Genomic DNA, 54,743 nt, shown 5'->3' on the forward strand with positions numbered 1-54,743 from the left:
ACGACTTCGGCACCGGCTTTGCTTCGCTCAATTACCTGCAACGCATGCAGCTAAATGAACTCAAGATCGATCGTTCCTTTGTCAAACACCTGCCAAACGATAAAAACGCCATGGCCATCATCAACTCGGTGCTTTCGCTGGCCGAGAGCCTGTCGCTGACCGTGGTGGCCGAAGGGGTTGAAACCAGTGAACAGGCATCCTTTCTGGCTGACTTGGGCTGCCATCAGCTGCAGGGCTTCTATTTCAGCCGTCCACTGACACCACACGGCATTCAGGAACTGATCTTACCACTGCCATAAAAGACAAGGCCCCCCGGATTATTCCGGGGGACCTTGAGATGCATCCAACCGTGTCAGGTCTCGCTTATGCCTTCCACTGACCATGCAGGTTGCAGTACTCACGGGCCGTGACATTTTCAGCTGTTACGCAGAAGGTAGCCTCCGGGGCCTGGCCCGGCTCCAGGAACTGGCGATATACTTTGCCGTCGGCGATCAGCTCGATCCACTGGATGTAGTGCTTCTCTTCCATCGGATGGGCAACACTGCCCACCTTGACGGTGATAGTGCCGTTGCCCTTCTCGATCACCGGCACATGCTTCTCTTTGGCAGCATCAACGGTGTTCTCTGCCTGCAGCTGCATATTCTCGCCACAGCAGACGATGTTGGCGCCGCCGCCAACCATGACTTCAACAATATTGCCGCAATGCTGACACTTGTAAACTTCAAGACGCTTAGGCATGGGAATCTCCTCCAAAGGTAGTATGGCGCTGGGCCTGCTTCGTTTGGTAGTGTAGCCCTTTTTTCTGACAATGCAAGCACAAAAGACAATATTAGTCTTTTATGCTCGTTGACTCAGGTCGCCTTGATCTGCTCAAAGGAGGTCAACGCAGAGGCAAAAACCTCGCTGACCACCTCAGGCGCCAACTGCAGCGCCTGCAGCAGCTCCGGATCAACCACCTCAACAGAGCCCTCTGCGCAGACAAGCTGATCGGCCACCTGAATCACGCTATGGATCTTGTTAATCATGCCGCCGAAATTTTTGGCATGGTGATAGCGAATCAGTGTCTGAATCGTCTCAGGATAGTTCCACTTTTGGGCAATCAAGGCGCCCAGCTCGGCATGGCGGGTATGTGTCAGTTCATCAAGCAGCCCCTGCTCAATATCGCTATCCTGGGCAACGGTGAGGATAACCGTCTTGCCCAGATCCAGCAACAGCCCTCCCAGAAAAGCCTCCTCCGGATCGAGTCGACACTGGCGGGCCAGGCCGGTGGCGGTGAAGGCGATCTTGAGTGCCGTATCAAGAATGGCCTGCAACTTTTCCTGGGGCAGGCCACCATACTGCATGCTGCTCAGCTTGATACCAGCCACGATATTCATGATCTCACGCATGCCGAGCCGGACAATGGCAAAGTGGATCGAATCCACCTGCCCGCTGCCGCCGTAAAACGGTGAGTTGGCTACCTTGAGAATCCGGGAGATCAGGACCTGGTCGGTCATGATCACCCGCGCCATATCCTGGAAGGTGGCGCTTTCATCGTTGAGCAGCGCGTTGAGTTGCGTGACGATCGAAGGCAGGGCGGGAAGCTGAAAATCCTCGTCGTACAGCCGCTTGCTGAGCAGTTCCAAGGCCTCATTGCGCTGGGTATCAGCATCACGGCTGCGCTCATCAAACAGCCTGACCGCATCGAGCAGGGTGCGGCTGACATCAAGTTGCAGCTCGCCCCCCAGCACCGCCGCCGGAGCGGGGGCCGTGACGGTGACACTGCCTGATGTGGCAGCCAGCAGATCCAGCAAGAGTGACAGCAGGTACTGGCGGAACTGGTTGGTAAGGGTGGGCAGGGAGAGCAGATTTTGTTCAAGCAGATAGCGGGTCAGCGAGACGCCACCAGCCCGGCTCTGCGTCACCGCCTGCATCGCGACCGACTCCTTGAGCGCACCACTTTTCACCAACGCCTCGCCCAGGCTGGCGCCCTGTCTACGCGAGGTGCCAAAGACAAGCTTGCCCTGTTCACAATACAGAACTATTTCATACTCAGCCTCCAGGCTGACGGTCACCACGCAGGTTATGCGGTTCATGTCAATCCACTGCAGAATATCGTGAATAGACATAAACTGCAGCGAGGCCTGAAACAGCACGGTATCCATGAACACCTCTCAGAGTAATGAGCGGCAAAGCCACCAGGGTGATACCACAAAAACAATAAAACAAGAAGCCCTGCTGCGCCTCACTGCTGAAACAGCCTGCAAAAAAAGCCGCCCGACAGAACTGCCGGGCGGCTTAAGGTAGCGGTAACGCATACAAACCTGTGCTAGACGTTGAAACGGAAGTGCATCACGTCGCCATCCTTGACGACATACTCCTTGCCCTCCAGGCGCATCAACCCCTTCTCCTTGGCGCCCGCCTCACCCTGACAGGCGATATAGTCGTTAAAACCGATCACCTCGGCCCGTATGAAGCCCTTTTCGAAATCGGAGTGGATCACCCCGGCGGCCTGGGGGGCCTTGGTGCCCTGGGTAATGGTCCAGGCCCGTACCTCCTTCACGCCAGCGGTGAAATAGGTAATGAGACCCAACAGGTCGTAGCCGGCCCGTATCAGACGGTCAAGCCCCGATTCCGCCAACCCCATCTCCTGCAGGAAGGCCTGTTTCTCATCGCCGTCCAGTTCGGCAATTTCGGCCTCGATCTTGCCGCAGATCACCACCACGCCGGCACCTTCAGCAGCGGCGATTTCACGCACCTGGGCCACAAAAGGATGAGCGCCTTCCAGGTCGTCTTCGGCCACGTTAGCGACGTACAGCACCGGCTTGGCGGTCAGCAGGTGCAGGTCCCGCAGCCAAAGCCGCTCGTCTTCGTTTTCGGCGCAGTCACGCACCTTTTTAGCCTGCTGCAAGAGCGCCTTGATCCGCTCATAGAGCGCCACCTCGTCCTTGGCCTTTTTATCACCGCTACGGGCCAGCTTCTCGGCGCGCAGCAGTTTCTTCTCCAGCGTATCCAGGTCGGAAAGTGCCAACTCGGTGTTGATAATCTCGATATCGTCGGCCGGCGAGACCTTGCCGGCCACATGCACCACGTTTTCGTCGTCGAAACAACGCACCACATGCACCACCGCATCCACGGAACGGATATGGCCCAGGAACTGGTTACCCAAGCCCTCACCGGCGCTGGCCCCTTTGACCAATCCGGCAATATCGACGAACTCGATGGTGGTGTACTGGCACTTCTGCGGCTTGACGATCACAGAAAGCTGGTCGATACGCGGGTCGGGCACCTGTACGATCCCCACGTTGGGATCAATGGTACAGAAGGGGTAGTTAGCCGACTCTGCCCCGGCGCTGGTAATGGCGTTGAAGATGGTGGACTTGCCCACGTTGGGCAGGCCGACGATACCGCAGTTAAAACCCATGATCCGTTATCCTTCCAGATAATTCCTGTTGTTATAGAGGCTCATCGCCTTGGGCACCCCGTCATCCAGCGCCGTTTCCAACATCTCCAGCGCACCGTCCAGCACCTTGGCAAAGCCTTCCATCTCGGACGGGCTGAAGGTGCCCAGCACATGGTTCGTGACCTCACCGTGCAGCGGTCGGCCGATCCCCAGACGCAGCCGCAGAAAATCACCCCGCCCCAGCTGTTCCATGATGGAGCGCAGGCCGTTCTGGCCACCATGGCCGCCACCCTGCTTAAGTCGAGCTGTGCCTAAAGGCAGGTCGATCTCGTCATGCACCACAATCAGCTGTTCGGGCTTCAGCTTGTAAAACTGCAGGGCCGGCATGACCGAGCGGCCGGAGAGGTTCATAAAGGTCTGAGGTTTCAGCAGCACCAGCCGCGTGCCCTTGCGCTCCCATTCGGCGGTCAGGCCGCCGAACTGCTTGCGGGTAATCGAGAGCCCTTCCAGATGGGCCAGCCGATCCAGAAACAGAAAACCCGCGTTGTGGCGGGTCCATTGATACTTGGGGCCGGGATTGCCGAGCCCTGCGATGATGAGCGTCTCCATAGCGTACGAACGCATCAGGGCCGCGGTGCACGAGCAGCCGCGGCCCTGATGCGTAAACGTTCCTAGGCCTCGGCCGGCGCTTCTTCTTCCTTGGTCTTGCCCAACACGCCGACTACCGGTGTCTTGGGGTTTTCAAGACACTTGACACCAGCCGGCAGCGCAAGATCCTGCACGTGAATCGTCTGGCCGATCTTGATGGAGGTGATGTCGATCTCGATATGCTCGGGGATCTGGCCTGGCAGACACTCCACGTGCAAGGTGCGGTTGTCGATATCCAGCAGGCCGCCTTCCTTGACGCCGGCAGCAGTGCCCTTGAGCAGTACCGGCACGTTCACCCGCACTTTTTCGCTCATGTTGACCCGGTGCAGGTCCACATGCTCAGCATTGCCCTTCAGCGGGTCAATCTGCAGGTCGGCCACGATCACCACGGTCTGGTCGAGGCTGCCGCCGCCCTGCAGGGTGATCAGGTTGTTCATGCCGCCCTCACCGGCGATGGCTGCTGCCAGAGCCTTGGGCTCCAGGCTGACCGGAATGGGCTCCATGCCGCGGCCATAAACAACACCGGGAATACGGCCGGCAGCGCGCAGTTTGCGGCTGATGCCTTTGCCGGTGCTGGTACGGACTTCAATCTTCATCTGGGTCTGTTGCATGGGGTCTCTCCTCCAAACGTGGGCATCGGTAGCTACTGCACCACGACGTTTTAGTTATTAGTTGTGTGTATCAGACAAACAGTGAACTGACCGACTCGTCATCGTGTATTCTGCGGATCGCCTCTGCCAGCAACGCGGCTACGCTGACCACCTTGATCTTGCTGGTCCGCTCTGCCTGATCGCCCAACGGAATGGTGTCGGTCAGCAGCACTTCTTCAATGACCGAACCGTTGATCCGGTCAATGGCCGGGCCGGACAGCACGCCATGGGTGGCGGCGGCGTAGATGGCAGCGGCGCCGTTCTGCTTGAGGGCGCCTGCAGCCTGGGTCAGGGTACCGGCCGTATCAATCATGTCATCCAGGATGATGGCGATCTTGCCCGACACGTCACCGATCAGGTGCATTACCTCGGCCACATTGGGGCTGGTACGGCGCTTGTCAATCAGCGCCATCGGGCACTCCAGTCGCTTGGCAAAGGCGCGGGCCCGCTCGGTGCCGCCGGCATCCGGGGTCACCATGACCAGATCCTGACCGGCAAAGCGTTCCTTCAGGTGGTTAAGGATCACCGGTGCGGCGTACAGGTTGTCCACCGGAATATTAAAAAATCCCTGAATTTGCGCAGCGTGCAGATCGATGGTCACCACCCGGTCCACACCGGCGGTGGTCACCAGATCGGCCACCAGCTTGGCCGAAATCGGGGTGCGGGGCGCGGCCTTACGATCCTGGCGGGCATAGCCGTAGTAGGGTATTACCGCAGTGATGGTGGCGGCCGAGGCGCGTTTAAGGGCATCAGTCATCACCAACAATTCCATCAGGTTGTTGTTGGTGGGGGCGCAGGTGGACTGGACCACATACACATCGCGGCCACGCACGTTTTCGCCGATCTCAACCATCACCTCGCCATCGGAAAAGGTCTTGACCCGGGCATTGCCCAGGGGCACTCCCAACCCTTCGCAAATCTTCTGTGCCAATGCGGGGTTGGAGTTGCCGGTAAAGACCCTGATCTTATCGTACATGGCGTGTGCCACCTTTCAGGCTGTGTGAATAACGAGAGAAGAATTTAAGTAATGCGTCATTAGGTACTTGTACTGAGCAAACCAGGCCAGACGCTAACAGTACTCTGATAGTCGCCTTAGCAGGTTTCCGCCACTGCCACGAACCAGTTGTGGTGCTGCTGCAGGTCTGCGGCGGCCTTACGTGCGGTGGCTTCGTCTTCAAACAGACCAAACACCGTAGGCCCGCTGCCAGACATCAGGGCTCCGGACGCGCCAAGACCAACCAGTGAACGCTTAATCTCATCGATCACCGGAAAGGCGGGAATAGTCACTGATTCCAGATCGTTGCCGAGAATATCGCACAATTCGGCCACATTCTCAAAAGAGTTAGGAAGTTTAGCCAGTTGATCCCGCTGTGTCAACTGCAAATTTTGGTAGACCCAGGCGGTGGAGACGGGCAGATTGGGGTTCACCAGCACCACCCAGGCGGTTGGCACCTTGGCAAGCGGCGTCAGCAGCTCACCGATCCCTTCGGCCAGGGCGGTCTGTCCGAACACGAAGAACGGCACATCCGCCCCCAGCGTGACACCGATCTCCATCAGACGTTCAAGGGAAAGTCCCAGCCTCAGCAGTTCGTTCAGCCCCAGCAACACTGCAGCACAATCGCTGCTGCCACCTCCCAGACCGGCTGCCACCGGGATCTGCTTGACGATCTCGATCTCGACCCCCTGATCAGAGCCCGACAACTCCAGCAAGGCACGGGCCGCCTTCCAGGCGATATTGCCCTCTCCTTCCGGTACACCGTGCTGCCCGCAGGTCACCCGGATACCCGGCTGCGCCACCAGACGCAGCGTCACCTCATCACACAGATTGACCCGCTGCATGATCATCCGCAGGTCGTGATAGCCGTTGGGACGTCGGCCCACCACATCAAGACGGTAGTTCACCTTGGCAGGGGCCTGTATGATCATTGACTGCAGCATAGCGTCGCTTCTCCGGCTTATGAAATCAATCGTCGCAGCATCTACTTTGGAATCTATCCTCTTACCTAAATAACCACGAGAAATCAAGGCTAAAGGCCTTGCGGACAGCCGGATTCAGGGCTATACTTTAATGCTTTGAAGTAGGCACCACCCACACCAAAGGAGTCTGTTCGATGTCCATGGCAATCCGCCTTCCAGCTGAATGGGAGCCGCAGGACGGCATACTGTTGGCCTGGCCCCACGAAGCAACTGACTGGGCCCCCGTACTGACTGAGGTTCGCAGCGTCTATGCTGAACTGATCAGGACGATTACCCGTTTTGAAACGGTGCTGCTGGCAGCACCAGCTCCAGAAGAGGCTCGTAGCTGGCTGCAGCAGGCCGGGGTGGCGCTGGAACGGGTCATCATCCTGGCAGCCGACAGCAACGACAGCTGGACCAGGGATAGCGGACCGGTCACGGTGCTGGTCAATAACCAGCCGGTCCTGCTGGACTTCGGCTTCAACGGTTGGGGCCTCAAGTTTGCCGCCAACCACGACAATCAGTTGACCCGTACCCTCAAACAACAGGGGGCCTTCAGGCCACGGGTCAACACCATCGGCCTGATCCTGGAAGGCGGCAGCATTGAAAGCGACGGCAACGGCACGATCCTCACCACCAGCCAGTGCCTGCTTTCACCGAACCGCAACCCCCAACTGGACCGTAATGAACTGAACGGCGCCCTGCAATCACTGCTGGGGGCCCGCCTGATCCACTGGCTGGAACACGGCCACCTGGCCGGTGACGACACCGATGCCCACGTCGATACCCTGGCGCGACTCTGCCCTGCCGACACCATCGTCTACGTGGCCTGTGACGACCAGAGAGACGAGCATTATCAGCCGCTCAAGCAGATGGAGGCCGAACTGCAGGGGCTGCGTACCCTGGCCGGCCAGCCCTACCGCCTGCTACCGCTGCCCTGGCCAGCTGCCTGTTTCGACGAGGACGGTCATCGTCTGCCGGCCACCTACGCCAACTTTCTGGCAATCAATGGCGCCGTACTGGTGCCCACCTACGGTCAGCCCACCGACAACGGTGCCCTGGCCATGATCGGCCTGGCCTTCCCGGAACGTGAGATCATCGGCATCGACTGCCGGGAGTTGATCAAACAGCACGGCTCGCTGCACTGCATTACCATGCAGCTGCCCACGGGGGTCCTGTCATGAACAGACTAACCATCGCCCTGGTTCAACAGACCTGCACCAACGATCATGATGCGACACTGACGAAAACCTGTGACCTGATCCGTCAGGCTGCTGCCAAGGGGGCCCGCCTGGTGCTGCTGCAGGAGCTGCACTGCGGCCCCTATTTCTGCCAAACCGAAGAGACGACCCAGTTCGACCGGGCCGAACCGATCCCCGGCCCCACCAGTGAGCGTCTGGGCGCCTTGGCCGGCGAGCTGGAGATCGTGCTGGTGGCCTCCCTGTTCGAACGTCGTGCTGCCGGCCTATACCACAACACGGCCGTGGTTTTTGAAACCGACGGCAGTATTGCCGGCATCTATCGCAAGATGCATATCCCGGACGATCCCGGTTTTTACGAAAAATTCTACTTCACCCCCGGCGATCTGGGCTTTACCCCGATCCAGACCTCGCTTGGCAGGCTGGGGGTGCTGGTCTGCTGGGATCAATGGTATCCCGAGGCGGCCCGCCTGATGTGCCTGGCCGGAGCCGAACTGCTGATCTACCCCACCGCCATCGGCTGGGACCCCAGCGACACCCCCGAAGAACAAGAGCGTCAACGGTCGGCCTGGGAAACCATCCAGCGGGGCCATGCCGTGGCCAACGGTCTGCCGGTGCTGTCCATCAACCGGGTTGGCCATGAGCCGTCGCCCGACCCGGCCGCCAGCGGCATCCGCTTCTGGGGCAACAGCTTCGTGGCTGGCCCCCAGGGCGAGCTGCTGGCCAAGGCCTCCAATGACCAGGAAGAGTTGCTGATGGTGGAGCTGGATTTGATCAGAACGGAACAGGTGCGCCGGATCTGGCCCTTCCTGCGGGACCGTCGTATCGACGCCTATCAGGACCTGACGAAACGTTTTCGAGACTGACGATATGGAATCACACCACTATGCCCCAAACCGGATGCTGGACCTGGCCTATCTCCACAAGAACTACGTGGCGACAGGATTGGGCGACGTTCTGCCTGAGGTGCTGCAGACCTTTCAGGAGCAGGCCCAACAAAACCTGCAATCCATACGACAGGCCTGCGTAGCCTCCAACCATAGCGGGGTATTCGAGGCGGCCCATACCCTGAAAGGCGCGGCTGGCTCCGTGGGTGCCTTCCAACTGGCCGATGCCGCAGAACAGCTCGAAGACGCCGCTGAACGGGCTGATGCCGCCGCAGTCGCCCGACTGAGCGCCGAGCTGACCTACCTGACAGACGCCACCCTGGCGGCTATCGCAAGCATTCTTGCGCAACCGCAAGACAAACGTTGGCCCGCCCCTTTTTAGCATCTTCACGTTCTACGCACTGCACACACAACTGAATCGGGCCGTCCATTGCACGCATGGACGGCCCGAACCGGGTTCAGCTCTATAGCACCTGCCACTATATCAGCGAATCGTCTCCCTGGCTAACTGCTCCCAGGCCGGCAGACTGCGCTCAATCATACCCTGATCGACGCAGTAGGCGATCCGGAAATACCCCGGCGCGCCAAAACCTGAGCCGGGCACCAGCAGGATGCGCTGCTGTTGTGCACGCTTGACGAATTCCACATCATCCTTGAGCGGCGACTGCGGAAACAGGTAAAAGGCGCCGTCCGGCTTGACCATCGAGAAGCCGAGCCGAGTCAGGTTGTCGTACAACAGGTCCCGCTTCTGCTGATAGGCAGCCGTATCCACCGAACTGTCCTGCAGGCCGACCACCAGCCGTTGCATCAGGGCCGGCGCATTAACAAATCCCAGGGTTCGATTGCAGAAGACCGCCCCCTCGACAAACTGGTCAGCCGTGGCCATGCGCGGATTGACCGCCAGATAGCCGATCCGCTCTCCCGGCAAGGCAAGGTCCTTACTGTGGGAGGTAACGATCACACTGTTTTCTATCAAAGGGAAAACGTTGGGCACCTGCTGCCCGTCATAGGCCAGCCGGGCATAGGGTTCATCAGAGATGACATAGATCTGGTGACTGGTGCGCTGCTGCACGCGTTTGACCAGCTCACCCAGCGCTGCCAGCTCATCGGCACGGTAGATCACGCCGGTCGGGTTATTGGGGGTGTTGATAATGATGGCACGGGTCTTGGTGGTAATGGCGGCCTCAATCGCCGCCAGATTGAGCCGAAAGGTTTCACGGTTGGTCCAGACCTCCACCGGCACCCCACCGTGGTTATCGATATAGAACTTGTACTCCACAAAGTAGGGGGCCAGGATGATGACCTCTTCACCGGGGTTCAGGATGGTCTTCAACACTACGTTCAGGGCGCCGCCGGCGCCGCAGGTCATCACCACCTGCTCGGCGGTTACCGCTAGCCCGGCATCACGCGACAGCTTGGCCGCCACGGCCGAGCGGGTTTCAGGGTAGCCGGCATTGTTCATGTAACGGTGCATCCCGGGCAGCGGATGATTGGCCAGCTGGCGCAGCGCCTCGCCAAAGGCAGCCGGCGGCTCCACATCGGGATTGCCCAGCGTGAAATCGTACACGTTGTCGTCGCCATACTGCTGCCGCAGCTTCGCGCCTTCTTCAAACATCTTGCGGATCCAGGACGAACGGGAAATATGACCGGCGATCTTGGTGGCTATAGCCATACAACTACTCCTCATCTCGATATAGGCATTCAGGGAACGGCACTGTACGACAGACCTGCACTGCTTGACAAGATCATCATCGACACCCCTACTTCAAACAGCCTGGCTATTTGAAGTAGGCTGTCAGGTCGGCAGTGGCGGACTGCATGACCGTGGCCAGGGTCTTCTGCAGTACCTTTTGGTGGAGCTGCTCACGGTCCCTGACTGCGAAATCCGACAGGGTCTTGCTATAGGTCAGCCTGCTGAGCAGCTTACCCTGCTGCCAGAGCTCCAACACCAGCTGCACCCTACATTCCGCCTCGATCTTGACCAGTGACGCCACCTCATCCAGCGACAGGGAGCTCATGGTCAGCACCACTCCTCGCTCGGCCTGTCTGGCAGCAGCAGCAGTATCAAATTGCACACTGTAACCGGACGTGATCAGCTCCTGTTGCAAAGCATCACGAACCAGCACTGCCGGGGCCACGGGGCCGAGCACATTGCCCTTGATCTTACCGTCCGTGGTGCGTACTTCACCATAAACAAACTGCTCGCGCTCCACGCCGTCTGTCGCGCCCGGACCGCCAGTGGCCACCCCCAGCACCAACTGGCCGGCCCCCTTATGTTCCCCCACTGCTCTATAATTCGGCACCAGCACCAGATCCGCTGGCGCACAAGCCGCAAGCGTCCAAGCCATCACCACCAGACAGACCAACGTTGAAGCCTTTTTCAGCACCATCATGGTCACGCCTCCTTTCTCTCCGCAGCTGCGGTACTATGGGTCCATGTTAGTAGGTCTTCAGACCACGGCTGTCAACAGATTCTGCCTGAACGGAAAATCTTATTGCAATTTTCAGAGACGTAGCATATATAGTGCGTTCGCCTAAAGCGGCAGCATATGCCGCCAACTCCTTGCTCCGGCCAGACCGGGGCTATCTAATCCGTGAGGAGGATTAATATCATGAGGAAGTACGAAACCATCTTCATCCTCCAGCCGGACCTTGGTGAGGATGATGTCAAGACCATCACCGACAAGGTTCAGGATGTGGTTGCATCCTTCAAGGGTGATTTCCACCGGCTGGACGACTGGGGGTCCCGCAAGCTGGCCTACCAGATCCGCAAGTTCCCCCGCGGGCGTTATTTTTACCTGCGCTTTGACGGCGAAGCTGCCCTGGTTGCAGAACTGGAGCGTCGTCTGCGACTCGACGAAAAAGTGTTGCGCTACCTGAGCGTCAACATCACCGACGAGCCGGAGAAGAAAGTGGTCGAGCGCAAGCCGGCCGCCGAAACGACTGAAGCTGCCGAAACGGCAGCGGAATAACGTTCCAGGAGGATGACACCAATGAGTGAAACCACGACCACCACTGCAGCACCCGAAAATACCCGTCCTTCCGGCCCCCGCCCCAGCGGTCCCCGTCCTGATCGTGGACCTGGTGGCCCCCGCAAGAAGCGTCCGTTTCAGCGCCGCAAGGTCTGTCGCTTCTGCGCCGAGAAGGAAATGACCATTGACTACAAGGACCCCCGCACCCTGCGCTACTACATCACCGAGCGGGGCAAGATCGTGCCGCGTCGCATCTCCGGCAACTGTGCCAAGCACCAGCGGGAGATCACCGAGGCGATCAAGCGGGCACGCAACCTGGCCCTGCTGCCGCTGGCAGCCGGCCACGCGCTGCCGTAACAATCCATCTTGAGTACCACTGAACAGCTACGGACCAGCGCCGGGCAGCACCTTCGTACGATGCTGCTCGGCGCTGCCGGTTCCGCCGTGTTGTTTTCAGCCAGCCTGGCAGTACCGTTCATCGGTTTTATTGCCGGCTTTCTGGCAGCTGTTCCGCTCTGCTACACCCGCCTGGAAGGCGGGCGCAAGACTGCCCTGCTGGCAATGGCCGTCGCTGCGCTGCTGGTCGGCATCGGCTTCAACCCGCTGGCCGGACTCTGGTTTCTGGCACAGTGCGGCCTGATCGGCCTGCTGCTGCCGGAACTGGCACTACGAGGCATGGCCGGTAGTCGCGCCCTGCTCTGGACCACCATGGCTGCCACACTTGCTTCGGCGTTGGTGGCGTTTGTCATGGCCGCCACCGCGGGGCAGAACCTGCTCACCATGGCACAGCAGGAGGTCGCCAACGGCATGAGCCAGGCCCTCAAGCTGTATGAGCAACAACAGGGGTTGAGCCCCCAGGACCTGGAGACGATCAAGCAGGGGCTACAGAACATTGCGGCCACACTGCTGCGCATCCTGCCGGCCCTGGGCACCTTGAACCTGCTGCTGGTTGCCAGTATCAGCCTGCTGTTTTTGCGCCGCATGGCCATACAACGCGCCCTGACGCTCAAGGTGGAACCGTTTAGCAACTTCCGTGTTCCGGATATCCTGATCTGGCCGTTGATTGTGGCCGGCTTCAGTATGCTGGCAACCACGCCCCTGATCACGACCCCGGCCCTGAACGTCTTGGCTGTGCTTGCGGTTCTGTACTTTTGCCAGGGACTGGCAGTCCTGCTGACCATGATCGCTCGCACCAGCTACGCCGGTGTGCTGAAGGTGATGCTGATCGCAGTATTGCTGCTGCAACCGTATCTGGCACCCGTGGTCGCCTTCATCGGCATTTTCGATTTATGGGGTGATTTCCGCACCCCACGCACCAAGCAGGAAGAAAACCTGTAACCTCATCAGGCTTGAAAGGAGAAGCACCAGATGAAAGTAATTCTTCAAGAAAACATCGACACCCTGGGGCAGATCGGCGACATCGTCAAGGTGGCACCCGGCTACGCCCGCAACTACCTGCTCCCCAAAGGGCTGGCCATTGAGGCCACCGACAAGAACGCCAAGGCCCTGGAGCATGCCAAGCGTCAACTGGCCTATAAGAAGAACAAGGCCCTGGAAGCTGCCAAACTGCTGGCCGCCAAACTGGAGGCGGTCAACGTGTCTCTGGCCCACCAGGCCGGCGAAGAGGGCAAGCTGTTCGGTTCGGTGACCACCATGGAGATCGCCGCCTTCCTGAAAGAGCAGGGCCTTGAGATCGACCGCAAGAAGATGGTGCTGGCTGAGCCGATCAAGCAGCTGGGCGACTACACCGTACCGGTCAAGATTCATCCCGAAGTGACCGCCAACCTGAAGGTGCAGGTTACTGCCTCCTGATAGTAGCACTTCATTGATCGTTTCAACCCGCCACGCATGCGTGGCGGGTTTTTTTATTGCCGCCCGTCCAACACGGTTGACAACCCCCCACCCGAATGTGAAAATGTGCAACCTATGGATACGGTTACTCTTGAACTGATAGTCATTGCCATCTTAATCGGCCTGAACGGTTTTTTCTCCATGGCCGAGTTTGCCATCATCTCGATCCGCAAGGGCCGTATTGCGCAACTGGTGGCTGACGGTGATCAGCGCGCACAGATCATTGACAGCTACCAGCGGGACCCCCACCCTTTACTGGCGGTGATCCAGATCGGAGTCACCGTGGCCGGCACTGCGGCCTCAACCGTGGGCGGTATTGTGGCCATCCAGCACCTGCAACCGTTTTTTGCCTCCCTGCCCTGGCCGTTGATCAGCAGCGCCGCCGAACCGCTGGCCGCCTTTGTGGTGGTTGGCCTGGTATCCTACAGCTCACTGATCGTCGGCGAGCTGGTGCCCAAGGCGCTGGGCCTGCAGTACGCCGATCAAATCGCCCTGCGGCTGGCCAAACCGATGCGTCTGTTTTCAGGCATAGCCTCCCCCGCAGTTGCGGTTCTGACCAGTTCCAGCAAGGCGGTCTTAAGGCTGCTGGGCGCCAATGGTGAACAGAACGCCTTCATCACCCGCGAAGAGGTGCAGCACATCGTTGCTGAAGGTCACGAGAGCGGCGTTTTCAGCGAGGCAGAACATGAGTACATCCGCAATATCTTTGAATTTACCCACACCTGTGTCCGTGAGGTGATGGTGCCCCGCACCCGCATCGTAGCCCTGGAACTGAAAACACCCCGCGAGGAAACCCTGCGGATCATCCTCGAGTCGCAGTACTCACGCTACCCGGTCTACCGTGACAGCATTGAGGAGATCGTCGGGGTGGTGCATGCCAAGGACCTGCTGGGCAAGCTGGTACGCGGCGTGGCGGTACCGCTGCACGAAGTCATGCGACCACCGGTCTTTGTTCCGGAAGGCAAAAAGGTCAATGATCTGCTGAAAGAGATGCAGCGTACCCGCAACCATATGGCGCTGGTGGTTGACGAATATGGCGGCCTGGCAGGGCTGGTCACCACCGAGGACCTGCTGGAAGAGCTGGTGGGCGAGATTGAAGATGAACACGATACCGGTGAATCGTCGAAATTGCAGCAACTGCCAGACGGCAGCTGGCTGGTGGACGGCATGCTACCGGATTTTGACCTGCGGGAACTGCTGGGCATCAAGCAGGAAGACGATCTGCCCTACGACACCCTTGCCGGCCTGATTCTGCATGAACTCGGCCACCTGCCGGAACAGGGCGAGTCGCTGGTCTGGCACGGTTACCGTCTGGTCTGCGAAGAGGTAACCCGCACCGCCGTACTGCGCGTACGCATCATACCTGTTCCTGAAGAGGCCCCGCTCCAGGCGTCATCATGACCTTTAAACAGTGGTATCTCAAACTGGCCGGCCTGTTGCTGATCTTCGGCACCATCATCTTCCTGGTGATCGGCCCCCTGTTACCCCGCTTGGTTGATATCAGCACCTATCAGCAGCAGATTGTAGACCTGCTGGAGGGCTCACTCAAACGAAAGATAAGCCTGGGCAGCATCCGCTTTGTCTGGCGTCTTGGCCCGCAATTTGTGGTCAACGAGCTGCATCTGCGGGAACGGGACAGTAACGACGAATTTTTAAGCGCCCAAAAAGTGACCTTCCGCCTGGGGCTGCTGCCGCTCATCAAACGGCAGGTCGCGCTGCGCTCGATCGTAGTCGACGGACTGCAGGCACGAGTCACCCGGGATGCCGCCGGTGCGCTCAACATTGATGACCTGCTGACATCAAAAACCAGCGCCATCGACCTGCAGGTGCGCGGCATCAAGCTGCGCCAGGCGCGGATCTTGTGGCAGGATCAGGCAAGCCCGCGCGGCGGGGTGCAACGGATCCAGCTGACCGCCATCGATCTGAAGCTGGATCACGTTAATCGCGGTGAAAAAGGCTCCTACAAGCTGTCGGCCAAACTGGGTAACGGCAGCATCAAGAGCGCCGGTGCGATCAGGATTCCTGCTCCGGGAGAGCCGTTCAACACCAACCTGCTGATCAAAGCCAATCTGGCCCTTAGCAAGATCGACTACACCAGCATCTGGACCTACCTCGGCCAGCATATCCCCTTTGGGCCGCCGGGGGGCACCCTCGATCTGGAGGCCCAGTTAAAAGGCACCCCGGCAGATTTTACAGCACAGGGGCTGCTGCGGCTCAACAACGCCAAGGTGGTCTGGCCCGCCGTATTCCACGGCCCGGTGGCCCCCAAGCAGGCCCAGCTTCAGTTCGACCTGAAACGGACCCCCTCCAGCCTCAACCTGTCGACGATCGAACTGGATGCAGACGGCTTCAGCTTCCGCGGCAGCCTCAAGCTCACCGACCTCGACACCGCTGACCCCTATCTGACGGCCAAGGGAAACAGCGAGCCGTTCGACTACCAGCAGGTCCGCTCCTATATCCCGTTCGGCATCATCGACGATGGTGCAACGGACTTTATTAAGAACAAGATCAGAGCCGGCCGTTTCAAGCTGCTCAATGGCACCCTGCAGGGCCGTTTTTCCAAGCTGGCGCGCTTTGACGAAGGCGACAACCCCGGTGCCCTGTTCATCAGCGGCACCGCCGAACAGGCTGTCATCAACTATGGCGCCGGTATTCCCAGCTTCAACAACATCAGCTGCGAACTGGAGATGAAGGGACGCGACTTCAACCTGTATCGGGGCAGCGGCACGTTCGGCGGTTCCCCCTTCACCCTGCAACAGGGCAGCATCACCGACTACTGCACCCTTGGTGTGCCGTCCACCTATCCCTTCCAGATGGATATCAGCAACCTCAAGTCGGCCGAGGTGGCCTGGCTGGCGCAGCTGGTCGGCGCTGAGCAACTGACCTTTTCAGGCATTGCGCCGTTACAGTTGACCGGCGAAGGGCCGGTCAACGCCTACCGACTGGCCGGCACCTGGCAGCTGGACAACGCAGCCTACACCTTCCCCGATGTGGTCAACAAACCGGCCGGCATGGCCAACAGCTTAAGCTTCAGCAGCGTGCTGGACAAAGACCAGGTACGTATAACCGCCCTCTCCTACATCCTGGAGCCGCTTCACCTTTCCGGGCTGGCCACCTTCAGACACAGCGGCGTTGTGCCCTACCTCAGCTATGAACTGCAAAGCAACAGCTTTTTGCTCTCCCCGCAGCTGCCGATCCTGACCGTCTGGCAGCAGTTCCAGCCCAAAGGCACACTCCAGGCTCATATCAGTGCCAGCGGCGATCCACGAGACCTGAGCGCCATGTCCTATAATGGCACTGTCAGGTTGGGAAATGTTTCGATACGACCACTGAAGAAGCGCGCCCCGCTGACCGCCATCAACGGCCTCGCCTCGTTCAAGGGCAACAGCCTGGAGACCTCCAGCATTGCCGTCCGTTACGGCAAGACTGCCCTGCAGCTGCGCGGGCGGATCGCTTCACTGAAAAATCCTGAGGCAGAACTGTTTATTACCTCGCCGGAGCTGCATCCAGCTGATTTTGGTATCCGTCTTACCTCATTGCCGATCATCCGTTCCTTCAGTGCCAACCTTGGCTTCCGCAAGGATCTGTACACCATCCGTAATCTGTCGGGACGGCTGCCCAAAACACCATTCAGTCTGGCGGGCACCATCAGCCCGAAACCGGTGCCCGACCTGAACCTGCGCATGGCCATCAGCAATCTGGATATTGACGAACTACTGCCGCTGTTGACCCCTGAACAGCCCACAGCTGCGACCAAAAGCGCAACGCGAACAGAGCCGGCACAACCGTTTACCCTGCGCGGGCAGTTGAGCGCTGAAAAAGGAAGCTATGGCGACATCACCTTCAACAAGCTGCGTGCACAGTTCACGAACCAAGGCGGGCTGCTACAGCTGAACGACCTGCAGACCGGCGTCCTGGGCGGTCACCTTGCTGCCAAGGGCCAACTGGAGCAGGTCAGCGGACAACCCCACCGCTGGGCCCTGCAGGTGGCGCTGGACCGGATTGAATCGGACCGGCTGCTGCAGACCCTGGGCATTAACCGGGAAATCAGCGGCCTGATGAACATCAAGGGCAATCTGCGCGCTGCGGGGGACAGCCTGGACGAGTTGAAACGGACCGCCAACGGTACCCTGGCTCTCACTATAGAACGGGGCCAACTACGTCGTTTCAGTACCCTTGCCAAGGTCTTTTCGCTGCTCAACGTCTCCCAGCTGTTCACATTCAGCCTGCCGGACATGGTCAGTGAGGGGATGCCGTTCAATCAGATCACCACCACGGTCGGCGTCAAGGACGGTGTCCTCTCCAGCCAGGACTTCTTCATCAACAGCAACGCCATGCACCTTTCGATGGTAGGCAAGATCAATATCGTCAAGGAGGATCTGGACCTGCTGATCGGTGTGCAGCCGCTGCAGACCGTTGATAAAGTAATCAGCAGGATACCGGTGGTGGGTTGGATTCTGACCGGCGGTGACGGCAGCCTGATCACCACCTATTTCGAGGCCAAGGGCAGCTGGGCCGACCCGCAGGTCACCGCCATACCGGTCAAGACCATGGCCAGCGGCACGCTGGATATCTTCCGTCGCGTCTTTGAACTGCCGGTGCGGGTCTTTACCGACAGCGGCGAGGTGTTGCTGGGGAATCAGAAGGAACGGCCCAAGGCTGGGGAAGCACCGCCTCAATAGATCTGGTAGTTGGCAGGGTCGGAAAAGAGTTGTTTCAGCAGCAGGTTGTTTAAATGATGGCCGGTCTTGTGGGCCTCCACCTTACCCAGGATGCGGTGGCCGCTGGTGTACAGATCACCGATCAGATCAAGGATCTTGTGGTTGACCAGCTCCTTGCGGTAGCGCAAGCCCTGCGGGTTCAAGATCTCATCCTCACCCACCACCACGGCATTGTCCAGAGAGCCCCCCTTGGCAAGCCCCATCTTCTTGATGGCCTCGATCTCCTCCAGCATGGTGAAGGTGCGTGAGTTAAGGATCGAAAAGGCGTTTTCCACATCGGAGACCCGTCGACGCTGCAGACCGACTGGCTGACGGAATTCGATGGTCATGGTGATGTCCAGCGTGTTGAGCGGTTTAATCCTGACCCAGGCATCACCGTGGCTGGCCTCCACCGGCTGCAGCACCTTCAGGTAGACCTGCTCCTCGGGAAACTCGTAGACCCCGGCCTTCCACATCCCCTGATAGAACTCCCAGGCCGAGCCGTCCAGGATCGGCACTTCCGGCCCGTCGATATACACCAGACAGTTGGTGATGCCTGCAAAGTAAAAGGCCGCCATCAGGTGTTCGATGGTGGAAACCGTGGCGCCATCCTTGGCAATCAGGGTCGAGAGCCGGGTATCGGCCACCTGGTCGTAGCGGGCCGGAATCTGCACGCCGTTATGCACGAAGACGATCCCTTGCTCACGACGGGGAATAAACTCGAGATTCACCTGATGGCCAGAATGCAGGCCGATGCCGGACAGTTTGAAGATACGGTTGATGGTGGTTTGACGCTTGATCATAGACGTTCTTATCTCACGATTTTGGGCCGTCGTCAACGAGCCGCTGTTTCAGATCCTGATGCTCTTTGAGCAGTGCGTCGTACTTTTCTTCGAGCCCTTTCAACTGGTCAAACAGGCAGGCAATGGCAGTGGCCGACGGGTCGGGCAGCTTGCCGTGCTCAAGGTCAGGCCGCCCATCAGCAGCAGCCTCCGGCGCCAGCACTATCTTGCCCGGTATCCCCACCACCGTGGCGTTGGGTGGCACCTCTTTCACCACCACCGAGTTGGAGCCGATCTTGGCTCCCCGCCCCACAGTAAACGGCCCCAGCACCTTGGCGCCGGAACCGATAACGACCTTGTCTTCAAGCGTCGGGTGGCGCTTGACCTTGTCCCAGGTCACCCCACCCAGGGTCACGCCGTGGTACAGGGTGACGTCATCACCGATCTCGGCGGTCTCACCGATCACCACCCCCATGCCGTGGTCGATGAAAAAGCGTCTGCCGATTTTGGCCCCCGGGTGGATCTCGATCCCGGTCAGAAAACGTCCCAGGTGGGAGGTCAGTCTCCCCAGAAAAAACAGCTCATGGGTCCAGAGCCAGTGGGCCAGGCGATGGAACCAGACTGCGTGCAGCCCTGGGTAGCAGAACAGGACCTCCAGGCTGCTGCGGGCAGCCGGATCGCGGTCAAAGACCGAGTTGATATCATCACGGATCTGCCTGAACATGACGCTCTCCCCTGCACACGGACTGGTTACTCCGCAGCATACCTACCATACCCCACCAAACACGTCAAATTAAGCAAGAATAACTTAGCACTCGACAAGACCCGGTGTTTTGCTTAGTATGCGAAATATTTTCGTGTATACACTACCGGACAGCGTCCGAACCTACGTTGACGAAAGGAGTTGTACCGATGTCTACCAAACCGTTTATCTATCAGGAGCCGTTCCCCCTTGCCAAGGATGAGACCAGCTATTACAAGATCGAGGGCTCTGAAAAATACGTCTCTGTGTCGGAGTTTGACGGCAAGCCGGTGGTCAAGGTTGACCCCGAGGCGCTGACCGTACTGGCCAATCAGGCCATGAAAGACCTCTCCTTCCTGCTGCGTCCCAGCCACAACGAGCAGGTTGCCAAGATTCTGGCCGACCCGGAGGCATCCCAGAACGACAAAGGGGTTGCGCTGGCCTTCCTGCGCAACGCCATGGTTTCCGCCAAGTTCGAACTGCCGCTCTGCCAGGACACCGGCACCGCCACCATCGTCGCCAAGAAGGGCCAACAGGTATGGACCGGCGGTAACGACGAGGAATATCTCTCCAAAGGGGTCTACAAGACCTACACTGAAGAAAACCTGCGCTACTCCCAGACCGTGGCCCTGGATATGTACAAGGAGACCAACACCGGCACCAACCTGCCGGCCCAGATCGACATCCTGGCCACCAGCGGCGACTACTACAAATTCCTGTTCATGGCCAAGGGTGGCGGCTCCGCCAACAAGACCATGCTCTATCAGGAGACCAAGGCGCTGCTGACCCCTGATAAGCTGGAGAAGTACCTGATCGAGAAGATGAAGTACCTGGGCACCGCCGCCTGCCCCCCGTACCACATCGCCTTTGTGATCGGCGGCACCTCGGCCGACGCCTGCATGAAAACCGTCAAGCTGGCCACCGCCCGTGACCTGGACGGCCTGCCCACCCAGGGTAACGAGCATGGCCAAGCCTTCCGCGATGTGGAACTGGAAGGCAAACTGCTGGCAGCAGCCCAAAAGCTGGGGATCGGCGCCCAGTTCGGTGGCAAATACTTCGCCCATGACGTGCGCGTGATCCGCCTGCCCCGCCACGGCGCTTCCTGCCCGGTGGGTATGGCGGTCTCCTGCTCCGCCGACCGCAACCTGAAGGCCAAGATCACCAAGGACGGCCTGTTCATCGAACAGCTTGACCGCGATCCGGGCCGCCTGCTGCCGGAGCAGTACCGCATGGCTAAGCATGAGCACGGACACAAGATCGACCTGTCCAAGCCGATCGCCGAGACCCTCAAAGAGCTGTCCGGTCTGAAGGTGGGTGACGCCCTGCTGCTCTCAGGCACCATCGTGGTGGGCCGCGACATCGCCCATGCCAAGTTCAAGGAGATTCTGGACAGCGGCAAGCCGCTGCCTGACTACCTGAAGAATCATCCGATCTATTATGCTGGGCCGGCCAAGACTCCGACTGGCAAGGCCTCCGGCTCCTTTGGCCCGACCACTGCCGGCCGGATGGACTCCTACGTTGACCTGTTGCAGGAAAACGGCGGTTCCATGATCATGATCGCCAAGGGCAACCGCTCACAGCAGGTCACCGATGCCTGCAAGAAGCATGGCGGTTTCTACCTGGGCTCCATCGGCGGACCGGCCGCCATCCTGGCTGAGGAGAACATCAAGAAGGTCGAGTGCATAGACTTCCCTGAACTTGGCATGGAAGCGGTCTGGAAGATCGAGGTCGAAAACTTCCCGGCCTTCATCCTGGTTGATGACAAGGGTAACGACTTCTTTAAGCAGCTGGGTCTGTAAGACTCATTTGTCAAACACCACAAAGCCCCGTCAGAGCGAACTCTGACGGGGCTTTTGCCGTTAACGCTATTGCACTTGCCGGCGAAGCTGCTATAGTTCGCCTTACAATTTCCATCTTTTGAGGAGTGTGTCACGATGAAACGTATCCTGATCCTGTCACTGTGCAGCATGATCCTGACATTCTCAACCGCAGCCTGGGCCAGCCTGGACGGCTTCCTCGCCAACCTGAACGTACAGGCCCGCGCCGACCTGCCCGGCTTCAAGGCCGGCATCGCCGCCCAGTTTGGTGTGCCGCTGCCCCAGGTGGATGCGGTCTTTGCCCAGGTAGCTGCCCCGGCCGATGTCTTTATGACCTTCCAACTGGGCCAAATGGCCGGCAAGCCGGCCCCGGTGGTACTGCAGACCTACCGCAGCAACAAGACCAAAGGCTGGGGCGCCATGGCAAAAGAACTGGGCATCAAACCGGGCTCAGCTGATTTCCATGCCCTGAAGAACGGCAACCTGCGCTACACCGGCCAGCAGGGCGGTGGTGGCGACGACAGACCCGGCAAGGGTAAGGGCAAAGGCAAAGGCCACAACAAATAACCACGCTATGCAGCCAGAACCAGCAAAGCCCCGTCAGAAACTTCTGACGGGGCTTTGCTGTGGTCTGCATGCTCGTTGCGCTTACGTCTATCAGACGTTGGCAAGTTCCTCGCTACCGCTGTAGCCTATCTCCTTGGCGTTGGCACGCTTCATGGTGGAGCGGCCGTCAAACTGGGCACCATCAGCAATCGTCAATCGAGCTGCGCTGATGTCACCGCAGACATCGCCGGTACGCTGAATCTCCACCCCTTCAGCAGCCCTGACATGCCCCTCGATCCTGCCGCCGATGATCATCTGGCGCACCACTGCATCGCCGGTGATCAGCCCCTTTTCACCGATAATCACACAATCGGCGGTTACGTTGCCTTCAATGGCGCCATCAACACGGATCGTGCCCTTTGAGGTCAGATCACCACGTATCGCTGACTCCGGACCGATGATCACTTCCAGCTTCTGTTGCTTTGCAGAAAACATCCAGACGCCTCCTTATCGTAACGCTACTCGTTCGTTTGACTCTTTGATGAAGTCAGCCGGGTCCACCGGCCTGCCCTGGCGCCAAACCTCGTAGTGCACATGGACACCGGTGGCAACACCGGTGGCGCCGGCCATCGCGATCTGTTCGCCCCGCTTGACGGTCTGACCCACTCGGGCAGTGTTGCGATCGTTGTGGGCATAGACGGTGCTGAAACCGTGGCCATGCTCGATCACCACCACGTTGCCGTTGCCGGCGCCGTAGCCGGACACGCTGACAATGCCATCAGCGGTGGCCTGCACCGGGGTGCCCCGCTGCGCTGAGAGGTCAATACCACTATGGAAGCGTTGCTTACCATACTTGGGATGCAGCCGCATGCCAAAGCCCGAGCTGAGGCGGCCAGCCACCGGCAATCCCTGGGGTGTCGAGCGATAGAGATCACGCTGTTGCGCCAGGTAGGTGCGGATACCGACCACCGACTTCAGCGATGCGTCAATCTGCTGCTTCAGCTCCTCAATATCAATCGAACCGTCACTCGGTTCCGTGACCGCAGCATCCAGGACCTGTTTACGCGAACCGAGTGAGAGTAAGCGCTTAAACTCAGCCTCGGCCTGCTTCAGGGAATGGATGCTGCCCTGCACCGACTGTAACTGCCCAGCCAGATCGTTGTACTTGCGCTTTAAAACGAAATAATCAACGGCGTGGTAGGTGAGCGAAAGGGTGTAGACCCCCCCCACCCCGGCAAAGATTACCAGCATCCCCAAGACAACCAGCGGCAGTTTGAGATTGAAGGTACCCACCCGGGTGTGGGGAATCAACATGATGGTGATCGGCGTAAACAGCTTCTTCAGCCATGGTTGCAGTCTGTGCATCTAACGACCCCCGTACAGACGGAAAACCTCTCCGAAGGACAGTGTGCGCGGTGGGAGGGAGCGACAAAATACCACAGATATGCGCGAAATGACAAAGGGTTTTTGTATGTCTCGCTGATCCAGAATTTATGCGGGATAGCTGGCTAGCGAGCTCTTCCCGCGTGACTTGAAGCCCCTGCCGGCCGGGGTCCACGTTTTTTTACATCCACCGGATGGCCGGTTTTTGCGGGCTGAGCCGCCGGTTTGCGTCGCGGATTCGGCTGACGGGGTGGCCGGGCAAACTCGTCATCCTTGCGCGGGGCCGGCACAGTGTAGTCAAACCCGGCGATGGTGCGGCGTTCGATGGCGGTGCCCAGCGTCTTCTCTATGGCCCGCACCATGGCACCATCCTCGTCAGTTACCAACGTATAGGCGTCGCCGCTCTTGGCAGCGCGACCGGTACGGCCGATGCGGTGGATATAGGCCTCGGTGGTATCGGGAATATCATAGTTGATCACGTGTGATACCTGGGAGACGTCGATACCCCGGGCAGCGATATCGGTGGCCACCAGGATCTGGAACGTACCACTACGAAATCCCTCCATAGCTGCCTGGCGACGGTTCTGGGACAGGTTGCCCTGCAATGAGGCTGCGGTGTAGCCGGCCTTTTCCAGTTGCTCGCCCAACCGTTTGGCACGGTGCTTGGTGCGGGTAAAGATCAGCACCGATTCGGTATCGGTATGCTTGAGCAGTTGCATCATGAGTGGAGTCTTCAGGTGTTGGGCCACCGGATAGAGGGCATGGCTGACCGTGGCGGCCGGGGCCACCGTATCCACCTGTACCGTCACCGGGTCTCGCAGTATTTCGCGGGCCAGACCGCGAATCTCAGCCGGCATGGTGGCTGAAAACAACATGGTCTGACGTTGGCTAGGCAGATGCTTGAGGATACGCCGGATGTCGGGCAGAAAGCCCATGTCGAACATCTGGTCGGCCTCATCCAGTACCAGCAACTCCAGATGGCTCAGGTCGATGGTGCCCTGACTGATATGATCCAGCAACCTGCCGGGGCAGGCCACCACGATCTCCACCCCGTTTTTCAGTTTCTCAATCTGCGGGTTGACGCCGACCCCGCCATAGACGGTGATACTCTTCAGACGGGTCTGCTGCCCCAGCTCCTGCAGAGCGTCGTTGATCTGTTCGGCCAGTTCACGGGTGGGGGCAATCACCAGCGCCCGCACCTGCTTGCGGGGCCCTTGCATCAGACGGTGCAGGATCGGCAGGGCAAAGGCAGCGGTCTTGCCGGTGCCGGTCTGTGCCAGGCCCATGATATCGTGTCCGGCCATGATCTTGGGAATGGCCTGGGACTGGATCGGGGTGGGGGTTTGATAGCCGGCGCTTGAAACGCCGTTCAGCACCTTGGGGTGCAGGCTAAATGATTGAAACGGCATGGATGTTCCTTCTTTCGTGCTGCACAAGAAAAAAGCCCCGAAGGTTTCCGGGGCTGACGAATGCTGATGGTAATCGTTATCTTCCTGGAACAGCGTGTAATAGTAGTTGTACAGTAGCAGTTCGACTGCTCAAGGTCAATTGAAGAAATGCAGATCAGAGTGCACCCAGCACCTTCAGCAGGTGGGGCACCATCTGCTTCTTGCGGGACATGACCCCTTTCAGCTCATACAGGTGCGGCTCCAGTTGGGGGTAGCCCATCAGGTGGGCCAGTTCATTCTTGCCCTCGGCCAGAAACAGAGTGGTCTCACTGTAGATGTCGGTCACCATCAGGCCGGCCAGTTGGAGTTTGTCAGCCTGCTTGATCTGCCGCAAATCCTCACGCAGCTGATCCTTTAGCTCAAAGAACTCGTCGAAGCCCACCACCTCCACCTGGCCAACGCCAAAGAGCGTCTCTCCGGCAGTGAAGTGCTTGAAGTCGGCACGCACGGCCTGTTTGGTGGTCCCATGGGCAGAGAAGCCGCTGCAGGAAGCAAAGATGTCGCGACCGAAAGCGGTGTGCTCCAGCCCGGCCAAAGGCTCCAGCCAGGCCACCAGTTCACGGTCACGGCGCGTGGTGGTGGGAGATTTGAGGATGATCGTATCGGACATGATGCCGGCCAGCAGCAGACCAGCGATCGCCTGATCAGGCACCAACCCCCGTTCACGGTAGAGGGAGGCCACGATGGAGCAGGTGCTGCCCACCGGCGCTGCCATGAAGGTGATCGGCTGGTGGGTGGCCGGGTTGCCCAGCTTGTGGTGATCAATCACTTCCAGGATATCAACCGACTCGGCACCCGGCACCGCTTGGGACAGCTCGTTATGATCCACCAGGATCAAGGCGTAGGGTAGCGGTGTCAGCAGGGACGATTTGGTGGCAATGCCGGCAATGGAGCCATCCTCCTCCACCGCCACCACCGCCGGCTCACCGGAGTGCAGCAACTTCAGACGCAGATGCTCCAGCGGCTCCGCCACGCCGATCTGTTCGAACTTCTGATCCATGAAACAGGCCAGTGGCGTCGAGAGCCGTACCAGCCAGGTGGCCGATGCCGTGTCGTGAGGGGTAGAGATGACCACCACCCCTTTGCCGCGTGCAGCCGCCAGCAGAGCATCATCAACCGGCAGCCCGCCGGTAACCACCAGCAGCCGGACGCCAATCTCAATGGCGGCATGCTGGATTGAGGGCCGGTCGCCGGTCAGCACCAGCAGGCTCGATGGATCATAGCCGGCGATCCGGGTGCTGAAGGATTGTTCGGTCATCGCCCCGATGAACAGGTGCAGGTGTTCCAGCTCATCGTCCAGCTCACCGCAAAGCACGCTGGCCTCAAGACAATGGCACAGGTTGCGCAGCGAACTGTCCACCCCGCGGCGACGGTCGCTGCCGGCCACCAGATATTTCTCCGACAGCTTGAGCAACGAGACCACTCCCTGTGGCGTCCTGGCCTGGTCCACCACCGGCAATACCCTGATGGCATGCTGGTGAAACAGCTCCAGGGCCTCCTTGAGCGGCATGCCGGCAGCGGCGGTAATCGGCCCGCGACCCAGCACATCACGCACCTTGGGATGTACGTCGGCCAGATACAGGGGCGGTTCCACCCCCAGGCGGTTGAGAATGTAGCTGGTCTGCGGATTGGGTGCGCCGGCCATGGCAGCGGTCACCTGTTTATATCCCAGCCGCCGCTTGAAGTCGGCATAGGCGATGGCCGAGGCTATGGAGTCGGTATCGGGGTTGCGGTGTCCAATAACGTAAACCTGTTTCTGCATACATTTCCCTCGTGCTGCTTTTAAAGTACCAACTGCTGTGCATCCTCGGTACAGGTCAAGCCCTCAAGGATATCAAGCAGGCGTTTGTCAAAGGCATCTTTCATCTCCTGCCGCATCACCTGGATCGTCAGGTAGGGCGGCAGGGCCGTACGGCCGCTGCGGTCAATGGTCAGGGTGCAGTAGACGTCGCACAGTCCCCCCACCTGGGCACTGCGTGAAATAGCTTCTTTTTTAAGCCCCTGCGGATAGCCGTTACCGTTGATCCGCTCGTGATGGTCCCGCACGATCGCCAGACAGATGTCGTTCAGACTGGTGTTTTCCTTCAGGTAGGTGTAGCCATCCATCGGGTGTCGCCTGATGGCCGCCACCTCTTCGTCGCTCAGTTTGCCGGTCTTGTTGAGTATCTCTTGCGAGATGAATATCTTGCCGAAATCGTGCAGCAAGGTACCGATACCGACGTCCACCATCTCGTCGTGGGCCAGCATAAAAGCCTCGGCGTGTACCAGCAGCGAGAGCGCCGTCACCTGCAACGAATGGACAAAGGTGTAGTAATTCTTGGTCATGACCGTTTCCAGCGAGGTCAGGGCATCACGATCGCTGGAGAGATAGGTCATCAGGTTTTCGATCAGGCGTTTGCTGCGGTTAAGGTCTCCGGCCTTGCCGGGATTCTGGAAGATATCCCCCACAAAGTTGATCGAGGTCTGGTAGATAATCTTGCCTTTGGTACGACCATCGAAGCTTGCACTGGTCAGGAACCGTTCGGCATTGGACTCCATATACTGGTTGATCACCTCCATGTCGGCCGGGCTGACATACAGGAAGTCGATATTGTTGGTCATCAGCCGTTGGGCATCCTGCTTGGAGAACAGACGACCGTTATTCTTGTAGAGCACGTAATTGCCGCCGCTGCGCAGATACAACGCCACATCCGGAAACATGTCCGGCTCGATGCTCTCGATTCCAACGGGCACATAATAGCCTTGCTGCATCTGCATCACTCCTTTCTTCATCAAATCCAGTTGCAGGATTGCACCGTTATGCCCTGCTGTCGTATGATCGCGCAGAGGGAGATGCAACCTATGTCACATGATACACGCATGCAGGCGGTGCGTCAAAAACAGGAATGCTTCGATCAGTTCTGCGGGGCATGGTTAAGCGAATACCGGCAGCGGGGCGGCAGCATCTATTGCGGCAAGGGCTGCAGCGGCTGTTGCCGCCTGGTTGTCAACTGCACCGCCACTGAGGCCATTGCCATTGCCTGCGTAGTGACACCGGAACAACAGGCACGCCTGCAGGCGGCCATTCCCGTTATTGCGAAATGCGCTCAACAGGCCGGTTCGCTGAAGGACTGGCTCAAGAGCTACCGCGACCAGGCAGGTCCCTGTCCGTTTCTGGAGCAGGACGGCAGCTGCGGCGTCTACCAGCAGCGGCCCCTCTCCTGCCGTTCCCTGCTTTCAACCAGAGAGCCACACTGGTGCACCGCCGATTTTGGAGCCCTTTCCCATGAGCAAAAACAGCAGTTCATGGAGCAGTTGGACCGCTCGGTGGTTGCCTTTCCGACCCACTACGCCGCAACTCCGCAGGAGCTGGCCCAGGAGCTTGAACTGGCACACCTGCGTGAGATGGAGCAGGACTACGGCTGTTCACTGCTGGGCAACCTACCCTGGCTGGTCTGGCTGACGCTGGAACACCGGCTGGATGAACTACTGATGTCAGGGGGTGCCGCTGTGCGCTCCTATCTGGCAGAGCATGGGCTTGACTCGCCCTATCTGACAGTCAGTGGCGATTGAGACAAAAAAAGCCCCGGCCAGAGGCCGGGGCTTTCGAATGCTGACACTTAAACCTGCTTAAATGCGGGTCACGTTGGCAGCCTGCAGCCCTTTGGGGCCCTTGACCACCTCGAACTGGACCGCATCCCCTTCAGCAAGGGATTTGAAACCATTGGCGTTGATAGCGGAGAAATGTACGAACACGTCCTCGCCATTCTCCTGCTCCAGAAAACCGAACCCCTTGCTGTCATTGAACCACTTAACCCTACCTGTTGTCATACCGTACTTCTCCTTCTTCTACCTTCGCGTGTAATGCACCTGCGATAGCGCAAGTGTTCGTAAATCTGTTAAACAAAAACCCCGGAGCTTCTAAAGTCTCCAGGGTAGTAAACTTCAAAAGATGTCACACCCTAGCACACTATTTCAGACATGTATCTAAAAAAATCAGGTGGGCCCAACTTTTACCTGGCAGTTACACAAACCACCCCTTCAGAGAAGCAGCGCCAAACCGCTCAATGCCTGCTCAACCATCGCCGTTACCGGCTTTGTTGCATCAATAGCCAGCAATTGTCCCTCTGCGTCGGTAGGCTGCTCAAAGATGGCAATCTGCCGCTGATAGACCGGCCAGGTACCGTCGGAGACACTGTCATCTGATTGCTGGCGGTCCAGAAGCCGCTGCCGCACCACCTCGGCTGGGCAGACCAACGCACAGATGATCAACGGCACCCCCGCCTCTGCCGCCAGCAAGCCAAAACGGGCACGGTCGGCGGCGGACCGGAAGGTCGCATCCACCACCACACTGCGACCGGCGGCCAGTTCGGCAGCGGCCAGTTCAGCCAGCCGTTCATAGGTGGCGCGGTTCCAGTCGGCGGTGTAGATGGCAGCGCCGCGCTCCGTTGGCCGGATCCCGGCCAACAGCTTGCGTTCCCGATCGGCCTGCAGATGTCCAATCCCCAGTTGAAAGCACAGTTCAACGGCAAAACTGCTCTTGCCGCACCCGGTAGGACCACAGGTCAGCAGCAGGCAGCGGGGCAATCGCCGGCGCAGCAGATAGCCCCGGGCCAGCCGAAAGAAACGTGATGCACGATGTGCCGCAGCCTGCTTATCAGCCGTTGGAATCAGCGGGTCATCCAGCCTGAAGCTCTCAACCTTGCCACGGATAAAGGCCCGGTTCACCAGATACAACGACAACACCGCCAGCAACCCGGTATCGCCGCTTTCCTGACAATAGGCGGCCACAAACAGCTCGGCCAGGTCGCGACGGCCATGGTTCTCCAGATCCATAGCCAGGAAGGCCACATCGGCGGCGGTGTCGCTGTAGCGAAACGGTTCGTTGAACTCGATGCAATCGAAGATATGCACCTGACCATCAAGACAGATGTTTTCTGTATGCAGGTCGCCGTCGCACTCCCGAATGAAGCCTGCTGACACCCGCTCGTCAAAACATGCCGCTGCACTGTCCAGGGTTGTCAACGCCCAGTCCCCAATCAGCTGATGATCAGCACGGGACAAGGTAACACCGCAATAGGGCAGGGTTTGTCGCAGATTTTCCAGCCAGTTGGCCCGAATGACGGCTACTGAACCAAAGGAGGCGATCCGTTGGTCAGTGGCGGCAGCAGCATGGAAGGCAGCCACCACACGGGCAATGGCCTCGATGTCAGCTGCCGTTATCTGGTCAGCAGCCAGTAGCCGGTCCAACATCCGCTCCTCGGGCAGACGGCGCATCTTGACCGCATACTCGATGAGCTGCCCCTCTCCACCGAAACAGAGTCCGCCACTGCCATCGTCACGCAGCGCCACCACCTCCAGGTAGATGTCCGGCGAAAGGCGCCGGTTCAGACGCAACTCCTCGTGACAGAAATGACGTCGCCGCTCCAGGGTGGTAAAATCAAGAAAACCAAAATCAACTGGCTTTTTCAGTTTGTAGACGTACTGATCGGTCAGAAACAGGTGGGAGATATGGGTCTGCAGATGGCGCACCGCACTGGTCGGCTCCGGATAGCATTCAGGCTGCAGGAGTTTCTCAAGTAGGTACTGATTCATCGCAACCTCGTCAGACACGGGTACACAACGTTATCAGTGTAGCGCACAACCTGAAAAGCTCAAGCAAGCCGATTGCCCCGTCTCTGCGATTGTGCTATGAAGCACCCAGCAACAATACACCTGAGGAGCCAACGTGCCGCTTGAACCGTTCCAGCAAAAACTGCTTCAGCTTTACAAGGATCAGGAACTGCAGATGGCCCGCCTGTACCAAAAGCTGGCCCAGTCTTTTCCGGCTTACGCAGACCAGTTTTTAGCGTTGGCCAGCGAAGAACAGGAGCATGCCGGCTGGATCGATCATCTCCAGAACTGTATCAGCAGTGGCACGGCTGTATTCAGTGAGGGTAAAACACGCACCTACACCCTGAACGCCCTGATAGCATACGTCAAAGGGATACACGATGCCCTTGAAGCAGGGACGTTAGACCTGCCCAAAGCGCTCTCACTGGTGGTGGACACGGAAAAATCGTTCATTGAGCGTCACGTCTTTGAGCGCTTTGCCGGTGATTCTCCGGAAGTGGAGCGGATTCTGCGGATCCTTGACGACACGCAACGGGATCATCTGACGCGGATTGATCAATTTGCCCGCCAGGTGCGCTCCGATCTGGCAAAGGCAGCCCAACGCTGTCCCTAGCTATCTTTTACAAACGACCAAATGACAAACGCCCCGGCCTGATGGCCGGGGCGTTTGCGGTTATTCTCTCTCCAGAGCCGATCAGGCCTTGGAGCGCTCTGCCTCAATGGCATCCCAGTTGCGGGGAGCACGGACCTGAGGCTCCTCGAAGCCGAGGAACACCTTGAAGCCCAGCGAGAACTCGCCCCAGAACTCCTGCCAGCGGGACGGCACTTCTTCGCCGGCCACAGCCTTCTTCTTGTCTGCCAGGAACACACTCATCGCGGCGCCGCAGGCCAGCAGGATACCGGCTGCAATAAAGGCGTTGGTGTTGCCGTTGGGCATAGCCTTGATCTTGTCGGCAGCCTGCACCAGCACGAAACCACCCATACCCCAGGCGGTAAACAGGGCACCGTAGTTCAGGCCGTAGTTCTTGAGCCCCCAGTAATCCTTGGCAAAGGAAGGGAACAGGGCCAGGTTGGAGCCGTAGTTGAAGCCCATAAACGTGGCCAGTATCACCAGCATTACCGCGTTAGGATTGGCGGTGATCGGAATGGCGGCAAACATCAGACAGGCCTGAAAGGCCAGCATGATGAATAATGTTGCGCGACGACCGATCCGGTCGGAAAGCACACCGGCCACGATCCGTCCAGCTGCGTTACCCACGGCGGCAATGGCAACCGCCACAAAGGCCATCTCGCCCATACTGGCCTTGGCCATGCCGGCCACACTGCCGATCACCATCAGACCGGCGCCAGCACCGATAAAGAAGCAGAACCACAACACGTAAAACTTGGGAGAACGCAATACCTCACCCAGTTCGGCGTTCGACTCTTCCTTCTTTTTCTTTTCCGCATCCAGGGCTGGATAGTAGCCACGCAGCACCTCACGGGGCACATACCCTTTGGGAGGGTTGACCAGCAGAAAGGACAGGCCGCAGACCACCACCAGGAAACCGATGCCCAGGATCAGCATTGAGTTCTGAATACCAAAATGCCCCAGCAGGAACTTGGCCAGCGGTGCGATATAGACCGGCGCCAGACCGAAACCGGCCACCACGATGCCGGCCACCAGACCGGTCTTGGCCGAAGAGAACCACTTGATAGCCGGCGGCGTGGCGGCAGAATAGCCAAAGCCGAAACCAGCTCCGGCCAGCACGCCAAAGCCGATAATCCAGGCCAGGAAACTGTTGGTAAAGCCCAACAGGACAAAGCCGGCCCCCACCAGCAGGCCGCCGATCAGGGCCGTCTTGGCCGGACCGATCTTATCCTGGGCCTTGCCGGCGATGATCATAGCAAAGGCAAACACCAGACAGCTGACCGCGTAGGGGGTGCCAACCGAAGCCAGGTCCCACTGGAAGGCGCCGGGACCACCGGTCTTGATGGAAGTGACAATCGCCTCTTTGAAGATACTCCAGGCGTAGAGCACGCCCAGGGCCAGGTTGATGCCGGTGCCGGCAATAACGACCTGCCAGCCTTTACTCTCGTGCGGATTCGTCATGAAAACCCTCCTTGCAGGGATAGTGGTTCCAGTTGGAGTACCAGCTATCTACAAGGCAACTGACGTGCCAAACCCTAGCATCTTGTATGAAATAGATAAAAAGCCCTGATATTGGACGATTAGCATTGCTGACGAGAAGAGTGTCGCCGTCAACTATTGCAGTATTGCAAACAATGCCTGTCGGCAGCAGACCTTATTCGCATTTTTGCAACAAACGGTGCGCGCGCCGCATCCATTTCAGCCTATGCTAAAAATAGGGTGCCAGACCTGTGGTAATCAGTTCCCAGGTCTTGAGTCGCTCAGGCAGCTCCCCGCGAGCAAGCCCGGCAGCCTCCTGTTCCGTCACGGGAAGCGGCGGCGTAAGCGGCTGGCGTTCCAGGTACAACGGCCGCCCCCCCTGCAGCATGATCTTTTCAAAAGGACCACGCATAGAGGGGGCCTGCAGAATGGCGGCCTCGCTGTACTGCACCGTCCCCTCCCCCAGCACCCGCAGATAACCGCTGTCGGTAACCTGCTCACCAGGACCGCAGACAGACAGCGCCGCCCGCCGACGGGCAGCGGCATGCTGGAATCGGCGCTTGTAAGGGAATGAGCAGTAATTGACCGGCAGGCCGATCCCCTGTTCGATGCTGTAACGCACCAGTCGCAGTGCAGTCAGTTCCGATTCCAGCACCGTTACCTTCTCGCCATGCACAAAGGTGTAGTTCCGCTCCAGCAGGTGTGGCAGGTTATGGGGGGTCAACCGCAGCTGGTGCAGATTAAGGTGATTACAGCCGGCAGCGGCCAGCTCGCGCATTGTGCGCTGCATCAGGAGCTCGTCCTCAGGCACTGCCGGTATCTCAACCGTGACCGTGGGGATCACGCCTACTGCCAGCCGCAGTTTTTTCAGATGGTAGCGCACCGCCCCCAGGTCGAAACGGATCTCATCCAGACCGGCCTCACGCAGCTCTTGGCAGAGCCCTTTGGTTAGCAGGATGCCGTTGGTGTACAGCCAGAGGTGTAGGTCAGAACCGCAGCGTTGCCGCACCGCACGCAGGTAGGCCAGGGTCAGCTGCGGCGTAAGCAGTGGCTCACCGCCACTGATACTGACCCCACGAAAACCAAATCGCTGCACGTAGTCGGCATACTCCTCGGGCGCTGAAAAGGCCAGGCCGTTGGTGACCGGCGGCCCGTCGTCCTCCTGTGAGGTCGGACAGTAAAAGCAGCGACCGTTGCAACGACCGTTAATAAACAGGCAGGACCAGCTGCCCTCGCCGCAGCGCTGGCAACCGGGCGAAAGCCGATTGCAGTCGACCTTGGTTCCGGCGTAGCCGAAGCTGGCATGTTCGCCAAGCCAGGCCAGCAGCTCGTCACGCTCATGGTTGGCCGCAGCAACAGCGACCTCATCTGCAAAAGGAAGCAGGTCGTAAGCCCGACCGTATTCTCGCCTATTGGCATTGATTAGTTTTTCACGGTACAATGCGTCCGTCATGACCACCTCGAATGAAGATATGCACCTCTGCGCCCGCTGTGGCGGGCAATGCTGCCAGACCAAACCGGGTATAGAAGCACCTGAGCGTTTTGTCGTCAACGACAGCCTGGTCGCAACGCTGACGCAGGCCCTTGCCACCGGCAACTGGGTGCTGGAGGAACACCTCGGCATCCCCTATCAAGCGGGCGGCGTTTCTCCCGACCCGCACAGACTTATCTACTACCCACGCCCTGCGACCCAGCAGGAACGGGAGCTAGGCGGATGGTCGGCACAGCCCGGCAGTGGCAGCTGTGTCTTTCTGGCTGCAGAGGGCTGCCGGCTGCCCTTTGCTGAACGACCCAGGCTCTGTCAGGAACTGGTGCCGGATGTCTGCTTTGAATGTGAAAGCCCCTGGGGCCGCCGCGAGGCTGCCCTGGCCTGGCTGCCCTGGCAAGATCAGGTCACGACTGTCCTTGCAAACCTCTCACCAGTTACAAGGATAGCCCGATGAACGCACCGACCCTGATCCTGGTGGCCCGCAGCGAGAGCCGCACCCAGACCTATCGTGAAGCCTTGGAGTTGCGTGGTTTTGCCTGCCAGCCGGCAAGCGAGCTGAAAGATCTGCCGGCCTTGACCTGCCGTACACTGTTTAATGGTGTATTACTGGATATGCCGATCATCACCAAGGCCAGCACTGCTGAAAAAAACCAGTTGGAAGACATCCTCAGGGCCCTGCCCAGCGCCTACCTCAACATCGCACCGGCCACCGACTCAATCAAGCTGCTGATGGCCGACAACCATCATGGCATGGCCCGTTCCCTGGATGAGTTTCTTACCATCTGTAACGCGTTCACACCCCGTCTGGTACGCCCCAATGACCGGGTATCGCTCCATCTCAACGCACTGCTGTTCGATGGCCAGCACCTGGACCAGCCGGAGCAGACCGTTACCCTGAACGTCTCTTCACAGGGCTGCTTTCTGTTCAGCACCCACCCCAGCCACCAGCCCGGGCAGCAGGTGAAGGTCAGATTTGTGGGCTTGTCGGACTCGACACTGATCAGCTGCACCATCCGTTGGGTGCGTCCCTGGGGGACCTGTCACCAGATGCCAGGCATCGGCGTTACCTTTGAACTGATCAGCGAGTCTCAGCGAACCCAACTGAGCGAGCTGATGGCAGCACACAAGCCCTACTAGACATCAGGCCCTGCTGTAGACAGCCAGCGCAGCCAGCAGCTGATGCCTCTGGTGCAGCCCGGCCTGTGGCGGCAACAGCTGATCCCCCAGACGAAGTCCCACCGGCCGCTCGGCCGCCCAATGGTGCACCAGCCAGGCAGCGCAGCAGATCCGCTCTTCAAGCCGCCCCGGCAAGCTATCCAGATCAACCATCAACGGTTCTGCCGTGGCAGAACGATACTGTTTGACCTTCAGCTCCTCGGAACGGGCCGACAGTTTCCAGTGGATCTGGCGCAACGGCTCCCGCCCGCTGTACTCGACAATCCGTTCCACCTCGCCGCTGCTGCCCCGCTGACCTTGTCGCCCATCAGCGGCATCGGTCCCGCTGCGGCCGCCACTGCTTTGATGGCAGGGTATCAGGCGGGGATAGACCAACAGTTCGCGATCAATCGTCAAACGCCAGGAACGGATGAAAAAACTGACGGGAAAGGGTGAGCTGACTCGTACCGACGCCAGATGCGTCCAACCCCGCTCAGGCAGGGTCAGCTCAAGCGGCAGATTGACCGTTGCGGCAGCCGGCAGATGGGCCAGCACCGCAGCGCCCTGCTGACAGGAGAACGACAACAGGAACGACGGAATGAACCGCTTGCTGTTGCTGATCCGCAGGGTAAACGAGGCTGGCTGACCGGCGTACAGCTCAGAAGGGGGCAGCAGCTCGACACGCAGGCGCTGCAGGTTCACCATCCCCGCATACCCGGTAACCGACATGAAGGCCAGCAGACCGGAGACCACCAGAAACAGGAGGTTGTTGCCGGTGTTGACAGCGGCGAAGCCAAGCAGGATGGTGATCAGGATATACAGACCACCTGCCAGCGTCAGCTTCAGGCCAAAGGCAGCGCTATCTCGGCGAGGATGGTCCGTATCAGTTCCTTTCTGTCCCGGGCTTCGTGTTCGGGGCGCAGCAACAGACGGTGGGCGCCGCAGGCCACGGCCAGATCACGGACATCCTCCGGCGCCACATAGTCACGCCCTTCCAGATAGGCCGCCGCCCTGGCAGCCTGAGCCAGGCCGATAGCGGCACGGGTCGAGAGGCCGGTCAGCACGGACGGATGACTACGGGTTGCCACAATAAAACGATGGAGGTAGTCAAGCACCTTGTCGGCTAGATGGACCTGGGACACCTCGTTGCGGGCCGTCAGCAGCTCCTGACTGTCCAGCAGCCGCGGCAGCTCTTCCAGTCGCTCGCGAATGCCGCCGCCGGCAATGATCCCCTTTTCAAGCTCAGGCGAGGGATAGCCGATGCCGGTGCACAACAGAAAGCGGTCTAGCTGGGATTCAGGCAGGGGATAGGTGCCGGTCTGTTCGGAGGGGTTCTGGGTGGCGATCACCAGAAACGGTTCCGGCAAGGGGTGGGTAGTGCCTTCCACCGTCACCCGCCGTTCCTCCATCGCCTCCAAAAGGGCGCTCTGGGTGCGGGGCATGGCCCGGTTGATCTCGTCCACCAGCACGATCTGGTTGAAGATCGGTCCCGGCAGAAAGACAAACTGCCCCTCTTCACGCCGGAAGACCGACAGGCCGGTAATGTCGGAGGGCAGCAGATCACTGGTGCACTGGACCCGCCCCAGGGTCAGGCCGGTGCTGCCGGCCAGGGCCAGGGCCAGGGTGGTCTTGCCCAGGCCGGGCAGATCCTCGATCAGCAGATGGCCACCACTGAGCATCGCCACCATGGCCAGCCGCAGGGCATCCTGCTTGCCCTGCAGCACGTTGCTGTTCAGGTGCTGCAGGGTCTGATAGATTCTGGTTCCTGTTTCATGGTTCATGGTTTGCCAGTATATACCAGAAAAACGGTCCGGCGCAGCAGAAACTGGTAGCGCCCTTGATTCTGTGGCGGTTTCAGGCTATATCTGACCTGCCATGCCCAGTCCTTTTTTCGACCGCTTAAAGCTGCGTAGCAAGCTGCTGCTGCTGGTGCTGCCGCTGGTGATCATACCGATCATCGTGGTGGCGCTGGTGACCGGCTTCATCGCCAATCAGAAGGCCTATCTGGGCATCACCCAGACCAGCAAGGACGACCTGCAGCATATGGCCGAGTTCACCATCGACCTGCTGCGCTCCTACGACAAACAGTTCCAGGACTACCGCTTCGATATTACCGGCGACCTGGAAACCGAACTGGCCTCTGCCTCCTTTGCCAACCTGAAGGACAAGATCAAGAACAAGCGGGTCGGCAAGACCGGCTACATCTACTGCATGGACCGCAAAGGCACCCTGACCATCCACCGGGAATCGGAAGGCAAAAATATCATCGATGCCACGGACTCCAACGGCCACCCCTTCATCCGCGAGATGATCGAGCATAAAAGCGGCTGGATCAGGTATCCCTGGCAGAACGAGGGTGATGCCAAACCTCGCATGAAGATCGTGCGCTATGAATATTTTCCGGTCTGGGACTGGATCGTGGCCGTCGGTTCCTACGAAGATGAGTTTTACAAAGAGGCCAACGCCATCAAGAGCCGCATCTTCTGGAGTACCATCATCCTGATCGGCATCGTTGGCTGCTTTGCCACGCTGCTGGTCGTCTGCGCGTCGAATGTGGCCACCAGACCGATCAACCAGATGATCGAGACTATCCGCAAGGTGCGCAAGGGCGACATGAAGGCCCGCATGGCCGTATCCGGCAGTGACGAGCTGGCCGAGATGGCAACGGCGTTCAACCGGATGACCGACATCATCCAGCGCAACCAGGAGATGGAGGCATCCTTGGCACAACAGGGCAAGATGGCCTCGTTGGGGGTGCTCTCCTCAGGGGTGGCCCACGAGATCAACAACCCGCTGGGGGTAATCCTGGGCTACGCCGGCTACCTGGAGGGCAAGCTCAGCGAGGATGACCCCAACTACAAATATATCCACGAGATCAAACGCGAAAGCAAACGCTGCAAGAAGATCGTGCAGGATCTATTGTCCTACGCTCGCACCCCGCGGCCGACCCTGGTCCTGACCAACCTCAACGAGCTGCTGACCGAGATCGTCGAGTTTTCGGCTAATCATACCGACATGCGCGGCGTCACCATCCGCACCAGCTTCGACCGCAACCTGCCCCCGGTGCTGCTGGACGGAGATCAACTGCGCCAGGTGGCCATCAACCTGATCCTGAATGCCGGCGGGGCCATGCCGGATGGCGGCGAGCTGCTGGTTGCCACCACACCGGGGCCAGATGACACCGTGCGGGTCATCTTCCGCGACACCGGCTCCGGCATCCCCCAGGAAAGCCTGGAAAAGATCTTTGAGCCGTTCTACACCACCAAGGCCCGCGGCACCGGTCTGGGGTTGGCCATCACCCGCCAAATCATCGAGATGCACCACGGCAGCATCACCATCGAGAGCGAACCGGGCCACGGCACCACGGTCACCGTTACCCTGCCGCTTGATTATGAGGAACTGGCATGACCGACAAGCAACGGATACTGCTGATTGATAATGAAGAAGGGCTGTGCCGCATGATGGAGCAGGTACTGCTGGATAACGGCTACCTGGTGCGGACCTATACCAACCCGGTCAAGGCCATGGAGGAGTTCAGCCCAGCCACCTGGGATCTGGTGATCACCGACATCAAGATGCCCGGCATGACCGGCCTTGAGGTGCTGCAGCGGGTCAAGGAACAGGCCCGGGACCTGCCGGTGATCATCATCACCGCCTACGCCACGGTGGAGATGTCGATCCAGGCCCTGCGCAAGGGGGCCTACGACATGCTGACCAAGCCGTTCGAGCCCCAGGAGCTGGTCTACCGGGTCAAGAACGCCCTGCAGCAGGCCCTGCTGCAGGAGGAAAACCGGGAGCTGCGGCGGGAGATAGAAGAGAAACTCCAGTTCGACAACATCATCGGCGCCTCGGGCGCCCTGCGGACCGTGCTGGACAAGGTGGGCAAGGTGGCCGGTCGTGACACCTCGGTACTGATCACCGGCGAGTCCGGCACCGGCAAGGAATTGATCGCCCAGGCGGTACACTACCACTCAGCCCGCAAGGATAAAAAATTCGTGGCCATCAACTGCGGCGGCCTGCCGGAAAGCATCCTGGAAAGCGAACTGTTCGGTTACCGCAAGGGGGCTTTCACCGGCGCCACCGAGAATCGCCAGGGTCTGCTGGAGGCGGCCAACGGCGGCACCCTGTTCCTGGATGAGGTGGGCAACCTGCCGATCAACGTCCAGAAGACCCTGCTGCGTTTTCTGCAGGAACAGGAGTTCACCCGGGTGGGAGAGACAACCCCCACCAGGGTCGATGTGCGGGTGATCTCCGCCACCAACGCCGACCTGAAAGAGGCGGTCAAAAAAGGGGAGTTTCGAGAGGATCTCTACTACCGGCTGAACGTCGTCAACCTGCACCTGCCGCCGCTGCGGGAGCGGGTTGAAGACATACCGCTGCTGGCGGCCCACTTCATCCACCTGCAGAACCTTAAATTTGGCACCACCATCAAGGGGTTCGAGAAGGATGCCATGCAGGTGCTCTGCTCCTTCCAGTGGCCGGGCAACATCCGGCAGCTGAAGAACGTGATCGAGGCCTGCATGGCCATGGAAGGCAGCGACTACATCAGTCTGGACACTCTGGGGCAGGTGATCGAATTGCCGGAGGGGCCGCTCCCTTCGGTGCAGGCAGGGCCGGTACTGATGAGCGAAGAGCCGTACAGCGCCGCGCTAGAACGGTTCGAACGGGATCTGCTGCGCGATCTGCTCAAAAAACATGGCGGCGCCGTTGACAGCGCCGCCAAGGAAGCCGGCATGAACATGGCCACCCTCTACCGCAAGATCAAGAAGTACGGCCTGAAGAAAGAGGAGTACGCCGACTAGTTAACGTCGCCGCTATCCGAACCGCCACCCCACAGGTCTTGCCACTGCTGCTGCGGTGTGCGGTTATCGCCATACTGCACGATCACCCCATCCTCCCGCTGATATGAGCAGGACCAACCGGGCCAATCGGCCTTGTAGAAGGTCGGATAGTCGCTGGGATGGTCCAGCGGGTTATAGGGCTCAGAATACCTGCTCCAGTCCTTGGGTAATGGACAGCGTTCATCTCCACGATAATCACCCGCAGCCAGCGCCTGGGTTGAGATGGCAGCCATCATCGCTACTGTTAGAAGTGCTGTTTTGAGCATTGCCTTCACCTCCCTTGATCGTTTACATGAAAATAATCTAACACATTATCCTACAAATTTGATCAAGAAAATTTCAGCAGCAGCTGCCGATGGCGGGGACCGTCAAACTCGCAGAAGTAGATCCCCTGCCAGGTGCCCAGCCAGAGGCTGCCGCCCCGCACAATCACCTGCACTGACGAACCGAACAGGCTGGCCTTGATGTGGGCGGCCGAGTTCCCTTCGGCATGACGAAAACCGGCCAGGTTCGGCACCAGCTGCTCCGTAAACCAGAGCATGTCGCGGGCCACATCGGGGTCAGCATTCTCGTTGATGGTGATGCCGGCGGTGGTGTGGGGCACAAACAGGGTCAGCACTCCGTCCTGCCAGCCGTTACGCCTGACCAGATCAGCCACCTGGCTGGTGACCGACAGCAGTTCGGTCGTCCGGCTCGTCTGCAGCTGCAGCTCAGCGGTCATGCTGTCCTCCTGAAACAGCCGAGGCGGGCATCGCTGCCCGCCTCGGTCATCACGTTACTTCACAAAGGTCACCCAGCCAAACTCGTCCGGCAGGGCGCCGGTCTGGATACCGGTCAGAGTATCGTACAGCTTCTGGGTCAGCTCACCAACGCCGCCGTTACCCAACGGCACGGTCTCGCCCTTGTAGTGCAGCTTGCCCACCGGGGTGATCACCGCTGCGGTGCCGCTACCAAAGGCCTCGGTCACCTTGCCGGCCTTGATATCAGCCATCAGCTCATTGACGTCGATCTTGGTCTCCTCCACCGTGCAGCCCAGCTTCTTGCCCAAGGACAGCACCGAATCACGGGTCACACCCGACAGGATCGAGCCGTTCAGGGCGGAGGTAACGATCCGGTTGCCATAGACGAAAAACATGTTCATGGCGCCCACCTCTTCGATGTAGCGCTGTTCGCGGCCATCCAGCCAGAGCACCTGATCAAACCCCTTCTTTTTGGCCTCCAGACCAGCCTTGAGCGATGAGGCGTAGTTGCCGCCGGTCTTGGCCTCGCCGGTGCCACCTGGCACGGCACGGACGTAATGATCCTCCACCATGATGTTGACCGGCTTGAAACCGGCGGCGTAGTAAGCCCCCACCGGCGAGAGGATCACAAAGAAATAGTAATGGTCAGACGGGCTGACCCCCAACACCGGCTGAACGCCGATCATGGCGGGGCGGATATAGAGTGAGGTGCCGGCTGCGGTGGGAATCCAGTCCTGCTCAAGGCCCACCAGTTGCTTGATCCCTTCCACAAACAGCTCTTCCGGCAGCTCGGGCATGCACAGCCGGTCGGCCGAGAGATTGAAACGCCGAGCGTTTTTCTCCGGCCGGAACAGCGCAATCCGTCCATCGGCCCACTTGTAGGCCTTGAGCCCCTCAAAGATCTCCTGGGCATAGTGAAACACCTGGGCCGACGGATCCAACACAAACGGCTCGTAGGGCTTGATACGGGCATTGTGCCAGCCCTTCTCTGCAGTCCATTCAACCAGCAGCATCCGGTCGGTGAAGATACGACCGAAACCAAGCTGCGACTCGTCAGCCACCTTTGCCTTCATCTGCCCTGCTGCCAGGGGGAGTACTGAAATATCCATCTGCAAGCCTCCATTGTTCGATCGTGACCACGGCCAAAAACAAGGCGGCCACTGGCCGCCGCACCGTCTGTCCGGTAATTGCTGGTACTCGGCTTCTGCCGAACGTCAAAATTACTGCCAGCCCGATACGACTGTCAACAGTTTCCTGAGCTGATTGCAAGCCAGCTTAAAATCAGATTAAAAGCACAAAGAACGCTCGCTATACAAAAAAAAGTGTGTTAGAAGCAGAAAAAATTGCTTGATCACTTGCAGAGCCTCAAACCAGTGCTAAGATTGTATGCCAGATTCAGCTTCAACGCTGACGGAGACGTCCGCAGCGTAAAAAACCCAAGGGGGACCCGAATGAAGAAGGCAGATCTCGTTGCAAAGATGGCGGCAGGCGCAGGTATCACCAAGACCCAGGCCGAGAAGGCCCTCAGCGCTTTTATGGCGGCAACTGAAGCAGCCATGAAAGCCGGCGACAAGCTGACCCTGGTCGGCTTCGGCACCTTCAGCACCGTGACCCGGAAGGCCCGTACCGGCCGCAATCCCCAGACCGGCAAAGAGATCAAGATTCCGGCCAAAACCTCGGCCAAGTTCTCCCCGGGCAAAGGTCTCAAAGATCTCAAAGTGAAGGCAGCCAAGAAGAAGTAACGCACCTTCGATTATCGTTGTTTGGAAAACCCCGCTCCGGCGGGGTTTTTGTTTGTGCCCAAACTGGTTTTTAGAACAGCCCCACCTTGTTCAGCAGCACCAGAGCCACCAGCACCGGCGAGACGTAGCGGATCAGAAAACGCCAGAGCGGATAGAACCAGCCGATGGCCGTCCCCTTGGTCAGCTCTGCCTTGGCCACAGCCGGTGTCAGCACCCAGCCGGCAAACAGCGTAATCAACAGCCCCCCCAACGGCAACAGATAGTTGGTGGCCACAAAATCCACCGAGTCCAGAACGTTCCGCTCGCCGATCACCTGCCAGTCCTTGAGCAGGTTGTTGGACAGGGCCGACGGCACGCCGATGGCGAAGATCACCAATCCCATCACCACGGTTGCCCTGCGGCGATCCCACTTCCGCTCGTCACAGTAGTAGGCCACCACCACCTCCAGCAGCGAAATGGCCGAGGTGAGCGCGGCAAATACCAGCAGCAGAAAAAACAGCACCGCAATGACGCTTCCGCCCGGCATCTGACTGAACAAAATCGGCAGGGTCTTGAACACCAGGCCAGGTCCGGCGGCCGGCGCCATGCCGTAGGTGAAGACGATCGGAAAGATGGCCAGCCCTGACAAGAGCGCCACCAGGGTATCCATGGCCGACACCGTGACCGCCACCTTGGGGATGCTGATTTCTTCGTCGGCATAACTGCCGTAGGTCAGGATGGCGCCCATACCGAGGCTCAGCGAGAAAAAGGCATGGCCCAGCGCCTCCAGCATGGCTGGCGGATCAAGCTTGGACCAGTCGGGCGAGAACAGGAACTGCAGCGCCTGAGAGCCGCCGGCCGAAAACAGGCCGAAACCTGCCAGCCCGACCAGGATCAGAAACAGCACCGGCATCAAGATCCGGTTAGCCCGTTCAAGACCTTTTTTGACCCCGCCGATCACGATCAGCACCGTTGCCAACATGAACAGGGCCTGCCAGAACAGCTGGCTGAGATCGCTGGCCAGCAGGCCGGTGAACAGGTGCGGCACCTGCTGGGCATGTTGCTGGCTAAAGGTGCCCTGCAGCGACAGCCAGAGGTAATCCACCGTCCAACCGGCCACCACACTGTAATAGGAAAGGATCACAAACCCGGCACAGACCCCCAGCCAGCCCACCAGCTCCCAGACGCCGCCTTTCAGACGCTTGAAGGCCCCCACCGGCCCCTTGCGGGTATGACGACCGATGATCATCTCGGTCACCATCAGCGGAATACCGATCAGGGCGATGCAGAACAGGTAGAACAGCACAAAGGCGCCGCCGCCGTGCATGCCGGTCACATAGGGGAACTTCCAGATATTGCCCAGTCCCACGGCTGAACCGGCCGCCGCCATAATGAAGCCAAGTCGGCTGGACCAGCGCCCCCGCAGGGGTTGTGAACCACGATGATGATGATGGTGAGTCATAGACACCTCAGGTTGTTACCGCAAGCGAGAGTGGGCGCCTGCCATCAGCGCAGGACAACACCACTCTCCCCCTCGCTGTAGATCTGGATTGACAGTTTATCCTGCTGTAACAGCACATCGTGCAGGCGCATCGCTTGCACTGTTCCTGCCAAATAAATACCATCAGTCAGCTGGACCCGGGCCAATGCCCTGGCAGCCTGCTCCCGGGCCTGGTGGACACGTGTACTCAGGTCCATGTTCAGCCGTTCCTGGATCGCCTGCCTGATGGTGCCATGCAGGAACCATTCAGCCGTTGCAAGCAGCAAGCTTTGGGTCTGCAGATCAAATTCCACATCCTCCACCGAGAAGAGACTGGTCTGCGGGTTGAATACCGGCCTGCAGGTCAGATACAGCACTCCCTCCAGAGAACCCGCCGTCGCAAGCCGTATCACCAGCCGGTCGCCATTGCCGTACAGCTCAATTCCCTTCACAATCACACGCCGTCCCTCGCTGACAAACTCCTTATCAAGCAGCAACGGGGTGACGATCTCCAGCAGATCGCGATAAAACAGATCGGTGTGCAGGGCCACCCGGAATCGACGGTCCTGCCCGGACGCAGCTTTCAGGTTGGGCAAAGGTGTCAATGCTGAACGGGCGGCAGGTTCTGGACCCACCACCAGCTCCGCGTAGGAGCGCAGCCCTACCCCCAGCCGAACCTGTCCCCGCTGGGCATACAACGGATAGAAAAACGCCTCCTGCGGATCGAGCAACAGCCAGGCACGGTACTGCTTGTCCAGCAGAATCGGCTTCTGCGCGGCACGCCACACCTTTTCGGCCTGACTGCGCAAGGGAAACCGCTCCTGCAGCTTCCGGGCAACCTGGGCGGTAAGCATCCGCTGCACCGGCCGGGTCAGCTCCTCCATCATGCTGCGCGGCTTTATCGCCAGCGGCCCGATACCGATCTCTTCAACCAGCGCGTCGCTTAGGCCCGTATAGTGGATCAGCGGGTCAAGCTGCCAATCGGGCCTCACCGTAGCGCTCACCCTGAACCGGAGGCTGGTTTTGAACGGCAGGGTTTCAAACATACCGTAGCCAAAAGTCACCACCACCGGCACCGTCAGGTGGATGAAGTTGTCGGCAGCCTGCACCTGTAGCGAGCCGTCACGCAGCATCCGAGCGGTCAGCCCCCGGATACCGGCAGCCCCCTGGTACAGTTCGCGGGGCAGCAACCGGTTCAGGGCGTCGCGCAGCTCCTGGTCCGATGCCTCAAGCACGATGTTGACGCTCGACAACTCTTTTTTCAGTGACCGATGCTGTGCCTCAGCAGCTGGCTGCGTTGCCGTAACCTGACTGACAGCTGCACCTGCCATGCACTCTGTTGTGAAGATGCTAACTATCAGCAGGCCACCTGCCGTGATGGACCGTGCATAATGACACATGCTGCCCCCGTAAAAAGAACAAAAGGGCCTACAGACGAATTCCGTAGGCCCTTCTTTGAGTATGGCGGAGAGGTAGGGATTCGAACCCTAGGTACCTTGCGGTACAACAGATTTCGAGTCTGTCACCTTCGACCACTCGGACACCTCTCCAGTGAAACAAACGGCCTGATCGCTCAGGCCGATACGTTCTATACACCAAGCGATAAAAAAACTCAACCCTCAGCCTCACCACGGCGTCGTTTACGCAAGGCAGTAAAAAAGGAGCTGAGCTGAAGGGAGCACTCCGCGCTCCGGATGCCGCTCACCAGTTCCAGGCGGTGGTTCAAACGGGGGTCGTTGGAGAGATCGTACAGGGAACCGGCAGCGCCGGCCTTGGGGTCGAAGCAGCCGAAGACAACCCGGGGGATACGGGCCAGGATGATGGCCCCCATGCACATCAGGCACGGTTCCAGGGTAACGTAGAGCGTGGTGTTCAACAGCCGCCAGGAAGAAAGCTTCCTGGCGGCCTTACGAATGGCCAGCAGTTCGGCATGGGCAGCCGGGTCCTGCTTCGATTCCCGCAGGTTGTGGGCACGGGCGATGATGCGGCCCTCACGGACGATGACACAGCCGATCGGCACCTCATGCTTGACTTGAGCCTTGCGGGCTTCGGCGATGGCCTGGGCCATCCAGTAATCGTGGCTGCGCTGCACCCACCCTACCCTTTACCCATGATGCCGCGCACCGCTGCCGGCAGGTCGGCAGGCAGCACCACCATCTTGCTGTTTTGCGAGGTGGCCATCTTCTGCAGGGCATTGATGTAGCGGTCGCCCAACAGGAACACCGCCGGCAGGTCGCGATCCTGGACGGCATTGCTGATATCCTTGATGGCCTGGGCCGAGGCCTCGGCCAGCCTGATCTGGGCGTCGGCCTCACGCTTGGCCGCCTCCAGCTTGCCGTCGGCTTCACGGATCATCGCCTCGCGACGTCCCTCCGCCTCCAGGATAGCGGCCTGCTTGAAGCGGTCGGCGCTGGCCTGCTGCTCCATGGCCTTCTGCATCGATTCAGATGGTTTGATATCCTGGATCTCCACCGACTGCACGTAGATACCCCAGTTGGCCACCTCTTTGGAGATGTTTTCCTGCAGCCGGGCCTTGATGTGCTCCCGCTCCGACAGGGCGCTATTCAGTTCCATCTGGCCGATGATCGCCCGCAGGGTGGTCATGACCAGGTTCTGGATGGCGTACTCGTAGTTCTGGATCTCATAGACCGCCCGGGTGGGCTCGGTCACCTTGATAAAGGCCACCGCATTGGTGATAATCACCGCATTATCCCGGGTAATCACCTCCTGAGAGCCGATCGACAGCACATCGCCCTTGGTGGAGACCCGGTAGGAGACGTTGTCGATGTACGGAATGATGAAGTTTAAGCCCGGCTTGAGCGTGCAGCTGTACTTGCCTAACCGCTCCACCACCCATTCCTGCCCCTGGGGCACAGTCTTGATGCCTGCAAAGATAGTGGCGGCCACCACCACAAATAAAACGCCAACAACGATCATTCCTGGCATAGCTTACCTCCCGGTTTACAGTTTACGCACCTTTAAGATCTGCCCCTCGATATCCTCCACCCGCACCGTTTCACCGACGTTCAACGGTTCTTCGGCATAACAGGTCCACTCATCGGCCCCCAGGATGGCGATCCGAAAACGGACTTTGCCCTTTGTGTAGCTGTCGGTCGTACCACGGATAACAATGCCGGTCTCACCGACAATCGCCTCCTTGGACTGACCGGCATGGGTCATGCTGTTCTTGGGCTTGAGGTATTTGAACCACATCAGGGTAAAGGCCACCGAGGCCACGGCCCAGATCAGTCCCTGCAGCCAGAGCGGGGTGAACGGCAGCAGCGCCACCAGCAGCCCCACCGCGAGTGCCCCCAGACCGAACCAGACGATGGTGAAGGACGGGATCAGCAACTCCAGTCCGATCAGACACAGCCCCAGCACCAGCCAGTGCCACCATACAATCGTTATCATCAGCCCTCCCCGTTCTCTCTTTGCGCTGTTGTGGCAGACACTATACCAGAGATTCCGGCAGCTCGAAAGCTGACACTAAAAAAGCATTGATCTTATCCCTACTTAATTGGTAAGCTACCATCACAGTATGCGTGAAGGAGGCACACGATGGATGTCAGTTCAATCGCCGGCGCCAGCCAGATGATGCAGTCGTCACAGACCCAGCAGGCCCTGTCGACGGCCATGGTCAAGCAGGCTGCAGAAGCCCAAAACAAGATGGCCGACCTGTTGGCACAAAACGCCAAGCAGGCTCCGCAACCGGTGAAGAGCCAGGATTACGGCTTTTCAACCTTTGCCTGATCGATCAACACAGCTGAACCATTTGATTGGCCGCCCAACCAGGCGGCCTTTTTTTATGCGTAGTTGGCGGCATGATAGGAACTGCGGGTGTAGGGGCTGCTCTCCACATGACGAAAGCCTATCTCCAGTGCTGCCTGACGCCACAATTCAAAACGTTCGGGCAGGATGTACTCCACCACCGGTTGATGCCGCCGGCTAGGGGCCAGATACTGGCCGATGGACAGGTAGCTGCAGCCTACCTGCCGCAGGTCCTGCAGCACCGCCAGCACTTCTGCTTCCGTTTCACCCAGCCCCAGCATGATCCCTGACTTGGTCGGCGCAGCATCTGTAGCTAGCGCAGCCCGTTCCAGCAATTGCAGCGAACGCCGGTAATCGGCCCCTTGCCGCACCGCATACAGGCGCGGCACCGTTTCCAGGTTATGGGCCAGGATGGCCGGTCTGGCCGCCAGCACCGTGGCCAGCGCCTGTCCATCGCCGCCGAAGTCCGGCACCAGCAGTTCGATTGCCGCCTCCGGTGAACGCTCGCGGATGGCGGCCACCGTTGCGGCGTAGTGGCCGGCCCCGCCATCATCCAGGTCATCACGGGTCGGGCTGGTGATCACTACGTGGGAGAGTTTGAGACGCAGCACCGCCTCGGCCACCCGGCGCGGTTCGTCGGCATCGGGCGGCAAAGGTCGGGGAGCTTTATCCACATTGCAGAAGCTGCACTGGCGGGTGCAGTCGCGCCCAAGAATCAGAAAGGTGGCCTGGCCGCAGCTGAAACACTCGGCAATGTTGGGACACAGCGCCTGCTGACAGACCGTGTTCAGCTTCAGTTCGGACAACAGTCCCCGCATGGCAGCCTGTTCCCCTTGCGGCACCTTTTTTCGCAGCCACTCCGGCTTGCGTTGGATTTTCATGGTTCTTCACCTTCCAGGTTCCAACGATCTTCGCCATATTTACCTGCAGCCAGCGTGCGCGACAGCGCCTCTTCCTGTGCGGTCAGCGCACTGGCCTGCAGGCTTGCCCCCAGCTGCGCCTGAAACTGCGCAACCAGGGTCTGCTGCAACTGGTCATAATCGGTGGTTATCCCCTCATCAGACAGACAGGTGCTGGCCTGCTCGATCCCCTGTGGCTTGATCTTCAGATAGCCCAAACCCTGCTGTAGCCGGTTTTCCCGTGGAATAGAACCATGCTGAAAGATGACCGCGCGGGAGCGGCGCTGGGCATTGCCCCCCAGCTTGCGATTGTTGACCAGGATATCGTAACTTTCCTTACCGGCAAAGCAGAGCGGGGTGCGCTGCCCCAGCCTGCTGCCGGCCGGCGCCAGGTCAGCCGCATAGGCGGCCTGCAGCCCCAGGGCCCGGTACAACCCCAGCAAAAATCCAGTCAAGACCCGAAAGGAATCCTTCACCGAGGCGGCCGCCGGGATCTGCGACGGCCCGCAGACCAGGCTGTAGGTCAGTTCGTCAGCATGATAGATGGCACCGCCGCCGGTGATCCGGCGCACAATGGTCAGGTTGTCGGCCCTGCAGCGGTCGAGATCGAGATCAGCTGCCGCCTTCTGGAACCTGCCCAGCGATAGCGCAGGCGGTTGCCAGCCGTACAGCCGTAGGGTCGGCTGGGACGAGGCGGGATCAAAACAGCGAAACAGCGCCTCGTCGATGGCCATGTTCTCCCTGCCGGACAAGGGGCCGGTATCAATCAGCCGCCAAACCGCAGTATGGTCGCCCTGTCTGTTCATCAGTCCTATCCAACCCCCACCGAACGTGCTGCCCGCAACAACGCCCGGATGATAGCACAGCCTGTGTGAGGAGGGAACGCCGGACCATGCAACCGTGAAAACTGATGGTTTACCAACGCGCAGGGCATGGTATAACAAGCAGACACTCGCTTCATGAAAGGCGTGAGACATGAAACTTACCTTTAATGGCGCAGCCCGTACCGTCACCGGCTCGCAGCATCTACTCGAAGTCAACGGCAAGACCATCATGCTTGACTGCGGCCTGATTCAGGGCAAACGCAAGGAATCCTTTGAAAAGAACCGCGGCGATGACTGCCGGGGTACCACAATCGACTGCCTGATCCTGTCCCACGCCCACATCGATCACTCGGGCCGCATCCCCTGTCTGGTCAAAAACGGCTTTAAGGGCGACATCTTCTGCACCTCGGCCACCCGCGACCTGTGCGCGGTGATGCTGCAGGACAGCGCCTCGATCCAGGAAAAGGACGTGGAATACGTCAACCGCCGCCGCCAGAAGCAGGGCCAGCGGCCCTTTGAACCGCTATACACAAAGGCCGATGCGGCCAGGGCCATGGACCAGTTTGTGGGCGTCAGCTATAACCGGCCCCGCCAGATCCTTCCCGGCATTACCCTCACCCTGGTGGATGCCGGCCATATGCTGGGCAGCGCCCATGTCATCCTCGATATCGATGAAAAGAGTACTGGCCAGCATCGTCGCCTGGTGTTCAGCGGCGATATCGGCCGGCCGGACATCCCGATCATTCGCGACCCGCAGCCGATCAGCGACGGGACCGACATCCTGATCATGGAGAGCACCTACGGCGACCGGCTGCACCCCGACGGCTCGGCATCCGAAAAAGAGCTGGAGCGGATCGTTAACCAGACCGTCAGCCGTGGCGGCTCACTCCTGATTCCGGCCTTTGCCGTGGGCCGCACCCAACAACTGGTGTATGCCCTGCACCGGCTGCACAGCGATGGCGCCATCCCCGACCTGCCGATCTTCATCGACAGCCCCCTGGCCACCCGCACCACCGAGGTCTTCCGGCTGCACCCCGAGGTCTACGACGACGAGATCCGCGAGTTTCTGCTGACCGACGACGACAACAACCCGTTCGGTTTCGGCCGCCTGCAGTACACCCAGTCGGTGGAGCAATCAAAGGCGCTCAATCACCTGAAGACCCCGGCCATCATCATCAGCTCCGGCGGCATGCTGGAGGGGGGCCGGATACTGCATCACCTGCGCAACCGGATCGGTGACCCGCGCAACACCATCCTCTTTACCAGCTGGCAGGCACCCAACACCCTGGGGCGCCGGTTGGTGGAACAGGAGAAGCAGGTGCGTATCTTCGGGGAGGAGTTTCAGGTGGGGGCCCAGGTGGAGGTGCTGCCCGGCTTCTCCGGCCATGCCGACAAACAGGGGCTGCTGGACTTTGTGCGGGTGATGGAGAAAAAACCGCAACGCACCTTCATCGTCCATGGCGAAGACGAGGCCGCTAACAGCCTGGCCGCGGCCCTGCGGAGTGAATTGGGGCTAAAACAGGTGGTGATTCCCGATGCTTTGCAGTCCTTTGATGTCTGATCGGAAACGGCTTATTAGTTGTATATACTGTCCACGGAATTCTAGGCATCCAACAGCCTGGCCGAAGCCCTGCGGAGTGAACTGGGCCTGAAACAGGTGGTGATTCCCGATGCCCGACAGTCCTTTGAGGTCTGATCGTAAACAGCTTATTAGTTTTATATACTGTCCCCGAAATGGGGATGCGGCCATAATGGGGGGAGATTTTGAAGCGAGTCTACTGCTCGTTGATGAATTGTGGGACGAATCACTTTCCAATCTCACATCTAATACTTTCATTGCCTGCGTGCCCTGCCGAGATATGTTGGCTTTCTGCGACAGTAAGTCAGCTGCTGGAGTCGAAAAACTGCGAGAAATCGTGTCACGGATGGGTGATGATGCAGATCATCCGATATCGAGGAGCCTGTACATTCGGAGAGATTGTTCTTGGCACCAAATGGAGTCCTAACCAGACAGAAGCACCGGCCTAAAACCGCCGGTGTTCTGCCGAGCCGTTGTACACAAACGAGAAAACCATGAATGAAAAAGACCAGACAACTCAAATCCTCAGAGCCACAGGAATAAACCCACATGAATCAAGGGCACTAAGCGACGGGTGCATTGAGGTTGAACCAAGTTTTGACCTTTCCCCTGAAGATTTCATTAGGTTTGCTGAACTGGACCTTGCACAAGACGACGAACGTTCATTGGTTAACGCCTTGGGCAATGCAAAGAGAGCGATAGACTGTAGAACGGACATCATCATAAGCGCACTTAAACTTTCACCAAAACGACTAAAGTTGTCAAAGTTGTCCATACTTAAAGAAATCGGGGCATTAGCGCCAAGAATATTGAATAAAGTCAGAAGTGCAAGAAATTTACTTGAACATGAGTACGTATTACCAACAAGGGAACTAGTAGAAGATGCAGTTGATGTCGCTATGTTATTTGAAGCTGCTGCTCATAGGGTGCTGCATCTATTTCCAGAAGTCATATACATATACAATAATAGCGAAAAAGATGGTGTTGATGGGCATTTGTTCCAAAATGAAATTAATATCACATTTACAGAAGGTGGTTATAAGGTTAGTGGTTATAAAAATTGCAATAAAATGGATATCGAATTATTGATACCAACTAACAGTAGCCTATATTTTGTGTTCACCAAGCTTTATGTTTCCACACATGTAGAGAGGGGTATTGATGCTGCTCTGAAAGAACTTTATGAAAAAGTGGAATACCTTTGAAAACTTTGACAACGGGAGTGCCAACAATCGGCACGACCGTCCTAAAACCTAGCCGGTCAGCCTCATAACCGTTACCTACAGGAGAATTAATGGAAACAACCCTTCTGCTTTCGTCGTCTGTATTAGCCGGATTAATTGCAGGACTTGTTGCTATACGAGCAAGTGAGCGAAAAATACAAATAGAAAATGTGACACAAGAGCGTGCAAAGTGGCGTGCAAAAATAAGGGAACTTTCTTTGGCCGTTCATCAATCCGCTACTACTGGGAATAATGCCAGACTAGGAGAGTTGGTCTTAGAGTTCTCGCTGGTGCTGAATCCACTCCATGAAGAAGATCAAGCCATTCCAGAGCTGATCTATCAACTTACGAATACATCGGAAAAATCAAATTTGCTTCTCGAATTTCGAGAACGAGTAGCTCTGTTGCTGAAACATGATTGGGAAAGAGCAAAACATGAATCATTTTCATGGTTTAACAAAAATACACCTGACAGAATGACATATAGCGACTACAAGAAAAGTGATTATAAACCATCAAAGAATACAAATCACAGTAAAGGTTACTTGAAGTTTATAATACCATTTCTCGGAGTAATGATACCAACAGGTTATACTTTTTTATTAGCAACTATACTCAAAGAGCCAATAACACCTCTAGTAAAGCGCTATAATACCGATTTTTATTCGTTGCCGATCAACGAACATATAATCTTCTTATCCGCGTGTGCTTTTATCGGAATATTATGGACACCGTTTTATCTCTGGTTCAAAGGCTCAGAAAAGGTCTTTTTAGATAGATGGTTCAATAAAAATAACTAAATGGCGGCACACAGACTTTGACGCGCTGGTTTCCTCGCCACCGTTATACAAATAAAGGAGAAGCTAAATAAATGACTGCAAGAGAAGAACATCCGGTTTGGGGTGTATATGACTTGTATCGGACTGCGAAACTAAATGTTAAATATTACACCTGCAAGCTCAGCAGGGTCGAATCTGCAAATTTTTATATGGAGGTAGTTTTACTTATTACCGCTCCATCTTCAGCAATTGCTGGACTGTGGTTTTGGGAAACACCTTTGGGACAGCAAATGTGGAAGTATTTAGGAATTGCCTCTGCAATTATTGCCGTTATAAAACCTGCCCTGTCTTTAACAAAAAAAATAAAAAAATATGAAGAAATACTGTCTGGTTACAAAGGTCTTGAACATGATTTGTTTGAGATCAAGGAAATGATCGCACAGAAGCTAAAATATGACAAAGAAATGCAAAATGACTTAAAAAAAGCGATTAAAAGGAAAGGCATCTTAGTAAATAAAGAACCAGGAGAGAAGATCGACAAAAAGCTGATAGCCTGCTGTCAAAGGGAGGTAGATACCGAGTTGCCAGCAGAAAAATTTTATATTCCGGAGGATTGAAATGAAACGTGATTCAGGCAAACCAAGACAGCCTTCCCAGCCTACTCCCAAGCCGACACCATCCCCACGACCGACACCACCTGCTCCTACACCTGGGAAAGAGATAAAAAAAGATTCGCCGTCGCCGCAGCACCGTGTTGATCCCATTGAGCCTTGGAAACGTTGATAGTACAACCATCGGGTTATTTCGGGGACAGTATACATATCTATAAATGTATCAACAAACACGTACGTACAACCTACCCCGAAAAACTGTCCAGCGCTTCACAGCCCCCCCGCTGGACAGATCAATCAAGCCAATTGACAACCTGGAGGGCGGGAATACGTGCGAATTCTCGTGCGTTGTTGGTAACCAGGGGCAGCCCTAACGAAACGAAGTACAATAAGGGGACAGGCTACTTATTAAGGTACAATTAGAGAGGCTGCCAGATGCCGAGAATAGCAAGAGCATTGGGAGACAACTGCTATTACCACATCATTAATCGCTGAAACGGCAGGCAACAGATTTTTTACAAGGATGAAGACAATGGTGCCTTTCTGGGTCTGATGCTACAAGCACGGTTGAAACACCCGGTTCGACTGCACGCATGGTGCCTGATGCCCAGCCATTTTCATATGGTCGTACAACCAGAGCATGGTGATGAACTCAATAAATTATCGATCAGAAAAGGAGGACAGCATAGATGGATAAAAAAGGCGCTGATTTGCAGAGAATTGAGGAGAAGGTAGGTAAGGATAACAGCTTAGTATTACGTCATCAGCATCAGATTCATCCAAAAGTTTGTCCCGACTGCGGACATAACGATTATATTTTTGAAGAGAATGATAGTTTATTAGGTCCTGTAAATGATTTTGTGTAAATGGTTTTTCGGTCATTTTATAGAGCAGGCATCCGTTCTTCAACGATGATAGTGAACTGATTTAGCACAGATTTCCAGTCCTTGAACGGCATGGTCCATTTCT

Annotated in this window: 57 protein-coding genes and 1 tRNA gene (1 of these 58 only partly in view); 25 read left to right on the forward strand and 33 right to left on the reverse strand. The window is 58.2% G+C overall.

The window, feature by feature from the left end; translation table 11 throughout:
* A protein-coding gene (locus RBQ93_RS08105) for a putative bifunctional diguanylate cyclase/phosphodiesterase (protein ID WP_320371600.1) crosses the window boundary here: on the forward strand, positions 1 to 299 show its 3' portion. Its footprint begins 1,435 nt before the window's first position; the window shows 299 of its 1,734 coding nt (coding positions 1,436-1,734); its start codon lies off the left edge, out of view; the stop codon is at positions 297 to 299.
* Between the two features lie 64 nt (positions 300 to 363).
* On the opposite strand, the gene RBQ93_RS08110 is transcribed toward RBQ93_RS08105, so the two are convergent.
* The 7 genes from RBQ93_RS08110 to ispE form a co-directional block, all read right to left on the reverse strand.
* Entirely contained in the window at positions 364 to 738 is a 375-nt protein-coding gene (locus RBQ93_RS08110) for a desulfoferrodoxin (RefSeq protein WP_320371601.1), read from the reverse strand.
* 113 nt (positions 739 to 851) lie between these two features.
* Complete coding sequence (locus RBQ93_RS08115) at positions 852 to 2,144, reverse strand: HDOD domain-containing protein (protein WP_320371602.1); 1,293 nt, start codon at positions 2,142 to 2,144, stop codon at positions 852 to 854.
* A gap of 164 nt (positions 2,145 to 2,308) precedes the next feature.
* Positions 2,309 to 3,403 (reverse strand): redox-regulated ATPase YchF, encoded by a 1,095-nt coding sequence (gene ychF, locus RBQ93_RS08120; protein WP_320371603.1) that lies wholly within the window; start codon positions 3,401 to 3,403, stop codon positions 2,309 to 2,311.
* A 6-nt stretch (positions 3,404 to 3,409) separates the two neighbouring features.
* Positions 3,410 to 3,991 carry an aminoacyl-tRNA hydrolase gene (gene pth, locus RBQ93_RS08125; RefSeq protein WP_320371655.1) on the reverse strand — a complete coding sequence of 194 codons (582 nt, stop codon included), beginning with the start codon at positions 3,989 to 3,991 and terminating at the stop codon, positions 3,410 to 3,412.
* Between the two features lie 62 nt (positions 3,992 to 4,053).
* A complete protein-coding gene (locus RBQ93_RS08130; RefSeq protein ID WP_320371604.1) occupies positions 4,054 to 4,641 on the reverse strand; it encodes a 50S ribosomal protein L25 in 588 nt (195 codons plus the stop codon).
* 70 nt (positions 4,642 to 4,711) lie between these two features.
* Positions 4,712 to 5,656, reverse strand: coding sequence for a ribose-phosphate pyrophosphokinase (locus RBQ93_RS08135; RefSeq protein ID WP_320371605.1), 945 nt, complete (start codon positions 5,654 to 5,656; stop codon positions 4,712 to 4,714).
* A gap of 116 nt (positions 5,657 to 5,772) precedes the next feature.
* Positions 5,773 to 6,615, reverse strand: a complete 843-nt coding sequence (gene ispE / locus RBQ93_RS08140; RefSeq protein WP_320371656.1) for a 4-(cytidine 5'-diphospho)-2-C-methyl-D-erythritol kinase — start codon at positions 6,613 to 6,615, stop codon at positions 5,773 to 5,775.
* A 182-nt stretch (positions 6,616 to 6,797) separates the two neighbouring features.
* On the opposite strand from ispE, the gene RBQ93_RS08145 reads away from it, so the two are divergent.
* From RBQ93_RS08145 to RBQ93_RS08155, 3 genes are read left to right on the forward strand one after another with little or no spacing between them, the layout of a single operon-like run.
* Positions 6,798 to 7,820, forward strand: a complete 1,023-nt coding sequence (locus RBQ93_RS08145; protein WP_320371606.1) for an agmatine deiminase family protein — start codon at positions 6,798 to 6,800, stop codon at positions 7,818 to 7,820.
* The gene (locus tag RBQ93_RS08150; protein WP_320371607.1) at positions 7,817 to 8,701 is read left to right on the forward strand and encodes a carbon-nitrogen hydrolase; all 885 of its coding nucleotides are present in this window, start codon (positions 7,817 to 7,819) and stop codon (positions 8,699 to 8,701) included. The genes RBQ93_RS08145 and RBQ93_RS08150 overlap by 4 nt, the downstream gene beginning before the upstream one ends.
* A 4-nt stretch (positions 8,702 to 8,705) precedes the next feature.
* Positions 8,706 to 9,104, forward strand: coding sequence for an Hpt domain-containing protein (locus RBQ93_RS08155; protein ID WP_320371608.1), 399 nt, complete (start codon positions 8,706 to 8,708; stop codon positions 9,102 to 9,104).
* A 102-nt stretch (positions 9,105 to 9,206) separates the two neighbouring features.
* Here RBQ93_RS08155 and RBQ93_RS08160 read toward each other — a convergent pair whose 3' ends face one another.
* Together RBQ93_RS08160 and RBQ93_RS08165 are read right to left on the reverse strand one after the other, a co-directional pair.
* Positions 9,207 to 10,394, reverse strand: coding sequence for a pyridoxal phosphate-dependent aminotransferase (locus tag RBQ93_RS08160; protein ID WP_320371609.1), 1,188 nt, complete (start codon positions 10,392 to 10,394; stop codon positions 9,207 to 9,209).
* Between the two features lie 106 nt (positions 10,395 to 10,500).
* Entirely contained in the window at positions 10,501 to 11,115 is a 615-nt protein-coding gene (locus RBQ93_RS08165; protein WP_320371610.1) for a hypothetical protein, read from the reverse strand.
* A gap of 216 nt (positions 11,116 to 11,331) precedes the next feature.
* Between RBQ93_RS08165 and rpsF the strand changes: the two genes are divergently transcribed.
* The 6 genes from rpsF (at position 11,332) to RBQ93_RS08195 (ending at position 18,227) form a co-directional block, all read left to right on the forward strand.
* The gene (rpsF, locus tag RBQ93_RS08170) at positions 11,332 to 11,694 is read left to right on the forward strand and encodes a 30S ribosomal protein S6 (RefSeq protein WP_320371657.1); all 363 of its coding nucleotides are present in this window, start codon (positions 11,332 to 11,334) and stop codon (positions 11,692 to 11,694) included.
* Positions 11,695 to 11,715: 21 nt separating this feature from the next.
* The gene (gene rpsR / locus RBQ93_RS08175; RefSeq protein WP_320371611.1) at positions 11,716 to 12,051 is read left to right on the forward strand and encodes a 30S ribosomal protein S18; all 336 of its coding nucleotides are present in this window, start codon (positions 11,716 to 11,718) and stop codon (positions 12,049 to 12,051) included.
* Between the two features lie 9 nt (positions 12,052 to 12,060).
* Positions 12,061 to 13,032 carry a YybS family protein gene (locus RBQ93_RS08180; protein WP_320371612.1) on the forward strand — a complete coding sequence of 324 codons (972 nt, stop codon included), beginning with the start codon at positions 12,061 to 12,063 and terminating at the stop codon, positions 13,030 to 13,032.
* 30 nt (positions 13,033 to 13,062) lie between these two features.
* On the forward strand, positions 13,063 to 13,506 hold the full coding sequence (gene rplI / locus RBQ93_RS08185; protein ID WP_320371613.1) for a 50S ribosomal protein L9: 444 nt from the start codon (positions 13,063 to 13,065) through the stop codon (positions 13,504 to 13,506).
* Positions 13,507 to 13,620: 114 nt separating this feature from the next.
* Positions 13,621 to 14,946: a hemolysin family protein gene (locus RBQ93_RS08190; RefSeq protein ID WP_320371614.1), complete on the forward strand. Its 1,326-nt coding sequence runs from the start codon at positions 13,621 to 13,623 to the stop codon at positions 14,944 to 14,946.
* Positions 14,943 to 18,227 (forward strand): AsmA-like C-terminal domain-containing protein, encoded by a 3,285-nt coding sequence (locus RBQ93_RS08195; protein ID WP_320371615.1) that lies wholly within the window; start codon positions 14,943 to 14,945, stop codon positions 18,225 to 18,227. The genes RBQ93_RS08190 and RBQ93_RS08195 overlap by 4 nt, the downstream gene beginning before the upstream one ends.
* Here the strand turns inward: RBQ93_RS08195 and lpxC are convergent.
* Together lpxC and cysE are read right to left on the reverse strand one after the other, a co-directional pair.
* A complete protein-coding gene (gene lpxC, locus RBQ93_RS08200; RefSeq protein WP_320371616.1) occupies positions 18,221 to 19,048 on the reverse strand; it encodes a UDP-3-O-acyl-N-acetylglucosamine deacetylase in 828 nt (275 codons plus the stop codon). The two genes, RBQ93_RS08195 and lpxC, sit on opposite strands and share 7 nt — an antisense overlap.
* Before the next feature lie 13 nt (positions 19,049 to 19,061).
* Positions 19,062 to 19,751: a serine O-acetyltransferase gene (gene cysE, locus RBQ93_RS08205; protein ID WP_320371617.1), complete on the reverse strand. Its 690-nt coding sequence runs from the start codon at positions 19,749 to 19,751 to the stop codon at positions 19,062 to 19,064.
* Between the two features lie 188 nt (positions 19,752 to 19,939).
* Here cysE and RBQ93_RS08210 point away from each other — a divergent pair, with 188 nt between their 5' ends.
* Both RBQ93_RS08210 and RBQ93_RS08215 read left to right on the forward strand, forming a co-directional pair.
* On the forward strand, positions 19,940 to 21,568 hold the full coding sequence (locus RBQ93_RS08210; RefSeq protein ID WP_320371618.1) for a fumarate hydratase: 1,629 nt from the start codon (positions 19,940 to 19,942) through the stop codon (positions 21,566 to 21,568).
* 135 nt (positions 21,569 to 21,703) lie between these two features.
* Positions 21,704 to 22,153 (forward strand): hypothetical protein, encoded by a 450-nt coding sequence (locus tag RBQ93_RS08215; protein WP_320371619.1) that lies wholly within the window; start codon positions 21,704 to 21,706, stop codon positions 22,151 to 22,153.
* A 90-nt stretch (positions 22,154 to 22,243) separates the two neighbouring features.
* On the opposite strand, the gene RBQ93_RS08220 is transcribed toward RBQ93_RS08215, so the two are convergent.
* From RBQ93_RS08220 to RBQ93_RS08240, 5 genes are all read right to left on the reverse strand, one after another.
* A complete protein-coding gene (locus RBQ93_RS08220; RefSeq protein WP_320371620.1) occupies positions 22,244 to 22,627 on the reverse strand; it encodes a polymer-forming cytoskeletal protein in 384 nt (127 codons plus the stop codon).
* Positions 22,628 to 22,639: 12 nt separating this feature from the next.
* Entirely contained in the window at positions 22,640 to 23,497 is an 858-nt protein-coding gene (locus RBQ93_RS08225) for a M23 family metallopeptidase (RefSeq protein ID WP_320371621.1), read from the reverse strand.
* Between the two features lie 143 nt (positions 23,498 to 23,640).
* On the reverse strand, positions 23,641 to 24,924 hold the full coding sequence (locus tag RBQ93_RS08230; RefSeq protein ID WP_320371622.1) for a DEAD/DEAH box helicase: 1,284 nt from the start codon (positions 24,922 to 24,924) through the stop codon (positions 23,641 to 23,643).
* 154 nt (positions 24,925 to 25,078) lie between these two features.
* Positions 25,079 to 26,725 carry a putative manganese-dependent inorganic diphosphatase gene (locus RBQ93_RS08235; RefSeq protein WP_320371623.1) on the reverse strand — a complete coding sequence of 549 codons (1,647 nt, stop codon included), beginning with the start codon at positions 26,723 to 26,725 and terminating at the stop codon, positions 25,079 to 25,081.
* Between the two features lie 20 nt (positions 26,726 to 26,745).
* Positions 26,746 to 27,714 (reverse strand): HD-GYP domain-containing protein, encoded by a 969-nt coding sequence (locus RBQ93_RS08240; RefSeq protein WP_320371624.1) that lies wholly within the window; start codon positions 27,712 to 27,714, stop codon positions 26,746 to 26,748.
* 90 nt (positions 27,715 to 27,804) lie between these two features.
* Between RBQ93_RS08240 and RBQ93_RS08245 the strand changes: the two genes are divergently transcribed.
* Positions 27,805 to 28,515, forward strand: a complete 711-nt coding sequence (locus tag RBQ93_RS08245) for a YkgJ family cysteine cluster protein (protein WP_320371625.1) — start codon at positions 27,805 to 27,807, stop codon at positions 28,513 to 28,515.
* A 57-nt stretch (positions 28,516 to 28,572) separates the two neighbouring features.
* Here RBQ93_RS08245 and RBQ93_RS08250 read toward each other — a convergent pair whose 3' ends face one another.
* Positions 28,573 to 28,773: a cold-shock protein gene (locus tag RBQ93_RS08250; RefSeq protein WP_320371626.1), complete on the reverse strand. Its 201-nt coding sequence runs from the start codon at positions 28,771 to 28,773 to the stop codon at positions 28,573 to 28,575.
* A gap of 210 nt (positions 28,774 to 28,983) precedes the next feature.
* Positions 28,984 to 30,537 (reverse strand): AAA family ATPase, encoded by a 1,554-nt coding sequence (locus tag RBQ93_RS08255; RefSeq protein WP_320371627.1) that lies wholly within the window; start codon positions 30,535 to 30,537, stop codon positions 28,984 to 28,986.
* A 133-nt stretch (positions 30,538 to 30,670) separates the two neighbouring features.
* On the opposite strand from RBQ93_RS08255, the gene RBQ93_RS08260 reads away from it, so the two are divergent.
* On the forward strand, positions 30,671 to 31,168 hold the full coding sequence (locus tag RBQ93_RS08260) for a hypothetical protein (RefSeq protein ID WP_320371628.1): 498 nt from the start codon (positions 30,671 to 30,673) through the stop codon (positions 31,166 to 31,168).
* Between the two features lie 81 nt (positions 31,169 to 31,249).
* On the opposite strand, the gene RBQ93_RS08265 is transcribed toward RBQ93_RS08260, so the two are convergent.
* Together RBQ93_RS08265 and RBQ93_RS08270 are read right to left on the reverse strand one after the other, a co-directional pair.
* A complete protein-coding gene (locus RBQ93_RS08265) occupies positions 31,250 to 32,647 on the reverse strand; it encodes an OFA family MFS transporter (protein ID WP_320371629.1) in 1,398 nt (465 codons plus the stop codon).
* 247 nt (positions 32,648 to 32,894) lie between these two features.
* Complete coding sequence (locus RBQ93_RS08270; RefSeq protein WP_320371630.1) at positions 32,895 to 34,118, reverse strand: radical SAM protein; 1,224 nt, start codon at positions 34,116 to 34,118, stop codon at positions 32,895 to 32,897.
* Between RBQ93_RS08270 and RBQ93_RS08275 the strand changes: the two genes are divergently transcribed.
* A complete protein-coding gene (locus RBQ93_RS08275; protein WP_320371631.1) occupies positions 34,117 to 34,608 on the forward strand; it encodes a hypothetical protein in 492 nt (163 codons plus the stop codon). The genes RBQ93_RS08270 and RBQ93_RS08275 overlap by 2 nt on opposite strands.
* The gene (locus tag RBQ93_RS08280; protein WP_320371632.1) at positions 34,605 to 35,291 is read left to right on the forward strand and encodes a PilZ domain-containing protein; all 687 of its coding nucleotides are present in this window, start codon (positions 34,605 to 34,607) and stop codon (positions 35,289 to 35,291) included. The genes RBQ93_RS08275 and RBQ93_RS08280 overlap by 4 nt, the downstream gene beginning before the upstream one ends.
* Positions 35,292 to 35,294: 3 nt before the next feature.
* Here the strand turns inward: RBQ93_RS08280 and RBQ93_RS08285 are convergent, their stop codons facing one another.
* Together RBQ93_RS08285 and RBQ93_RS08290 are read right to left on the reverse strand one after the other, a co-directional pair.
* On the reverse strand, positions 35,295 to 36,038 hold the full coding sequence (locus tag RBQ93_RS08285) for a DUF58 domain-containing protein (RefSeq protein WP_320371633.1): 744 nt from the start codon (positions 36,036 to 36,038) through the stop codon (positions 35,295 to 35,297).
* Positions 36,039 to 36,151: 113 nt separating this feature from the next.
* Positions 36,152 to 37,090: a MoxR family ATPase gene (locus tag RBQ93_RS08290; protein WP_320371634.1), complete on the reverse strand. Its 939-nt coding sequence runs from the start codon at positions 37,088 to 37,090 to the stop codon at positions 36,152 to 36,154.
* 94 nt (positions 37,091 to 37,184) lie between these two features.
* Between RBQ93_RS08290 and RBQ93_RS08295 the strand changes: the two genes are divergently transcribed.
* Together RBQ93_RS08295 and RBQ93_RS08300 are read left to right on the forward strand one after the other, a co-directional pair.
* A complete protein-coding gene (locus RBQ93_RS08295; protein ID WP_320371635.1) occupies positions 37,185 to 38,717 on the forward strand; it encodes a Cache 3/Cache 2 fusion domain-containing protein in 1,533 nt (510 codons plus the stop codon).
* Complete coding sequence (locus tag RBQ93_RS08300; protein ID WP_320371636.1) at positions 38,714 to 40,111, forward strand: sigma-54 dependent transcriptional regulator; 1,398 nt, start codon at positions 38,714 to 38,716, stop codon at positions 40,109 to 40,111. Before RBQ93_RS08295 ends, RBQ93_RS08300 begins: the two co-directional genes overlap by 4 nt.
* Here the strand turns inward: RBQ93_RS08300 and RBQ93_RS08305 are convergent.
* The 3 genes from RBQ93_RS08305 to RBQ93_RS08315 form a co-directional block, all read right to left on the reverse strand.
* Entirely contained in the window at positions 40,108 to 40,383 is a 276-nt protein-coding gene (locus RBQ93_RS08305) for a hypothetical protein (RefSeq protein ID WP_320371637.1), read from the reverse strand. The genes RBQ93_RS08300 and RBQ93_RS08305 overlap by 4 nt on opposite strands.
* A 95-nt stretch (positions 40,384 to 40,478) precedes the next feature.
* A complete protein-coding gene (locus RBQ93_RS08310; RefSeq protein WP_320371638.1) occupies positions 40,479 to 40,871 on the reverse strand; it encodes a secondary thiamine-phosphate synthase enzyme YjbQ in 393 nt (130 codons plus the stop codon).
* 54 nt (positions 40,872 to 40,925) lie between these two features.
* Positions 40,926 to 41,999: a branched-chain amino acid aminotransferase gene (locus RBQ93_RS08315; RefSeq protein ID WP_320371639.1), complete on the reverse strand. Its 1,074-nt coding sequence runs from the start codon at positions 41,997 to 41,999 to the stop codon at positions 40,926 to 40,928.
* Between the two features lie 342 nt (positions 42,000 to 42,341).
* On the opposite strand from RBQ93_RS08315, the gene RBQ93_RS08320 reads away from it, so the two are divergent.
* Complete coding sequence (locus RBQ93_RS08320) at positions 42,342 to 42,632, forward strand: HU family DNA-binding protein (RefSeq protein WP_296698249.1); 291 nt, start codon at positions 42,342 to 42,344, stop codon at positions 42,630 to 42,632.
* 70 nt (positions 42,633 to 42,702) lie between these two features.
* Here RBQ93_RS08320 and RBQ93_RS08325 read toward each other — a convergent pair whose 3' ends face one another.
* The 6 genes from RBQ93_RS08325 to RBQ93_RS08350 form a co-directional block, all read right to left on the reverse strand.
* The gene (locus RBQ93_RS08325) at positions 42,703 to 44,073 is read right to left on the reverse strand and encodes a sodium-dependent transporter (protein ID WP_320371640.1); all 1,371 of its coding nucleotides are present in this window, start codon (positions 44,071 to 44,073) and stop codon (positions 42,703 to 42,705) included.
* 44 nt (positions 44,074 to 44,117) lie between these two features.
* Complete coding sequence (locus RBQ93_RS08330; protein WP_320371641.1) at positions 44,118 to 45,422, reverse strand: DUF4403 family protein; 1,305 nt, start codon at positions 45,420 to 45,422, stop codon at positions 44,118 to 44,120.
* A gap of 131 nt (positions 45,423 to 45,553) precedes the next feature.
* A tRNA-Ser gene (locus RBQ93_RS08335) sits at positions 45,554 to 45,641 on the reverse strand.
* 62 nt (positions 45,642 to 45,703) lie between these two features.
* Positions 45,704 to 46,183 carry a tRNA adenosine(34) deaminase TadA gene (gene tadA, locus RBQ93_RS08340; protein WP_320371642.1) on the reverse strand — a complete coding sequence of 160 codons (480 nt, stop codon included), beginning with the start codon at positions 46,181 to 46,183 and terminating at the stop codon, positions 45,704 to 45,706.
* Between the two features lie 5 nt (positions 46,184 to 46,188).
* Positions 46,189 to 47,037, reverse strand: a complete 849-nt coding sequence (locus RBQ93_RS08345) for an SPFH domain-containing protein (RefSeq protein WP_320371643.1) — start codon at positions 47,035 to 47,037, stop codon at positions 46,189 to 46,191.
* 15 nt (positions 47,038 to 47,052) lie between these two features.
* Positions 47,053 to 47,502, reverse strand: coding sequence for an NfeD family protein (locus RBQ93_RS08350; RefSeq protein WP_320371644.1), 450 nt, complete (start codon positions 47,500 to 47,502; stop codon positions 47,053 to 47,055).
* 147 nt (positions 47,503 to 47,649) lie between these two features.
* On the opposite strand from RBQ93_RS08350, the gene RBQ93_RS08355 reads away from it, so the two are divergent.
* Positions 47,650 to 47,841 (forward strand): hypothetical protein, encoded by a 192-nt coding sequence (locus tag RBQ93_RS08355; RefSeq protein ID WP_320371645.1) that lies wholly within the window; start codon positions 47,650 to 47,652, stop codon positions 47,839 to 47,841.
* Between the two features lie 53 nt (positions 47,842 to 47,894).
* Here RBQ93_RS08355 and lipA read toward each other — a convergent pair whose 3' ends face one another.
* Positions 47,895 to 48,740 carry a lipoyl synthase gene (lipA, locus tag RBQ93_RS08360; protein WP_320371646.1) on the reverse strand — a complete coding sequence of 282 codons (846 nt, stop codon included), beginning with the start codon at positions 48,738 to 48,740 and terminating at the stop codon, positions 47,895 to 47,897.
* A complete protein-coding gene (locus RBQ93_RS08365) occupies positions 48,737 to 49,564 on the reverse strand; it encodes a lipoate--protein ligase family protein (RefSeq protein WP_320371647.1) in 828 nt (275 codons plus the stop codon). The genes lipA and RBQ93_RS08365 overlap by 4 nt, the downstream gene beginning before the upstream one ends.
* 169 nt (positions 49,565 to 49,733) lie before the next feature.
* Here RBQ93_RS08365 and RBQ93_RS08370 point away from each other — a divergent pair, with 169 nt between their 5' ends.
* The 5 genes from RBQ93_RS08370 to RBQ93_RS08390 all read left to right on the forward strand — a co-directional run bounded on the left by RBQ93_RS08370 (position 49,734) and on the right by RBQ93_RS08390 (position 54,640).
* Positions 49,734 to 51,143, forward strand: coding sequence for an MBL fold metallo-hydrolase (locus RBQ93_RS08370; protein ID WP_320371648.1), 1,410 nt, complete (start codon positions 49,734 to 49,736; stop codon positions 51,141 to 51,143).
* A gap of 512 nt (positions 51,144 to 51,655) precedes the next feature.
* A complete protein-coding gene (locus tag RBQ93_RS08375) occupies positions 51,656 to 52,366 on the forward strand; it encodes a hypothetical protein (protein ID WP_320371649.1) in 711 nt (236 codons plus the stop codon).
* An 89-nt stretch (positions 52,367 to 52,455) separates the two neighbouring features.
* Positions 52,456 to 53,184, forward strand: a complete 729-nt coding sequence (locus tag RBQ93_RS08380; RefSeq protein WP_320371650.1) for a hypothetical protein — start codon at positions 52,456 to 52,458, stop codon at positions 53,182 to 53,184.
* A gap of 71 nt (positions 53,185 to 53,255) precedes the next feature.
* Positions 53,256 to 53,780: a hypothetical protein gene (locus tag RBQ93_RS08385; RefSeq protein ID WP_320371651.1), complete on the forward strand. Its 525-nt coding sequence runs from the start codon at positions 53,256 to 53,258 to the stop codon at positions 53,778 to 53,780.
* 683 nt (positions 53,781 to 54,463) lie between these two features.
* Positions 54,464 to 54,640 (forward strand): hypothetical protein, encoded by a 177-nt coding sequence (locus RBQ93_RS08390; protein WP_320371652.1) that lies wholly within the window; start codon positions 54,464 to 54,466, stop codon positions 54,638 to 54,640.
* The last annotated feature ends 103 nt before the right edge of the window (positions 54,641 to 54,743 follow it).

This window comes from Trichlorobacter sp. (genome assembly GCF_034008105.1).
GTDB lineage: Bacteria > Desulfobacterota > Desulfuromonadia > Geobacterales > Pseudopelobacteraceae > Trichlorobacter.

Excerpts from the sequence above, each read along its gene's own strand:
- RBQ93_RS08220 (WP_320371620.1), bottom strand. The coding sequence starts at position 22,627 with ATGTTTTCTGCAAAGCAACAGAAGCTGGAAGTGATCATCGGTCCGGAG.
- RBQ93_RS08215 (WP_320371619.1), top strand. The coding sequence starts at position 21,704 with ATGAAACGTATCCTGATCCTGTCACTGTGCAGCATGATCCTGACATTC.
- RBQ93_RS08365 (WP_320371647.1), bottom strand. The coding sequence starts at position 49,564 with ATGAACAGACAGGGCGACCATACTGCGGTTTGGCGGCTGATTGATACC.
- RBQ93_RS08270 (WP_320371630.1), bottom strand. The coding sequence starts at position 34,118 with ATGACGGACGCATTGTACCGTGAAAAACTAATCAATGCCAATAGGCGA.
- lipA (WP_320371646.1), bottom strand. The coding sequence starts at position 48,740 with ATGAAAATCCAACGCAAGCCGGAGTGGCTGCGAAAAAAGGTGCCGCAA.
- RBQ93_RS08110 (WP_320371601.1), bottom strand. The coding sequence starts at position 738 with ATGCCTAAGCGTCTTGAAGTTTACAAGTGTCAGCATTGCGGCAATATT.
- ychF (WP_320371603.1), bottom strand. The coding sequence starts at position 3,403 with ATGGGTTTTAACTGCGGTATCGTCGGCCTGCCCAACGTGGGCAAGTCC.
- RBQ93_RS08355 (WP_320371645.1), top strand. The coding sequence starts at position 47,650 with ATGGATGTCAGTTCAATCGCCGGCGCCAGCCAGATGATGCAGTCGTCA.
- pth (WP_320371655.1), bottom strand. The coding sequence starts at position 3,991 with ATGGAGACGCTCATCATCGCAGGGCTCGGCAATCCCGGCCCCAAGTAT.
- RBQ93_RS08135 (WP_320371605.1), bottom strand. The coding sequence starts at position 5,656 with ATGTACGATAAGATCAGGGTCTTTACCGGCAACTCCAACCCCGCATTG.
- RBQ93_RS08380 (WP_320371650.1), top strand. The coding sequence starts at position 52,456 with ATGGAAACAACCCTTCTGCTTTCGTCGTCTGTATTAGCCGGATTAATT.
- RBQ93_RS08300 (WP_320371636.1), top strand. The coding sequence starts at position 38,714 with ATGACCGACAAGCAACGGATACTGCTGATTGATAATGAAGAAGGGCTG.
- RBQ93_RS08160 (WP_320371609.1), bottom strand. The coding sequence starts at position 10,394 with ATGGCTATAGCCACCAAGATCGCCGGTCATATTTCCCGTTCGTCCTGG.
- RBQ93_RS08190 (WP_320371614.1), top strand. The coding sequence starts at position 13,621 with ATGGATACGGTTACTCTTGAACTGATAGTCATTGCCATCTTAATCGGC.
- RBQ93_RS08330 (WP_320371641.1), bottom strand. The coding sequence starts at position 45,422 with ATGGCAGGTGCAGCTGTCAGTCAGGTTACGGCAACGCAGCCAGCTGCT.
- RBQ93_RS08295 (WP_320371635.1), top strand. The coding sequence starts at position 37,185 with ATGCCCAGTCCTTTTTTCGACCGCTTAAAGCTGCGTAGCAAGCTGCTG.
- RBQ93_RS08225 (WP_320371621.1), bottom strand. The coding sequence starts at position 23,497 with ATGCACAGACTGCAACCATGGCTGAAGAAGCTGTTTACGCCGATCACC.
- RBQ93_RS08350 (WP_320371644.1), bottom strand. The coding sequence starts at position 47,502 with ATGATAACGATTGTATGGTGGCACTGGCTGGTGCTGGGGCTGTGTCTG.
- RBQ93_RS08375 (WP_320371649.1), top strand. The coding sequence starts at position 51,656 with ATGAATGAAAAAGACCAGACAACTCAAATCCTCAGAGCCACAGGAATA.
- RBQ93_RS08155 (WP_320371608.1), top strand. The coding sequence starts at position 8,706 with ATGGAATCACACCACTATGCCCCAAACCGGATGCTGGACCTGGCCTAT.
- RBQ93_RS08195 (WP_320371615.1), top strand. The coding sequence starts at position 14,943 with ATGACCTTTAAACAGTGGTATCTCAAACTGGCCGGCCTGTTGCTGATC.
- RBQ93_RS08245 (WP_320371625.1), top strand. The coding sequence starts at position 27,805 with ATGTCACATGATACACGCATGCAGGCGGTGCGTCAAAAACAGGAATGC.
- RBQ93_RS08115 (WP_320371602.1), bottom strand. The coding sequence starts at position 2,144 with ATGGATACCGTGCTGTTTCAGGCCTCGCTGCAGTTTATGTCTATTCAC.
- RBQ93_RS08310 (WP_320371638.1), bottom strand. The coding sequence starts at position 40,871 with ATGACCGCTGAGCTGCAGCTGCAGACGAGCCGGACGACCGAACTGCTG.
- RBQ93_RS08390 (WP_320371652.1), top strand. The coding sequence starts at position 54,464 with ATGGATAAAAAAGGCGCTGATTTGCAGAGAATTGAGGAGAAGGTAGGT.
- RBQ93_RS08275 (WP_320371631.1), top strand. The coding sequence starts at position 34,117 with ATGACCACCTCGAATGAAGATATGCACCTCTGCGCCCGCTGTGGCGGG.
- RBQ93_RS08305 (WP_320371637.1), bottom strand. The coding sequence starts at position 40,383 with ATGGCTGCCATCTCAACCCAGGCGCTGGCTGCGGGTGATTATCGTGGA.
- rplI (WP_320371613.1), top strand. The coding sequence starts at position 13,063 with ATGAAAGTAATTCTTCAAGAAAACATCGACACCCTGGGGCAGATCGGC.
- RBQ93_RS08285 (WP_320371633.1), bottom strand. The coding sequence starts at position 36,038 with ATGTCGGTTACCGGGTATGCGGGGATGGTGAACCTGCAGCGCCTGCGT.
- RBQ93_RS08165 (WP_320371610.1), bottom strand. The coding sequence starts at position 11,115 with ATGATGGTGCTGAAAAAGGCTTCAACGTTGGTCTGTCTGGTGGTGATG.
- cysE (WP_320371617.1), bottom strand. The coding sequence starts at position 19,751 with ATGTTCAGGCAGATCCGTGATGATATCAACTCGGTCTTTGACCGCGAT.
- RBQ93_RS08235 (WP_320371623.1), bottom strand. The coding sequence starts at position 26,725 with ATGCAGAAACAGGTTTACGTTATTGGACACCGCAACCCCGATACCGAC.
- RBQ93_RS08255 (WP_320371627.1), bottom strand. The coding sequence starts at position 30,537 with ATGAATCAGTACCTACTTGAGAAACTCCTGCAGCCTGAATGCTATCCG.
- RBQ93_RS08145 (WP_320371606.1), top strand. The coding sequence starts at position 6,798 with ATGGCAATCCGCCTTCCAGCTGAATGGGAGCCGCAGGACGGCATACTG.
- rpsR (WP_320371611.1), top strand. The coding sequence starts at position 11,716 with ATGAGTGAAACCACGACCACCACTGCAGCACCCGAAAATACCCGTCCT.
- RBQ93_RS08230 (WP_320371622.1), bottom strand. The coding sequence starts at position 24,924 with ATGCCGTTTCAATCATTTAGCCTGCACCCCAAGGTGCTGAACGGCGTT.
- RBQ93_RS08150 (WP_320371607.1), top strand. The coding sequence starts at position 7,817 with ATGAACAGACTAACCATCGCCCTGGTTCAACAGACCTGCACCAACGAT.
- RBQ93_RS08130 (WP_320371604.1), bottom strand. The coding sequence starts at position 4,641 with ATGCAACAGACCCAGATGAAGATTGAAGTCCGTACCAGCACCGGCAAA.
- RBQ93_RS08210 (WP_320371618.1), top strand. The coding sequence starts at position 19,940 with ATGTCTACCAAACCGTTTATCTATCAGGAGCCGTTCCCCCTTGCCAAG.
- RBQ93_RS08315 (WP_320371639.1), bottom strand. The coding sequence starts at position 41,999 with ATGGATATTTCAGTACTCCCCCTGGCAGCAGGGCAGATGAAGGCAAAG.
- RBQ93_RS08370 (WP_320371648.1), top strand. The coding sequence starts at position 49,734 with ATGAAACTTACCTTTAATGGCGCAGCCCGTACCGTCACCGGCTCGCAG.
- RBQ93_RS08250 (WP_320371626.1), bottom strand. The coding sequence starts at position 28,773 with ATGACAACAGGTAGGGTTAAGTGGTTCAATGACAGCAAGGGGTTCGGT.
- lpxC (WP_320371616.1), bottom strand. The coding sequence starts at position 19,048 with ATGATCAAGCGTCAAACCACCATCAACCGTATCTTCAAACTGTCCGGC.
- RBQ93_RS08280 (WP_320371632.1), top strand. The coding sequence starts at position 34,605 with ATGAACGCACCGACCCTGATCCTGGTGGCCCGCAGCGAGAGCCGCACC.
- RBQ93_RS08320 (WP_296698249.1), top strand. The coding sequence starts at position 42,342 with ATGAAGAAGGCAGATCTCGTTGCAAAGATGGCGGCAGGCGCAGGTATC.
- RBQ93_RS08325 (WP_320371640.1), bottom strand. The coding sequence starts at position 44,073 with ATGACTCACCATCATCATCATCGTGGTTCACAACCCCTGCGGGGGCGC.
- RBQ93_RS08385 (WP_320371651.1), top strand. The coding sequence starts at position 53,256 with ATGACTGCAAGAGAAGAACATCCGGTTTGGGGTGTATATGACTTGTAT.
- RBQ93_RS08345 (WP_320371643.1), bottom strand. The coding sequence starts at position 47,037 with ATGCCAGGAATGATCGTTGTTGGCGTTTTATTTGTGGTGGTGGCCGCC.
- RBQ93_RS08265 (WP_320371629.1), bottom strand. The coding sequence starts at position 32,647 with ATGACGAATCCGCACGAGAGTAAAGGCTGGCAGGTCGTTATTGCCGGC.
- RBQ93_RS08290 (WP_320371634.1), bottom strand. The coding sequence starts at position 37,090 with ATGAACCATGAAACAGGAACCAGAATCTATCAGACCCTGCAGCACCTG.
- RBQ93_RS08240 (WP_320371624.1), bottom strand. The coding sequence starts at position 27,714 with ATGCAGCAAGGCTATTATGTGCCCGTTGGAATCGAGAGCATCGAGCCG.